The 57,008-nt window shown below is 72.4% G+C and carries 48 protein-coding genes, 1 tRNA gene and 1 riboswitch (1 of these 50 running past the window's edge); of the genes, 22 read left to right on the top strand and 27 right to left on the bottom strand.

All coding sequences use genetic code 11. The annotated features are described in order from the left end of the window. Window positions 1–757, bottom strand: the 5' portion of a protein-coding gene (locus tag AC4IJH_RS23985; RefSeq protein ID WP_490853887.1) for an NAD(P)/FAD-dependent oxidoreductase. Its footprint begins 557 nt before the window's first position; only the first 757 of its 1,314 coding nucleotides appear in the window; the start codon lies at window positions 755–757; the stop codon falls past the left edge of the window. A 285-nt stretch (window positions 758–1,042) separates the two neighbouring features. Here AC4IJH_RS23985 and AC4IJH_RS23980 point away from each other — a divergent pair, with 285 nt between their 5' ends. Both AC4IJH_RS23980 and AC4IJH_RS23975 read left to right on the top strand, forming a co-directional pair. Then, window positions 1,043–2,338, top strand: a complete 1,296-nt coding sequence (locus AC4IJH_RS23980) for a type III PLP-dependent enzyme domain-containing protein (protein WP_490853903.1) — start codon at window positions 1,043–1,045, stop codon at window positions 2,336–2,338. A gap of 55 nt (window positions 2,339–2,393) precedes the next feature. Beyond that, complete coding sequence (locus tag AC4IJH_RS23975; RefSeq protein ID WP_490853886.1) at window positions 2,394–3,764, top strand: APC family permease; 1,371 nt, start codon at window positions 2,394–2,396, stop codon at window positions 3,762–3,764. Between the two features lie 44 nt (window positions 3,765–3,808). On the opposite strand, the gene AC4IJH_RS23970 is transcribed toward AC4IJH_RS23975, so the two are convergent. The 3 genes from AC4IJH_RS23970 to AC4IJH_RS23960 form a co-directional block, all read right to left on the bottom strand. Then, window positions 3,809–4,699: a MurR/RpiR family transcriptional regulator gene (locus tag AC4IJH_RS23970; protein ID WP_490853885.1), complete on the bottom strand. Its 891-nt coding sequence runs from the start codon at window positions 4,697–4,699 to the stop codon at window positions 3,809–3,811. 85 nt (window positions 4,700–4,784) lie between these two features. Continuing rightward, window positions 4,785–6,332, bottom strand: a complete 1,548-nt coding sequence (locus AC4IJH_RS23965; RefSeq protein WP_490853884.1) for an aromatic amino acid ammonia-lyase — start codon at window positions 6,330–6,332, stop codon at window positions 4,785–4,787. Window positions 6,333–6,521: 189 nt separating this feature from the next. Further along, a complete protein-coding gene (locus tag AC4IJH_RS23960) occupies window positions 6,522–7,253 on the bottom strand; it encodes an IclR family transcriptional regulator (RefSeq protein WP_490853883.1) in 732 nt (243 codons plus the stop codon). A gap of 502 nt (window positions 7,254–7,755) precedes the next feature. Between AC4IJH_RS23960 and AC4IJH_RS23955 the strand changes: the two genes are divergently transcribed. The 4 genes from AC4IJH_RS23955 to AC4IJH_RS23940 all read left to right on the top strand — a co-directional run bounded on the left by AC4IJH_RS23955 (window position 7,756) and on the right by AC4IJH_RS23940 (window position 11,942). Further along, the gene (locus tag AC4IJH_RS23955) at window positions 7,756–8,613 is read left to right on the top strand and encodes a ParB/RepB/Spo0J family partition protein (protein WP_490853882.1); all 858 of its coding nucleotides are present in this window, start codon (window positions 7,756–7,758) and stop codon (window positions 8,611–8,613) included. A 365-nt stretch (window positions 8,614–8,978) separates the two neighbouring features. Next, window positions 8,979–10,160 (top strand): non-hydrolyzing UDP-N-acetylglucosamine 2-epimerase, encoded by a 1,182-nt coding sequence (wecB, locus tag AC4IJH_RS23950; protein ID WP_490853881.1) that lies wholly within the window; start codon window positions 8,979–8,981, stop codon window positions 10,158–10,160. A 39-nt stretch (window positions 10,161–10,199) separates the two neighbouring features. Then, window positions 10,200–10,985, top strand: coding sequence for a hypothetical protein (locus AC4IJH_RS23945; RefSeq protein WP_490853880.1), 786 nt, complete (start codon window positions 10,200–10,202; stop codon window positions 10,983–10,985). A gap of 12 nt (window positions 10,986–10,997) precedes the next feature. Beyond that, window positions 10,998–11,942: a UTP--glucose-1-phosphate uridylyltransferase gene (locus tag AC4IJH_RS23940; protein ID WP_490853879.1), complete on the top strand. Its 945-nt coding sequence runs from the start codon at window positions 10,998–11,000 to the stop codon at window positions 11,940–11,942. A 64-nt stretch (window positions 11,943–12,006) separates the two neighbouring features. On the opposite strand, the gene AC4IJH_RS23935 is transcribed toward AC4IJH_RS23940, so the two are convergent. Beyond that, on the bottom strand, window positions 12,007–12,831 hold the full coding sequence (locus AC4IJH_RS23935) for an alpha/beta fold hydrolase (RefSeq protein ID WP_490853878.1): 825 nt from the start codon (window positions 12,829–12,831) through the stop codon (window positions 12,007–12,009). Between the two features lie 39 nt (window positions 12,832–12,870). Then, window positions 12,871–14,073: an MFS transporter gene (locus AC4IJH_RS23930; protein WP_490853877.1), complete on the bottom strand. Its 1,203-nt coding sequence runs from the start codon at window positions 14,071–14,073 to the stop codon at window positions 12,871–12,873. A 449-nt stretch (window positions 14,074–14,522) separates the two neighbouring features. On the opposite strand from AC4IJH_RS23930, the gene AC4IJH_RS23925 reads away from it, so the two are divergent. Both AC4IJH_RS23925 and AC4IJH_RS23920 read left to right on the top strand, forming a co-directional pair. Continuing rightward, complete coding sequence (locus AC4IJH_RS23925; protein ID WP_490853876.1) at window positions 14,523–15,764, top strand: acyltransferase family protein; 1,242 nt, start codon at window positions 14,523–14,525, stop codon at window positions 15,762–15,764. 55 nt (window positions 15,765–15,819) lie between these two features. Further along, window positions 15,820–17,079, top strand: a complete 1,260-nt coding sequence (locus AC4IJH_RS23920) for an FG-GAP repeat domain-containing protein (RefSeq protein WP_490853875.1) — start codon at window positions 15,820–15,822, stop codon at window positions 17,077–17,079. Window positions 17,080–17,203: 124 nt separating this feature from the next. On the opposite strand, the gene AC4IJH_RS23915 is transcribed toward AC4IJH_RS23920, so the two are convergent. Next, entirely contained in the window at window positions 17,204–18,226 is a 1,023-nt protein-coding gene (locus AC4IJH_RS23915; RefSeq protein WP_490853874.1) for a LacI family DNA-binding transcriptional regulator, read from the bottom strand. 263 nt (window positions 18,227–18,489) lie between these two features. On the opposite strand from AC4IJH_RS23915, the gene AC4IJH_RS23910 reads away from it, so the two are divergent. The 4 genes from AC4IJH_RS23910 (at window position 18,490) to AC4IJH_RS23895 (ending at window position 22,059) form a co-directional block, all read left to right on the top strand. Then, window positions 18,490–19,413 (top strand): amidohydrolase family protein, encoded by a 924-nt coding sequence (locus tag AC4IJH_RS23910; RefSeq protein ID WP_490853873.1) that lies wholly within the window; start codon window positions 18,490–18,492, stop codon window positions 19,411–19,413. Further along, window positions 19,410–19,976 carry a cysteine dioxygenase gene (locus tag AC4IJH_RS23905; protein WP_490853872.1) on the top strand — a complete coding sequence of 189 codons (567 nt, stop codon included), beginning with the start codon at window positions 19,410–19,412 and terminating at the stop codon, window positions 19,974–19,976. Before AC4IJH_RS23910 ends, AC4IJH_RS23905 begins: the two co-directional genes overlap by 4 nt. Before the next feature lie 225 nt (window positions 19,977–20,201). Next, window positions 20,202–21,611, top strand: coding sequence for a purine-cytosine permease family protein (locus AC4IJH_RS23900; protein WP_490853871.1), 1,410 nt, complete (start codon window positions 20,202–20,204; stop codon window positions 21,609–21,611). 10 nt (window positions 21,612–21,621) lie between these two features. Continuing rightward, window positions 21,622–22,059, top strand: a complete 438-nt coding sequence (locus tag AC4IJH_RS23895; RefSeq protein WP_490853870.1) for a hypothetical protein — start codon at window positions 21,622–21,624, stop codon at window positions 22,057–22,059. Between the two features lie 86 nt (window positions 22,060–22,145). On the opposite strand, the gene AC4IJH_RS23890 is transcribed toward AC4IJH_RS23895, so the two are convergent. Continuing rightward, on the bottom strand, window positions 22,146–22,556 hold the full coding sequence (locus tag AC4IJH_RS23890) for a hypothetical protein (RefSeq protein WP_490853869.1): 411 nt from the start codon (window positions 22,554–22,556) through the stop codon (window positions 22,146–22,148). Window positions 22,557–23,095: 539 nt separating this feature from the next. After that, entirely contained in the window at window positions 23,096–24,499 is a 1,404-nt protein-coding gene (locus tag AC4IJH_RS23885) for a cystathionine beta-synthase (protein WP_490853868.1), read from the bottom strand. Window positions 24,500–24,709: 210 nt separating this feature from the next. Here AC4IJH_RS23885 and AC4IJH_RS23880 point away from each other — a divergent pair, with 210 nt between their 5' ends. The 3 genes from AC4IJH_RS23880 (at window position 24,710) to AC4IJH_RS23870 (ending at window position 28,388) form a co-directional block, all read left to right on the top strand. Beyond that, entirely contained in the window at window positions 24,710–25,729 is a 1,020-nt protein-coding gene (locus tag AC4IJH_RS23880) for an SGNH/GDSL hydrolase family protein (protein WP_490853867.1), read from the top strand. A 215-nt stretch (window positions 25,730–25,944) separates the two neighbouring features. After that, window positions 25,945–27,165 carry an acetyl-CoA C-acetyltransferase gene (locus AC4IJH_RS23875; RefSeq protein WP_490853866.1) on the top strand — a complete coding sequence of 407 codons (1,221 nt, stop codon included), beginning with the start codon at window positions 25,945–25,947 and terminating at the stop codon, window positions 27,163–27,165. 290 nt (window positions 27,166–27,455) lie between these two features. Then, on the top strand, window positions 27,456–28,388 hold the full coding sequence (locus AC4IJH_RS23870; protein WP_490853865.1) for a hypothetical protein: 933 nt from the start codon (window positions 27,456–27,458) through the stop codon (window positions 28,386–28,388). Between the two features lie 86 nt (window positions 28,389–28,474). Here the strand turns inward: AC4IJH_RS23870 and AC4IJH_RS23865 are convergent, their stop codons facing one another. Further along, window positions 28,475–28,792 carry a hypothetical protein gene (locus AC4IJH_RS23865; RefSeq protein WP_490853864.1) on the bottom strand — a complete coding sequence of 106 codons (318 nt, stop codon included), beginning with the start codon at window positions 28,790–28,792 and terminating at the stop codon, window positions 28,475–28,477. A 98-nt stretch (window positions 28,793–28,890) separates the two neighbouring features. On the opposite strand from AC4IJH_RS23865, the gene AC4IJH_RS23860 reads away from it, so the two are divergent. Then, entirely contained in the window at window positions 28,891–29,118 is a 228-nt protein-coding gene (locus AC4IJH_RS23860) for a DUF4287 domain-containing protein (RefSeq protein ID WP_490853863.1), read from the top strand. Between the two features lie 104 nt (window positions 29,119–29,222). On the opposite strand, the gene AC4IJH_RS23855 is transcribed toward AC4IJH_RS23860, so the two are convergent. Further along, on the bottom strand, window positions 29,223–30,128 hold the full coding sequence (locus AC4IJH_RS23855; protein WP_490853862.1) for a Bax inhibitor-1/YccA family membrane protein: 906 nt from the start codon (window positions 30,126–30,128) through the stop codon (window positions 29,223–29,225). 298 nt (window positions 30,129–30,426) lie between these two features. Beyond that, window positions 30,427–30,508 (bottom strand) — tRNA-Leu (locus AC4IJH_RS23850). Window positions 30,509–30,963: 455 nt separating this feature from the next. Here AC4IJH_RS23850 and AC4IJH_RS23845 point away from each other — a divergent pair. Next, window positions 30,964–31,776 carry an ATP-binding cassette domain-containing protein gene (locus AC4IJH_RS23845; RefSeq protein ID WP_490853861.1) on the top strand — a complete coding sequence of 271 codons (813 nt, stop codon included), beginning with the start codon at window positions 30,964–30,966 and terminating at the stop codon, window positions 31,774–31,776. Window positions 31,777–31,821: 45 nt separating this feature from the next. Further along, a complete protein-coding gene (locus AC4IJH_RS23840) occupies window positions 31,822–34,359 on the top strand; it encodes an ABC transporter permease (protein WP_490853860.1) in 2,538 nt (845 codons plus the stop codon). A gap of 72 nt (window positions 34,360–34,431) precedes the next feature. Here AC4IJH_RS23840 and AC4IJH_RS23835 read toward each other — a convergent pair whose 3' ends face one another. The 10 genes from AC4IJH_RS23835 to AC4IJH_RS23790 form a co-directional block, all read right to left on the bottom strand. Continuing rightward, a complete protein-coding gene (locus AC4IJH_RS23835) occupies window positions 34,432–35,781 on the bottom strand; it encodes a class I SAM-dependent methyltransferase (protein ID WP_490853859.1) in 1,350 nt (449 codons plus the stop codon). A gap of 282 nt (window positions 35,782–36,063) precedes the next feature. After that, window positions 36,064–37,449: an NAD(P)/FAD-dependent oxidoreductase gene (locus AC4IJH_RS23830; RefSeq protein ID WP_490853858.1), complete on the bottom strand. Its 1,386-nt coding sequence runs from the start codon at window positions 37,447–37,449 to the stop codon at window positions 36,064–36,066. Between the two features lie 377 nt (window positions 37,450–37,826). Continuing rightward, a complete protein-coding gene (locus tag AC4IJH_RS23825; protein ID WP_490853857.1) occupies window positions 37,827–38,819 on the bottom strand; it encodes a Ppx/GppA phosphatase family protein in 993 nt (330 codons plus the stop codon). Next, window positions 38,816–39,355 (bottom strand): DUF501 domain-containing protein, encoded by a 540-nt coding sequence (locus AC4IJH_RS23820; RefSeq protein ID WP_490853856.1) that lies wholly within the window; start codon window positions 39,353–39,355, stop codon window positions 38,816–38,818. The genes AC4IJH_RS23825 and AC4IJH_RS23820 overlap by 4 nt, the downstream gene beginning before the upstream one ends. Before the next feature lie 73 nt (window positions 39,356–39,428). Then, on the bottom strand, window positions 39,429–39,878 hold the full coding sequence (locus tag AC4IJH_RS23815; protein ID WP_490853855.1) for an FtsB family cell division protein: 450 nt from the start codon (window positions 39,876–39,878) through the stop codon (window positions 39,429–39,431). 153 nt (window positions 39,879–40,031) lie between these two features. Further along, window positions 40,032–41,312, bottom strand: coding sequence for a phosphopyruvate hydratase (gene eno, locus AC4IJH_RS23810; RefSeq protein WP_490853854.1), 1,281 nt, complete (start codon window positions 41,310–41,312; stop codon window positions 40,032–40,034). A 416-nt stretch (window positions 41,313–41,728) separates the two neighbouring features. Then, on the bottom strand, window positions 41,729–42,421 hold the full coding sequence (locus AC4IJH_RS23805; RefSeq protein ID WP_490853853.1) for a transglycosylase family protein: 693 nt from the start codon (window positions 42,419–42,421) through the stop codon (window positions 41,729–41,731). Window positions 42,422–42,424: 3 nt separating this feature from the next. Continuing rightward, a riboswitch (cyclic di-AMP (ydaO/yuaA leader) is annotated at window positions 42,425–42,575 on the bottom strand. A gap of 251 nt (window positions 42,576–42,826) precedes the next feature. Then, window positions 42,827–43,936 (bottom strand): LysM peptidoglycan-binding domain-containing protein, encoded by a 1,110-nt coding sequence (locus AC4IJH_RS23800; protein ID WP_490853852.1) that lies wholly within the window; start codon window positions 43,934–43,936, stop codon window positions 42,827–42,829. A 324-nt stretch (window positions 43,937–44,260) separates the two neighbouring features. Then, entirely contained in the window at window positions 44,261–45,520 is a 1,260-nt protein-coding gene (locus AC4IJH_RS23795) for a cytochrome P450 family protein (protein WP_490853851.1), read from the bottom strand. Window positions 45,521–45,529: 9 nt separating this feature from the next. Beyond that, window positions 45,530–46,453 (bottom strand): LysR family transcriptional regulator, encoded by a 924-nt coding sequence (locus AC4IJH_RS23790; protein ID WP_490853850.1) that lies wholly within the window; start codon window positions 46,451–46,453, stop codon window positions 45,530–45,532. 139 nt (window positions 46,454–46,592) lie between these two features. Between AC4IJH_RS23790 and AC4IJH_RS23785 the strand changes: the two genes are divergently transcribed. Then, the gene (locus AC4IJH_RS23785; RefSeq protein ID WP_490853849.1) at window positions 46,593–47,888 is read left to right on the top strand and encodes an MFS transporter; all 1,296 of its coding nucleotides are present in this window, start codon (window positions 46,593–46,595) and stop codon (window positions 47,886–47,888) included. Here the strand turns inward: AC4IJH_RS23785 and AC4IJH_RS23780 are convergent. Both AC4IJH_RS23780 and AC4IJH_RS23775 read right to left on the bottom strand, forming a co-directional pair. Beyond that, a complete protein-coding gene (locus AC4IJH_RS23780; protein ID WP_490853848.1) occupies window positions 47,798–48,820 on the bottom strand; it encodes a nucleoside triphosphate pyrophosphohydrolase in 1,023 nt (340 codons plus the stop codon). The two genes, AC4IJH_RS23785 and AC4IJH_RS23780, sit on opposite strands and share 91 nt — an antisense overlap. Window positions 48,821–48,908: 88 nt before the next feature. Continuing rightward, window positions 48,909–49,553: a SurA N-terminal domain-containing protein gene (locus tag AC4IJH_RS23775; protein ID WP_490853847.1), complete on the bottom strand. Its 645-nt coding sequence runs from the start codon at window positions 49,551–49,553 to the stop codon at window positions 48,909–48,911. Between the two features lie 170 nt (window positions 49,554–49,723). Between AC4IJH_RS23775 and AC4IJH_RS23770 the strand changes: the two genes are divergently transcribed. After that, complete coding sequence (locus tag AC4IJH_RS23770; RefSeq protein ID WP_490853846.1) at window positions 49,724–50,473, top strand: hypothetical protein; 750 nt, start codon at window positions 49,724–49,726, stop codon at window positions 50,471–50,473. A 121-nt stretch (window positions 50,474–50,594) separates the two neighbouring features. Then, window positions 50,595–51,134 carry a DUF4232 domain-containing protein gene (locus tag AC4IJH_RS23765; protein ID WP_490853845.1) on the top strand — a complete coding sequence of 180 codons (540 nt, stop codon included), beginning with the start codon at window positions 50,595–50,597 and terminating at the stop codon, window positions 51,132–51,134. 52 nt (window positions 51,135–51,186) lie between these two features. Here the strand turns inward: AC4IJH_RS23765 and AC4IJH_RS23760 are convergent, their stop codons facing one another. The 3 genes from AC4IJH_RS23760 to AC4IJH_RS23750 all read right to left on the bottom strand — a co-directional run bounded on the left by AC4IJH_RS23760 (window position 51,187) and on the right by AC4IJH_RS23750 (window position 55,853). Continuing rightward, on the bottom strand, window positions 51,187–52,896 hold the full coding sequence (locus tag AC4IJH_RS23760; RefSeq protein ID WP_490853844.1) for a protein kinase domain-containing protein: 1,710 nt from the start codon (window positions 52,894–52,896) through the stop codon (window positions 51,187–51,189). Then, window positions 52,893–53,561 (bottom strand): hypothetical protein, encoded by a 669-nt coding sequence (locus AC4IJH_RS23755; protein ID WP_490853843.1) that lies wholly within the window; start codon window positions 53,559–53,561, stop codon window positions 52,893–52,895. The genes AC4IJH_RS23760 and AC4IJH_RS23755 overlap by 4 nt, the downstream gene beginning before the upstream one ends. Before the next feature lie 165 nt (window positions 53,562–53,726). Then, on the bottom strand, window positions 53,727–55,853 hold the full coding sequence (locus AC4IJH_RS23750) for an N-6 DNA methylase (protein WP_490853902.1): 2,127 nt from the start codon (window positions 55,851–55,853) through the stop codon (window positions 53,727–53,729). A 284-nt stretch (window positions 55,854–56,137) separates the two neighbouring features. Here AC4IJH_RS23750 and AC4IJH_RS23745 point away from each other — a divergent pair, with 284 nt between their 5' ends. After that, window positions 56,138–56,923: a DUF4190 domain-containing protein gene (locus AC4IJH_RS23745; RefSeq protein WP_490853842.1), complete on the top strand. Its 786-nt coding sequence runs from the start codon at window positions 56,138–56,140 to the stop codon at window positions 56,921–56,923. Window positions 56,924–57,008 lie beyond the last annotated feature (85 nt).

Genomic DNA, 57,008 nt, shown 5'->3' with positions numbered 1-57,008 from the left:
AACCCGCCCACGGGCCACCGGCGTTGACCACGGCGCCGCACGGCACCGCTCCGTCCGAGGTCCGCACCGCCGTCACCCGCCCGCGCGCACCGCCCGCCCCACCGTCCGTCCCGACGCCGTCCGTTCCGACACCGCCCGTCCCGACGCCGCCCGTCTCGACACCACCCGACCCGACACCGCCCGTCTCGACGCCGAGCGCCTCCACGCCCGTACGGACCTCGCCGCCGCGCGCCCGTACGGCGGCCAGCAGCGCGGTGGCCGCCAGGACGGGCTGGAGCTGGGCGTCCTCGGGGTAGAGGACGGCGGCGGCGACGGCGCGGGTGAGGTGGGGTTCGTAGCCGGGCAGGTCGGCCGGGGGTATCTCGTGCGCGACCACGCCCGCGGCGCGCTGCGCGGCGGCGAACTCCCGCAACGCCCGCGCGCCCGCCTCGCCCGCTTCCGCGCCCGCCACCACCAGCCCGCCCTTGGGCTCGAACTCGCACTCCTGGGTCTGCCCCAGCTCGGCCAGCAGCCGCGGCCAGCGGGCCGCGGAGGCCTGGGCGAGGGCGAGTTCGGGGCCCGGCGCCTTGTCGGAGAGCAGCAGATTGCCCTCGCCGCCCGCGGTCGTGCCGGAGGCCAGCGGGGAGCGGTCCAGGACCGTGACGCGTACGCCGCGCCGGGTGAGCGCCTCGGCGCAGGCGGCGCCGACGATGCCGCTGCCGACGACGACCACGTCGGGGTGGTTCCCCAGGACATGAACACCGTGAAGACCCTGCACGCACCGCACCGCCGATCCGCGAAGAACCTCGAAGAACTTCCCCGTGACAGCTGACAGCGACGCGACGCTCTCATGAGGCAGGAGCGTGGTCAACACCTGCGTCGCAGCGCCCCGTCGATGGCGGCGCCCGCGCGCAGATGATGAAGTGGATCCATGACGCGCATGCCTCACACGCCCGACGCAGCCGGCACGCCCGACACCTCCGCCCCCTCCCCCTCCCCCTCCCCCTCCCCCACAGCCGACACCGAGCCCCTCCCCGGCCCCACCCTGCGCGACCGCGCCGTGATGGCGGCTATCGCACAGGGGGTGGTGAGCCCCGCCGCGCCGGTGGCGGGGCTGCTCGACATCGCGGGCGTCCGGCGCACGGCCGCCGAACTCCGCGCCGCCTTCGAGCAGTTCACCCCGCCCGGCACTCCGGTCCTGCACGCCTTCGCCGTCAAGGCCGCCTCCCTGGTCCCCGTACTGCGCCTGCTGGGCCAGGAGGGGCTGGGCTGCGAGGTGGCCAGCCCCGGCGAGCTGGCGCTGGCCCGCGCCGCCGGGATCCCGCCCTCCCGTACGGTCCTGGACTCGCCCGCCAAGACGCCCGCCGAACTGCGCGAGGCGCTGGCGCTGGGCATCGCCGTCAACGCCGACAGCCCGCAGGAACTCGCCCGTATCGACGCCCTCGTCGGCTCGGCGCCCACCTCCTCACCGGTCGGGCTGCGGATCAATCCGCAGATCGGCGGCGGCAGCATCGGCGCGATGAGCACCGCGACCGACACCTCCAAGTTCGGGGTGGCGCTGCGCGACGCGGGCGCCCGCGACTGGGTCGTACGGGCCTTCCTGGACCGCCCGTGGCTGACCCGGCTGCACGCCCATGTCGGCTCCCAGGGCATGCCGCTGACGCTGATGGCCGAGGGCGTGCGCACGCTGGTCGAACTGGCCGAGGAGATCAACGAGAAGGCCGGGCGGGCGCAGATCGACACCCTGGACATCGGCGGCGGGCTGCCGGTCAACTTCGCCTCGGACACCGTCGCGCCCACCTTCGCCGAGTACGCCCGCCTGCTGGCGACCTGCGCGCCCGCGCTCTTCTCCGGCCGCTACGGGCTGGTCACCGAGTTCGGCCGGGCGCTGCTGGCCAAGCACGGCACGGTCCTGGCGCGGGTGGAGTACACCAAGTCGGCGGGCGGGCGGCCGATCGCGGTGACCCACGCGGGCGCGCAGGTCGCCACCCGTACCGTCTTCGCGCCGTCCGCCTGGCCGATCCGCATCGCGGCGTACGACGCCCAGGGGCGGCCCAAGCAGGGGCCGCCGCTGGCCCAGGACATCGCGGGGCCCTGCTGCTTCGCGGGCGACCTGGTCGCCCAGGACCGCCCGCTGCCCCGCCTGGAAGCGGGCGACCACGCGGCGCTGCTGGACACCGGCGCGTACTACTTCTCCACCCACTTCGCCTACAACTCCCTTCCCCGGCCCGGGGTGTACGGCTATGCGGCGGACGCCGACGGCACGGTCCGCTTCACGGCCGTACGCACCCCGCAGAGCCTTCGGGAACTGGTCGCGGAGAGCGGCGCCGAGCACGCCGACGCGCTCACCGGCCGGTGAGGACCGCCCGGGCGGGGGCGCGGTAAGGATCACGTCCCGGGGGCACAGAGCGCACATGCGGATACCTGACCCGCGGCCCCCCGCCGGTGCGGCGGCCCCCGACGAGACCCCGCTGCGCCGCGCGATCGGCCCCAAGCTGCTGATCCTGCTGGTCATCGGAGACATCCTGGGCACCGGCGTCTACGCCATCACCGGCAAGGTGGCGGGCAAGGTCGGCGGCGCCCTGTGGCTGCCGTTCGCGATCGGCTTCGTCGTCGCCGTCCTGACCGCCGCCTCCTATGTCGAACTCGTCGGCAAGTACCCGAAGGCGGCGGGCGCCGCCCTCTACACCCAGCGCGCCTTCAAGGTCCCCTTTCTCACCTTCATCGTCGCCTTCATGGTGATGTGCTCGGGCCTGGGCTCGGCCAGCGCCGCCGCCCGCGCCTTCGGCGGCGACTACCTCAAGACCTTCGTCGACCTGCCGCCGACGGTGGTCGCGATGGTGTTCGTCCTGGCGCTGGCCGCGCTCAACCTGCGGGGCGTGGCCGAGTCGGTGAAGACCAATGTGGTGCTGACCCTGGTGGAGGTGACGGGCCTGCTGGTCGTGATCACGATGGGGGTGTACGCGGTCCTGACCGGCGGCGGCGAGCCGTCCCGGCTGACCGAACTGCACACCGGCGACGGCGGGTTCGCGCTGCTGACGGGGGTGATGGGCGCCACCGCGCTGGCCTTCTTCGCCTTCCTCGGCTTCGAGGACTCGGTGAACATGGCCGAGGAGACCAGGGACCCCGGCCGGTCCTTCCCGCGCGCCATCTTCATCGGGGTGGCGGTCACCGGCACCATCTACGTCCTGGTCGCGCTGGTCTCCTCGCTCCTGGTGGACGACGAGAAACTGCAGCGCTCCTCCGCCCCGCTGCTGGAGGTGGTGCACGCCGGCGGGCTGAGCTTCCCGCCCGAACTCTTCTCCGCCATGGCGCTGTTCGCGGTCACCAACTCCGCGCTGATCAACCTGATGATGGCCTCACGGCTGTGCTACGGGATGGCGAGCGAGCGCATCCTGCCGCGCGCCATGGGCCGCGTCCTGCCCGGGCGCCGCACGCCGGTCGTCGGCATCGTCTTCACCACGCTGCTCGCCCTGGGGCTGGTGGCCACCGGCGAGATCGAGGGCCTCGGCGACACCACGGCCTTCCTGCTGCTGTGCGTCTTCGCCACCGTCAACATCGCCGTCCTGGTCCTGCGCAAGGACCGCGTCGCCCACCGCCACTTCCGCACCCCCACCGTCTTCCCCGTCCTCGGCGCCACGTTCGCCCTCCTGCTGGCGAGCCCGCTGGCCGACCGCCCGGCCGGCGTCTACATCCGCGCCGGTGTCCTGCTGGCCATCGGCATCGTGCTGTGGGCGGTGAACAAGGCGGTCCTGCGGGCCCGGCCCCGGGCCGGGGGCCAGTGAGCGTCACTCCACGAACAGAGCGCGCCGCACGCCGCTCACGCCGCTCACTCCACGAACAGTCCCCGCTCCGCCGCCCGCGCGTCGAACTCCTCCAGGCGCGACTGGGCGTCGGGCAGCGCGTCGCACATGGCTTCCAGCAGGACGCGGCCCAGGAGCATGGGCGCGCAGGCCGTGTCGAAGGCGAGGCCGGTGCCGACGGCGGCGGGCAGCAGCAGGTCGGTGTGGCGGGCGACGGGCGCGAAGGCGCTGTCGGCGACCGTGACCACGGTCAGGCCCGCCTCGCGCGCGTACGCCAGGGCGTCCACGACCTCGCGGGGATGGCGGGGCAGCGCGAAGCACAGCAGGGTGGTGGCGCCCGCGCGGACCGCCGCGTCGATGCGGTCGGTGAGCATGGTGCCGCCCTCATCCAGCAGACGGACGTCGGGGTGCACCTTGCGGGCGAAGTAGGTGAAGCCCGCCGCCTGCGCCGTGGCCGCGCGCAGGCCGAGCACCGGCAGCGGGCGGGACGCGGCGAACAGCTGCCCGGCCCGTACGACCGGGGCCGGGTCGGCGAGGGCCACGGCCAGATGGCGCAGGTTGTCGATCTCCGCCTGGACCGCCTGCTGGTACTCGTTGTACGAGGCGCTGTCCGCCGCGGCGCCGGCCGGGGTGACCTCGCGCAGGTGCTTGCGCAGCGCCGGGTAGCCGTCGAAGCCGAGGGCGACCGCGAAGCGGGTCACCGACGGCTGGCTGACACCGGCGAGTTCGGCCAGCTCCACGCTGGAGAGGAAGGGCGCGTCGGCGGCCCTGCGCACCATGCAGTGCGCGATGCGCCGCTGGGTGGGGGTCAGGCGGTGCCCCTCGAAGAGCTTCTGCAGCCGTGCCGCCGTGCCGGTGGCGGCCGCAGCCCCGCGCTCGCCCGCGGCCTGTGCCCCGGCCCCGCTGTCCGCGCTCATCGCTTCTTCTTCCTCCTGCTTCCGTGTCCGCTCGACTGTACGGAATCCCGGGCGCTCCCCGGTTCCGCACCGCCTCCGGCCCCGCTCACAGCTCGGCCAGCCGGTCCAGCAGGCCCTCGGCGACGGCCACGTCCTGGGTGAGCGGGCGGTCCTGCATCCGCGGGTCCAGCGCCTGTGCGGCCACGGCGAAGGCCCGGGCCAGCGGCAGCGCGGGGCCGGGTTCCAGGCCGCGCATCCGCAACGCCCGTACGGCGGCGACGAGTTCGCAGGCCAGTACGTGCCGGTAGGCGGCGCAGGCGCGCAGCGTCTGGCGGGCGGCGAGCGAGGCGAAACTGGCCTGTTCCTCCACGCCCCGGGAGAGCACGGCGTGGCCGAGGGAGGCGGGGTGGGTCACGGCGCGCATCTCGCCGAGGGCCGCCCCCGCCGCGTACTCCAGGATCATCACGCCGGAGCTGGCGGGCGCCGCGTCGCCGAGGAAGGGCCGCAGGCGGGTGAGGTCGGGCTCGGAGAGGGCGGCGAGGCGGGCGGTGGACAGCCGCGCGGTCTGCAGGACGGCCAGCCGGAAGGTGTCCAGGGCGAGCGCGGTGTGCGCGGCGTAGAAGTTGCCGTGGTGGTAGGCGGCCCGGTCCTCGACGCTGATGAGGGGGTTCTCGGCGGCGGCGTTCAGCTCCACCTCCAGGACCCGCTCCAGCGCGTCGGCGGCGTCCAGGGCCGGGCCGTGGATCTGCGGGATGCAGCGGAAGCCGTACGGGTCCTGGATGCGGCCCAGCGGCGCCGCGGGGCGGGCGTCGATACCGGCCAGCTCCCGCATACGGGCCGCGGCGGCGAGCGAGCCGGGGTGCGGGCGGGCCAGCGCGACGGGCTCGGCGAAGGGCTCGTGGGAGCCGCCGACGGCGAGGAGGGAGAGGGCGGCTACGGGCAGGGCGGCGCAGAGCAGACGGCGGATGCCGTCCAGGGCGAGCGCGGCCTGGCCCAGGGTGAGGGCGTTGCTGCTGATCAGGGCGAGGGCGTCGTTGCCGTCGAGGGCGACGCGGGCGGGCGGCGGGCCCGCCTCGGCGGACCAGGGGTGTTCGCCGACCAGGGCGAGGCCGGTCTGGGCGAGGGCCGTGAGGTCGCCGGTGCCGACCGCGCCGTAGGCGTTGACGACCGGGTGGGCGCCGCTCTCCAGGGCGGCCAGCAGCGCGGTGATCACGGCGGGCCGCAGCCCCGCGCCGCCCGCGAGCAGCTGATTGGCGCGTACGGCGAGCATGGCGCGCACTTCGCGGGCGGGCAGCGCCTCGCCGATGCCGCCCGCGTGGCTGCGCAGCAGCCGCAGCCCGTGGCCCGCCGCGCGCCCGACGTCCTGGGTGCGGTTGGCGCCGACTCCGGTGCTGCGGCCGTAGACCCGCCCGCTCGCGGCGAGCCTGCGGGCGGTGCGCCAGGCCCGTACGGCGCGGGCGAGGGCTTCGGGGGCGGGGGCGCCGGGCCGGGCGCGGCCGTCCGCGAACCGTACGACGTCGGCGACCCGCAGACGGCGGCCGTCGAGCACGATCCGCTCGACGTCACAGGAAGCAGGTGCGCCGGCCGGACCGGCGGCAGGCGGTACGGCGGTGGACGACCCTGCCGTGGACGACGCGGCCGCGGGAGCCTGCATAGCGTCCAACTCCCTTCCCCGGCACCGGACCAGCGCTGGATATTCACGCGCTGCGACTCTGCATGACCATATACAGGACGGGGCGCGGACCGGGCGGGGAATCAGGGAAGGGCCGCAGGAAGGACCCGGTTTTCGCCCGTGAGGGGGACGGGCGGGGAGGGGAATCGGCAAGGGAAGGGCGGGCCGGGGTCAGCGCGGCTCGGGCAGGGCGCGGCGCAGCGTGTCCGCCAGTTCGCGCAGCCGGCTCTCGGGCAGTCGCACGGAGGGGCCCGCGATGCACAGGGCCGCGCGCACCTCGCCGCGGCGGGTCACCGGTACGGCCAGACAGCACAGGCCGGGCGCGAACTCCTCCAGGTCCAGCGCGAATCCGCGCTCGCGGGCCAGGTCGACCTCGGGCGACCAGGCGGCCCAGCCCTCGGGGTCCTCGACGGCGATCCGGCGGGCGGTGGCGGGGCGGAAGGCCAGCAGGACATGGCCGATGGCCGTGCCCAGCAGCGGGTCGCGGTCGCCGACCCGCACCCCGAGCTTGAGGGGCTGGGCGGACTCCACGGCGTCCAGGTAGACGCAGTCCCGTACCGCGGGGACCGCCAAGTAGCAGGTCTCACCGGTCTCCTGGGCCAGCTTCTCCAGTACGGGGTGCAGCAGGTCGCGCAGTTCCTCGTCGCCGCCGGCGGCCCCGCGGGAGAGCTCGGTGAACTGCTCGGTGAGCACGTACGGGCCGCCGGGCGAGAGCTGGGAGAGGTAGCCCAGGGACTCCAGGGTGGCCAGCAGGTTGTGGGTGGTGCTGCGGCTGAGCCCGACCGTGGTCGCGATATCGCGCAGGCGGGCGCCGTCGGGGCACACCGCCACCGCCTCCAGCAAGGAGAAGGCGCGGGCGACGGACTGGACGCGGCGGGGTCCGGACTCAGCGAGTTCCATCATGCGGGATCCTGTTAGGGGTCTAGGGGATGTATTCCTGCATCGCGGGAGAGGTGCTAGCATCACAGCGATTCCATGATGCGGGATTTAAGCAGCGAAGTACCCGCCGAATCTACTATGAACGGAACGATGTGCCCGATCCAGCCAAGGTCGCCCGGCGCCGTCCGACAGCGCCCGTTCAAGCCACTTGGTGTACCGCAGGCGACAGCGCCGTCGCCGCAGCCTCGATCCGTGGATGAGCCATACGTCCTTGGGGGGACGTGAGTGGCGACGGCATCGCCGTCGCCACTGAACAGCCGGAGGGGAATTCTCAGTGACGGCCTCGGTCAGCACTGTTATGGCGCGGTCCAGCAGGGCCGCGGACGAAGGCGGGGAAGCCTCGGCACGGGGGACCGTACGAGGGAATCTGGCACGGCTGGCATTCGTCGAGATGGTTCCGCTGAGCCGTCTGCTGCCCGCCGATTCACCGCGCAGCGAAGGGGAGGACGCCGCGCACACACGCGCCTTGGCGGAATCAAAGGCCAAGCTGCCGCCGATCGTTGTGCACCGGCCCACGATGCGTGTGGTCGACGGAATGCACCGGCTGCGCGCCGCCGCGCTCCAGGGCCGGACCGAGATCGAGGTCCAGTTCTTCGACGGCAGCGAACAGGACGCCTTCGTCCTGGCCGTCGAGGCCAATGTGGAACACGGTCTGCAGCTGACGCGAAAGGACCGTACGGCCGCCGCACAGCGCATCATGGCCTCCCATCCGCACTGGTCGGACCGGGCCATCGCATCGGCGGTGGGACTTTCCGTGAAAACGGTCGGCAGTATCCGCCGGCGTGCAACTGAAGACATTCCACAGTTGCACGCGAGAGTGGGCCTGGACGGGCGGATCCGTCCGGTCAGCACCGCCGACGGGCGCCGTATCGCCGCCGAGTTCATGACCGCCAACCCGCAGGCGTCCTTGCGGGAGGTGGCCGCCGCGGCGGGCATCTCGACGGGGACGGTACGCGACGTACGCGAACGGCTGCGCCGCGACGACGACCCCGTACCCGTCAAACAGCGCAGTACGGGCGGGAGTTCGCCGGACCACGGGGGCGCGGCGGCGGTGGCGGCGCGGGCCGAGGAGCCGGCCGGGGCCAGGAGCCAGGAGTCCATCCTGCTGGCCCTGCGCAAGGACCCCTCGCTGCGCTTCACCGAAGCCGGCCGCTCGCTGCTGCGGCTGCTGGACAACCGGGCGTATTCCCCGGAGTTTCATGAACAACTGATGTCGGCTCTGCCGCCGCACAGTTGGAACACCGTCGCGGACGCGGCGCGCCAGTGTGCGCAGACCTGGCTCGATCTCGCCGAGCGCCTTGAGCGCGGTGCGCCCGGACAGTAGCCGTCCCGGACATTTCGGCGTCCACATCCTGATCTTCTGTTAAGCGACGGTTAAATTCTGGCCCGCTTGGCCGATTTCCCTTTCCTCAGCCGTTTTCCGGCATGAATCATCGTCGTTGTCCGCACGTTCGGTATCCCGGCGAGAATGGTCTCCGAACCGCTGGACGACCATTGCCACCACATCGCTGGCAGAAAGTTTTCCGACCGGCTGTCATGTTTTTCGGCAACCGATAACCGACCCCCTTCGACCGGGCACTCGGCTTTTCACGCCGCGCTGCTCCGACTCCGCATGCCCGAGCGCCTCTCGCGCGCCGGCCTGACGCACTCCTCAACTCCCCTCATCGGCACAAGAAGGAAGACATCACCATGCGCAGTGTCGCTTTCGTTCTCGGTACGCGCCCCGAGGCCATCAAGGTCGCCCCGGTCGTCCAGGCCCTGCAGGAGGACCCGCGGTTCGACCCGATCGTGGTCTCCACCGGCCAGCACCGGCAGATGCTGGACGAAACCCTGGAAGTGTTCGGCATCAAGCCGGACATAGATCTGGGGATCATGGCGCCGAAACAGACGCTCGCCCAGGTCACCTACCGGGCGCTGAACGGGCTCGCCGACCGGCTCGCCCCGCTTCCCGCCGAGGCCGTACTGGTGCACGGGGACACCGCCAGCACCCTGGCCGGCGCGCTGTTCGGCTTCCACCACCAGGTGCCGGTGGTGCACATCGAGGCGGGGCTGCGCAGCGGCAACCTGGCCTCGCCCTTCCCCGAGGAGGGCAATCGCCAACTGGTCTCCCGTATCGCCCAGTTGCACCTGGCGCCCACCCCCGGCAACGCCGCCAACCTGATCCGCGAGGGCATCCCCAGCGACCGGGTGGTCGTCACCGGCAACACCGTCATCGACGCGCTGCGCTGGTCCAGCGAGCACGCCGTGGCGTACGGCCACCCCGCGCTCGCCGACCTGGACAGCGACCCGCGGCGGGTCATCCTCGCCTCCGCGCACCGCCGCGAGGCCTGGCCCCACCTGCCGCAGATCGCCCAGGCGCTGGCCGAGATCGCCTCCGGGCCCGACACCCGCATCGTGGTCCCGCTGCACCGCAACCCGGTCGTACGGGAGGCCCTGCTGCCCGTGATCGGCGACCACCCCAACATCACGGTCGTCGACCCGCTGCCCTACCTCGGCTTCTGCAAGCTGATGCGGCGCGCGGACATCATCCTGTCCGACAGCAGCGGCTCCCAGGAGGAGGGCCCCGCACTCGGCAAGCCCACCCTGGTCATCGGCGACATCACCGAGCGCCTGGAGGCGGTGCTGGCCGGTACGGCCCGCCTGGTGGGCCGTACCACCGAGCGCATCGTCGCCGAGACCACCCGGCTGCTGCGGGACGAGACGGCGTACAAGGAGATGGCGACGGCGGCCAACCCGTACGGCGACGGGCGGGCCACCGCGCGGACCGTGGGCGCGCTCGCGCACTTCTTCGGCGAGGGCCCGGCGGTGGCCCCGTTCGTCCCCGGCGGCGAGCCGCAGTGGCCCGAGCTGCGCCAGCCGGTCGCCGCGTAGAGCCGTGACAGAGCAGCAGCAGCGAGCAGAAGAGAGCCCATGAGCACCGCGACCCCCACCCCTGCCGCATCCGACGCCTTCGCGTCCGCCGACGGCCCGTACAACATCGTCAAGACGCTCAACTTCACCAGCCGCTTCGTGGCGGCGAGTTGGGTGCGCCGGGCCAAGGACTTCCCCGTACGGGAGCGGACCATCGTCGTCAACCTCGACGCCGCCCCGGCCCGCATGGAAGGCACCGGGAACCGCACGCTGCCCGCCTTCTCCTCGACGATCCTGGCCAACACCCGTATCACCAGCGCCGAATCGCTGGTCCTGCTGCGCGTGGAGGAGTCCGCCGACATCGCCGGCATCGTGCGCGAGCCCGGCTGGGCGCTGCTCGGCGACCTGATCGGCGACGCCCCGCACACCGGCCCCGGCCGGCCCTTCCCCCGGCAGACGCCGCTGTGGCGGGGGCCGCAGGACGCGGCGGGACGGCTCCGCTTCGACCCGGCGTACGCACTCGGCGAATCCGCCGTTCCCGGCCCGCGGCGGGAATTCCAGGTGAAGGTCAACCTCTGGTTCGCGCCCGAGCACACCGACTGCGCCATCCACAACCAGCACGACTTCATCGAGGTGCACACGCAGGTGCACGGCATCGGCCGTATGCAGAAATTCCACGAGCAGGACCACGGCACCCTGTACGAGGACGTCCTCATGAGTCCGGGCTACACCACCCCCATGCCCTTCTGCGCCACCAGCGGCGACACCTTTGTCTACCCCTGGCACCAATACCGCGCCGACACCCCCTGTGTGTGGCTCGCGGTCGAATACCACCTCGACAAGTAACGAGGAATTCCCATGACTTCCCCCCTTCCTGCCCCCCTTCCTTCCGCCGCGCCTTCCCCGGCGCGCTCCCTCGCCCGCATCACCAAGGCCGTCGTCCCCGCCGCCGGGCTCGGCACCCGTTTCCTGCCCGCCACCAAGGCGACGCCCAAGGAGATGCTGCCCATCGTCGACAAGCCCGCGATCCAGTACGTCGTCGAGGAGGCGGTCGCCGCCGGCCTGCCCGACGTCCTGATGGTCACCGGCCGCAACAAGCGCGCCCTGGAGGACCACTTCGACCGCAACTTCGAGCTGGAGGAGACCCTGCGCCTCAAGGGCGACGAGGGCCGGCTGGCCCGGGTCCGCGAGTCCAGCGACCTGGCGAGCATCCACTACGTACGCCAGGGCGACCCCAAGGGCCTGGGCCACGCCGTGCTGTGCGCCGCCTCGCACGTGGGCGACCAGCCCTTCGCCGTCCTGCTGGGCGACGACCTGATCGACCCGCGCGACCCGCTGCTGCCCCTGATGACCGAGGTGCGCCGACACCACGGCGGCAGCGTGGTGGCCCTGATGGAGGTCGACCCGTCCCGGATCCACCTCTACGGCTGCGCGGCGGTGCGCGGGACGGACGAGGAGGGCGTGCTGCGGGTGACCGGCCTGGTGGAGAAGCCGGACCGGGACAGCGCCCCCAGCGCGTACGCCGTCATCGGCCGCTACGTCCTGGACCCGGCCGTCTTCGGCGTCCTGGAGCGGACTCGACCCGGGCGCGGCGGCGAGATCCAGCTGACCGACGCGCTGCGGGCGATGGCCGCCGATGAGTCGCTGGGCGGCCCGGTGCACGGCGTGGTCTTCTCGGGGCGGCGCTACGACACCGGGGACCGCGCGGACTACCTGCGCGCGACCGTACAACTGGCGTGCGAGCGCGAGGACCTGGGGCCGGAGTTCCGGCAGTGGCTGCGTGGCTACCTCGCCGCGGCCTGAGACCCGACGCCCGGAAGCGCCGTCCCCCGCGGGGCGGCGCTTCCTGGTGTGCACGGCGGGCCGCTCAGGCGGCGGGGGCCGTCGCGTGCCGGTCCACGAACTCCGTCAGGGCCCGGGCGAACGCCTCGGGCTGCTCGAAGGGGAGCGCGTGCCCGCTGTCCAGCTCCAGGTACTGGGCCGAACCGATGGCCGCCACCAGCTCCTTCTGGTGGTGCGGCGGCACGATCAGGTCCTGGGAGCCGGCCACCACCAGGGTGGGAGCGGTGATCCGCGCCAGCTGCGCGGTGATGTCCACCCGGGTGTTGAGCGCGGACTGGCGGGCCATGCCCTCGGAGTCGAACAGCTCGTTGAAGCCCGCCACGCCCTGCGCGAAGTCGTCCGCCGTGCGGGTGGCCAGGGTCTTCGCGCCGATCGCGGTGAGCTGGAGCATGCGCGAGAGCAGGTCCTTGTCGGTGCGCAGCAGCCGCTGCCACAGGTCGAACTGGAAGGCCTGCCAGGGGTCGGTGACCGCCCAGCCCGCGTGCAGGAACAGCGAGCGCACCCGCTGCGGCCGCTCGCCGGCGATGGCGGCCGCCACCGTCGCGCCCAGGGAGTGGCCCGCGAGGTGGAAGGTGTCCAGTCCGGCCGCGTCCGCGGCGCCCAGGACCTGGGCCACCAGGTCCTGGACGCTCAGCGGCGCACCGGCGTCGGTGGTGCCACCGGAGCCCGAGAGGGTGGGCGCGACGATGGTGTAGCGGTCCTTGAGGGCGTCGATGACCGGCGCCCAGTTGCCCTCGGGGGTCGCCCCGGTGCCGTGCACCAGGACCAGGGCCGGGCCGGTGCCGGTGATCAGGCACCGTACGGCGCTGTCGCCGCCGGAGAGGGGGACGGTGACGGTGGTGTACGTCATGGCGGGTCCAACCTTTGCTGTCTGCTGTACGGCCGGCTGTCAGGCGCTGACGGCGGTACGGTCGGCGGCTTCGGAGGCGGCGACGGTGCGCGAGGCACCGGCCTTACGGGTGGTCAGCGCGGCGATCACGGCCAGGACCAGGCCGCTGCCGCTGAGCAGGGCGCCCACCCAGTTGGTGTTGTTGTAGGCGAGGCCGCCGCTGATGGCCAGGCCGCCGGCCCAGGCGCCGATGGCGTTGCCGAGGTTGAAGCCGGCGATGTTGGCGGCGGAGGCCAGGGTGCCCGCGCCGGGGGCCTCCTGCATGACCCGGGCCTGCAGCGGCGGGACCGTACCGAAGATGACGGCGCCCAGCAGGAACAGGGAGACGGCCGCGGGGATCTTGTAGTGCGCGGTGAAGGTGAACGTCGCCAGCACGATGGTCAGGACCGTGAACAGGACCAGGATGGTGGCCATCGGGGCGCGGTTGGCGGCCTTGCCGCCGGCGATGTTGCCGATGAAGAAGCCGAAGCCGAACAGCACCAGCAGCCAGGTGACGCTGCCCGCGGCGAAGCCGGTGATCTCGGTCATCATCGGGCTGACGTAGCTGTAGGAGGCGAACAGACCGCTGAAACCGAGCGTGGTCATGGCCAGCGCCAGCCACACCTGGGGCCGTTTGAAGGCGGCGAACTCCTGGCGCAGACTCGCGTTGGGGTCGGCGGGCTGGCTGGGCACCATGGCCGCGACGCCGAGCAGGCCGATCACGCCGAGCGCGGTGACCGCCCAGAAGGCCGAGCGCCAGCCGAACTCCTGGCCCATCCACGTACCGGCGGGCACACCGATGATCGTGGCGATGGTCAGGCCGCTGAACATCATCGCGATGGCGCCGGCCGACTTCTCGGGCTTGACCAGCGAGGCCGCGACCACCGAACCGACGCCGAAGAAGGCGCCGTGGCACAGGGCGGCGATGATGCGGCCGACCATCAGGATCGCGTAGTTGGGCGCGAGCGCGGAGACCGCGTTGCCGATGATGAACAGCACCATCAGGCCGAGCAGTACGTGCTTGCGCCGCATGCGGGTGGCCGCCGCGATCAGCGGGGGCGCACCGATCGCCACACCGAGGGCGTAGCCGGAGATGAGCAGGCCGGCCGTGGGGATGGAGACCGAGAAGTCGCTGGCGACCTCGGGCAGCAGCCCCATGATCACGAATTCGGTGGTGCCGATACCGAACGCACTGATCGCCAGGGCCAGTAGGGCGAGTGGCATGGGGAACCCTTCAATGTAGTTGCAGACGCCCATCGCGGGCGTTGTAAATAGTTGCAGACGCCCCTTACCCTCGCAAGGCGCATAGTTGCACACGGGCCGGATCCGGCCGTACGGGCGCGGAGGCGCGCGCGGGTTCCCGCGAGCCCGTACGGCTCGTGCGGGGGAATGCGGGGGAATGCCGGGTCATGCAGAGTCGTGCGGGGCCGTGCGGGAGCACTCTTTGCACGCCCGCCCCGCAGGGCCAACTCCGCTAAAGTGAAGCGCAGTCGGGGGATTTCTTCGGCCGGTGCTCGATATTCGCCCGGCCCTTCCGCGGGGCACCCTTACCCGCCCGCACGCGGATTCCCCACCTCACCTTTCCCCTTCGCATTCCGGTATGCCGACGCACGGGTCGGCACGCCCTTACGTCTCCATTGCCTTCGCCGCGCCAGCCGTTGAAAGGAAGGTCCGTGAAAGAGGTTCCGCATCCCGCCCCCGGGGCCGGGAAAAGTAACGCGAAACTCCCGTCCCTGACCGGGGTCAGGTTCATCGCAGCAGCCCTTGTCGTGCTGTTCCACGCCTCGCTCACCGAGATGCTCAACCCCTTCGCCGACACCGGCGTGGCCGACGCCTACAAGACGGTGTTCAGCAAGGCCGGCTGGATGGGCGTGTCCTTCTTCTTCGTGCTCAGCGGGTTCGTCATGACCTGGGCGGCACGGCCCACCGACACCCTCACCGGCTTCTGGAAGCGCCGGCTGCTGAAGATCTACCCGAACCACGTCGTGGTCTTCGCCCTGGCGATGCTGCTGCTCGCCGGAACCGCCGCCACCAAGGTCTCGGTCTGGCTGCCGAACCTGCTGCTGGTCCACTCCTGGTTCCCCAGCGAGGAGACCTTCATCAGCGTCAACCAGCCCGCCTGGTCGCTGTGCGCCGAGCTCCTCTTCTACCTGCTCTTCCCCTTCATCCTCCCGCTGGTGAAGCGGATCTCCGAGCGCCTGCTGTGGAGCGCCGCCGCCCTCATGGTGGCCGGCGTCCTCGCCCTCCAACTGTGCGTGGACTTCCTGCTGCCCAGCGCGCCGCTCACGCCCAACCACCCGCTGTCCGAGCCGCAGTGGTGGATCTCCTACAACTTCCCGCCCTCGCGCCTCTTCGAGTTCGTCCTGGGCATGGTGATGGCCCGCCTGGTGATGGCCGGGCGCTTCCCGCGCATCGGCCTGACGGCGGCGGCGCTCTTCATGGCCGCCGGCTACGGCGTCGCGCTGGTGGTGCCCTGGCAGTACGGCCTCACCGTCGCCATGATCATCCCGGTGGCCGTGCTGGTCAGCGCGGTGGCGGCGGCCGATGTCGCCGGGCGCCGCACCTTCTTGTGCAGCCGTCCCATGGTCTGGCTCGGCGAGGTCTCCTTCGGCGTCTACATGTTCCACTTCGTGGTGCTGATCGTGGCCCAACGCCTGCTGGACGGGCGCCTGTTGTCCGTACCGGCCGGCACCGCGGTCATCGCGCTGTGCCTGGCGCTCTCGCTGCTCGGCGGCTGGCTGCTGTACGTCGGCGTGGAGCGCCCGGTGATGCGCCGCTGGGGCCGCGGCAAGCCGCGCACCCGGACCGGACCGCCCGCCACGCCGGGCGGCCGGGGCCCGTCCGTCCCCGCCCCCTCCGGCCAGGACGGCGACCCGGACCGGCCCACCGACAAGCAGCTCGTACCGGCCGGCTGACCCGCCCCGCCCTCCCGTACCCCCGTACCCCCGTACCCCGCCAAAGGAGACCCCCATGGCCACCGAGCCCGCCCGCGAGCCGCTGCGCATCCCGTCCTTCGCCCCGGAGCTGGTCGCCGGCCAACTCCGCGACGGCTACTGGCTGGAGGCGCCGGACATCGACGGCGACGGCAGCCCCGACCTGTTCGGCTACGGCCTGCGGCTGGGCGAGATCTACTGGTACGACAACGACGGCGACTGGACCCGCCGCCTGGTCGCCGACAAGATCAAGATGCCGGTGGGCGCCGACTACGCCGACGTCAGCGGCACCGGCTCGCCCGACATCATCCTGTGCTACGAGCTCTACGGCCCCATCGGCACCATCCACGACCCCGACCCCCGGGGCGGCAAGATCGACTGGCTGGAGAACCCCGGCGCCGCCGACAAGGACGAGACCCGCTGGAAGCGCCACTACATCGGCCGCGCCACCGGCATGCACCGCCTGCGCGCCGGCCACTTCACTCAGACCGGGAAGCTGGAGGTCGTCGGCCTGCCCATCGTCGCCGTCGAGGACGTCCACGCCGTCCTGCCCGTGGTGATGTTCACCCAGCCCGACGACGTCCACACCGCCGAGGAGTGGCCGAAGACGGTCATCGACGACGCCCACTACCGCATGATCCACGGCGCGGAGAAGAAGAAGGGCCTGATCCCCGGCGACCCCGAGCGCGACTCCCTGCTGCTCGCCTCCGACGAGGGCGTCTCCTGGCTCTACTACGACACCGGGCGCGGCGAGTGGGTGCACCAGCTCATCGGCACCGGCGAGCTGACCCAGTTCGAGCAGACCGGCTTCCGCGGCAGCGGCGACCTGAACGCCGGCCGCATAGGCGACGACCCGATGGCCTACGTCGCCGCCGTCGAGCCCTTCCACGGCAACACCGTCGCCGTCTACGTGAAGGACCAGGACGGCCCCGCCGACCGGGTCTCCTGGCGCCGGGTCCTGCTGGACGTGTACGGCGACCCCAACGAGAACGGCGAGGGCCCCGGCCACCAGATCGTCTGCGCCGACTTCGACGGCGACGGCGAGGAGGAGTTCCTGGTCGCGCTGCGCGGCCCCTGGCCCTGGCAGGGCGTCATGTACTACAAGGCCATCGACCTGAAGAACGGCGTCTTCGCCAAGTGGCGCGTCTGCGACGAGTCCGTGGCCCGCATCGCCACCGCCGACTTCAACGGCGACGGCCGCCTGGACTTCGCCACCATCGCCTACTCGGTGCAGAACTACTACGTCGCCAAGGACGCCAAGGTCATGCTCTACCGCAACCGGATCGAGCAGGCCTGACCCAGGAGCCCCGCGCCCACCGGGCCGAGCGCCCTCCGTCCCGCGCCACGGACGGAGGGCGCTCCTGCGCCTGCGCCCGTGAAGTCCACCGGTCCGTACAGGAATTGCCCGTACGCAACGGCCCCTATCCCTCTCCCCGCACCCGCGTAGCCGACTCCCGCTCCGACACCCGCGGCGCGCACAGGATGCGTTTACGCCGCACCCGGCGGCCCTCGATCGCGGCCACCGCCAGCCGCGCCGCCTCCTGGGCGATCCCGGCCAGTCCCCAGTCCAGGGTGGTCAGCGGCGGGGTGAGGACCCGCGAGACGGGGTGGTCGTCGAAGCCGACCACCGAGATGTCCCGGCCGACGGCCAGCGACGCCTCGGCCGCCGCCGCGTACACCCCGTACGCGATGGAGTCGGAGAAGCAGAACACCGCCGTGGCCCGGCGCCCGTCCCCCGCGCCCAGCACCCGGCGCGCCGCCGCCGTCGCCTCGCCCAACTCCTGGGCGCAGGGCACCACTTCGGCGGCGAGCCCGAGGCGGTCCGCGGCCTCCCGTACGTACACATCGGCGGGCCGGTCCGGGGTGGAGGGGCCGGTCGGCGTCAGGACGGTGACCCGGCGGTGGCCGAGCCCCGACAGGTACTCCAGTACGGCGTCGATCCCGGCCCGGTTGTCGAAGAGCACCTCCCCCGCCGTACGGGCCCGGCGCAGCGAGTCCCCGATGGAGACCACCGGCACCGCCTGGGCGATCGCCGCCCAGGCCTTGGCCGAGGGGTCCACCGGCGAGACCAGCAGGCCGTCCACCCGCTGGTCGCGCAGCTGCTTGGCCAGGGCCAGTTCGCGCTCGGGGTCGCCGCCCGCGTCCACGATCAGGGCGTAGCGGTCGCCCGCCAGCAGCTCGCGCCCTATGGCGGCCATCAGCTGCTGCTGCCACAGGTCCTGGAGGTCGCCCGCCAGCACCCCGACCATGCTGGTGCGGCCGCTGGCCAGCGCGCGGGCGATCGGGTCGGCCTCGTAGCCCAGCTCGGCGGCGGCTCTGCGGACCCGTTGTTCGGTCTCTTTGGAGACGTGCTTGCCGCGCAGTGCGTAGGAGACGGCGGCGGTGGAGAGTCCGGTGGCCTCGGCCACCTCGCGGAGGGTGGTGCGCTTATTGGGCCTGGCCATGACCGGAAGCCTACCCAAGGGCTGTTCGGGCGCCCCGTCCGCGCTCCGCCGCGCCCTTGACAGCGCAGCGTGTTAATCGCTTCACTTAACCGCATCAGTGAAGCGCTTAACTCCCTTGCCCCAAGGGCCTGTTGACCCGTACGGACCCACTGGCCCGCACCGCCCGGGCAGCGGCCGCCCGGCCGCCGCCCGCGCCCCACCGCAGCCACCGCCCCGCCCGCTGCGGCCGTCCCTACCCCCCTGTCCGCTCCCTGGGGAGGCCCGTGCCCACCGACGTCCACCAGCACCTGTGGCCACCGCAGTTCATCGAGCTGCTGCGGGCCCGCCGCACCCCGCCGCGCCTGGACGGCTGGATGCTGCACCTGCCGGGCGAGCCGCCCTACGAGGTGCGCCCCGCCGACCACGACATCGCGGCCCGCGCGGCGCTCGCCCGCGCCGACGGCCTGGACCTCGCCCTGGTCTCCCTCTCCAGCCCGCTCGGCGTCGAATACCTCCCGCCCGCCGAGGCCGACGACCTCCTGTCCGCCTTCCACGACGGCGCGCTCGCCCTGCCCGCCCCCTTCGGCGCCTGGGCCTCGCCGTGCCTGTCCGCCCCCGAAGCCGACCCCGAGCCCGTGGAGCGCGCCCTGCGCCGCGGCTGCGCCGGCCTCCAACTCCCCGCCACCGCGCTGCTCGACGCGGCGGGCTGGGAGCGCTGCGCACCCCTCCTGGACGCCACCGCCCGCCTGGACAGACCCCTGTTCGTCCACCCCGGGGCCGCCCCGCCCGCCGGGCTGGGCGCGCCCTCCTGGTGGCCCGCGCTGGTCCCCTACCTCCAGCAGCTGCACGCCGCCTGGTTCGCCTTCCGCGCCTTCGGCCGCCCCCGCCACCCCCGGCTGCGGGTCTGCTTCGCCGCGCTGGCGGGCCTGGCCCCGCTGCACGGAGAACGCCTCGCCGCCCGCAGCCCCGGCCCCGGCAGGGACCGCGGCTGCGTCGACCCCGAGGTGTTCTACGAGACCTCCTCCTACCGCACCCGCGCCGTGGACTGCCTGGTGCGCGCCGTCGGCATCGACACCGTCGTCCGCGGCAGCGACCGCCCGTACGCCGAGCCGGCCGAGCCCGACCTGGGCGCCGAGGCCGCCGTCCACGCCCTGCTCACCGCCAACCCCGCCCGCCTCCTGGGCCCGACGAAGGGAGCCCACCCATGACGCACCGACCGCCCACCGCGCTCCGCCTGCCCGCCGCCACCGGCACGGCCGCCGCGCCCCTGGACGTCTTCGCCGCCCTCCCCGAGCGCGACCTGGACAAGCGCGAACTGCGCTCCCTGGTCGACCGCCTGGCCAAGCGCCCCGACCTGTGGCGCGAGCGGATCGCCTTCTCCGACACCGCCCGCCACTACGCCTCCCTCCACCGCGACCAGTACGTCGACATCTGGCTGCTGTGCTGGACGCGCAGCAACGACACCGGCTGGCACGACCACGACATCTCCTCCGGCGCGATGCACGTCGTCCAGGGCGTGGTGACCGAGTCCAACCCGCGCATCGGCGGCGAGCACCTGGCCACCGCCATCGGCGCCGGGACCTCGCTGTGCTTCGGCCCCGACCACATCCACCGCCTCACCGGCGCCACCGACGACGCCGTCTCCCTGCACGCCTACTCGCCGCCGCTGTGGAGACTGGGCCAGTACGACATCACGGGCGACGGCCTGATGCGCCGGGTCTCGGTCTCCTACGCCGACGAGCTGCGCCCCCTGGACAGCCCCGCGGCCTGACCCCACCCGTACGCCGCACCATCCATCCCCTCCCGCCCCCGCCCCCGCTCGCCCTCGCCCTCGCCCTCGCCCTCGCCCGCCACCGAGCCCCCTGGCTCACCTCGGCAACCAACAACGTTCAGCGCAGGGGGATTGACCTGCCATTCACCTGCCCTTGATCCTGCATGAATCCATACAGCAGCCGGGGTCGCACGACCGGTACCGGACCAGCGCGAGGGCGGGCACATGGCAGGTGTGGTGGAACAGCGCTCGATCGACGTCGTACCGGACGGCGAGCGGCACGGCAGTGCCTTCAGTCAGTTCACGCTCTGGCTGGGCGCCAATCTGCAGATCACCGCCGTGGTCACCGGCGCGCTCGCCGTCGTCTTCGGCGCCAATGCCTTCTGGTCGGTCATCGGGCTGCTGGTGGGCAACCTGCTGGGCGGGGCGGTGATGGCGCTGCACTCCGCCCAGGGGCCGCGCCTCGGCCTGCCCCAAATGATCTCCTCGCGCGCCCAGTTCGGGGTGCGCGGCGCGGTCGTCCCGCTCCTGCTGGTCATCGTCATGTACATCGGCTTCTTCGCCAGCGGCAGCGTCCTGGCGGGCCAGGCGGTGGGCGAGCTGACGCACCTCGGCGCCACCCCCGGCATCGTGATCTTCGCGGCGGTCACCGCCGTGGCCGCCGCCGTCGGCTACCGCCTCATCCACACCCTGGGCCGCCTCGCGAGCGTCGTCTGTGCGCTCGCCTTCGTCTACCTCGGCGTCCGTCTTGTGGAGCGCGCCGACCTGGCCGCCCTCCTGGACGACCGCTCCTTCTCCCTGCCCCTGTTCCTGCTCGCGCTGTCCCTGTCCGCCTCCTGGCAGCTGGCGTTCGGCCCGTACGTCGCCGACTACTCCCGCTACCTGCCGCGCCACACCTCGACGCGCGCCACCTTCTGGTGGACGCTGTCCGGCTCGGCCCTGGGCTCCCAGTGGTCGATGACCTTCGGCGCGCTGGCCGCGGCCGCCGCCCCCGGCGCCTTCGTGGGCCACGAGGTCTCCTACATCGTGGGCCTGGGCGGTACCGGCCTGATGGCCTCCGCCCTGTACTTCGTGATCGCGCTGGGCAAACTGACCATCAACGTCCTGAACACCTACGGCGGCTTCATGTCGATGGTGACCAGCGTCAGCGGCTTCCGCGGGCAGCGCACCCTCTCGCCGCGCGGCCGGTCCGCCTACATCACCGGGATCATGGTCCTGGGCACCGCCGTCGCCCTGCTCGGCAAGGACTCCTTCCTGACCTCCTTCAAGGACTTCCTGCTCTTCCTGCTGACCTTCTTCACCCCGTGGTCGGCGATCAACCTGGTCGACTACTACCTGATCTCCCGCGAGCGCTACGACCTCCCCGCGCTCAGCGACCCCCGCGGCCGCTACGGCGCCTGGAACGCCAGGGCGCTGACCGTCTACGGCATCGGGCTCCTGGCCCAGCTGCCGTTCCTGTCCACCCACTTCTTCACCGGCCCGCTGGTCGGCCCGCTCGGCGGCGCCGACATCTCCTGGCTGGTGGGCCTGGCCGTCCCCGCCGTCCTGTACTGGCTCACCGCCCGCGGGGATACGGCTCGCCTCAGCCCCGATCCGGGGGTTAGCCCTACTGCCCGGCCCGCTTCCCACGCGTAATCTCACCTGTATGGCCGCACACGACCCTGGTACCCACGACCCCGAACTGCGCAAAGAATTCGACGCGACCCTCCAGACACGCAAGGACCTGGGGTCGGAGTACGAGTCGGAGCTGATCGAGTCCTTCCTGGAGAAGCTCGACACGGCAGTGGACCAGCGGGTACGACGACAGCTGGCCGAGCAGCAGATGCAGGTGGCCCGCGGCACGCACCCGCCGCGCCGGCCGGGCCCGGCGGGCCCCGGCTCCGGCTCCGGCTTCGGCGAGCGCTATGGCCTCGCCATCATCTCGCTGGTACTGGCCGTCCCGCTCTCCGCGATAGCCGCCGTCAACGCCGGACTGACCGGTCTGCTGGTGTGCTGGGCGGGCATCGTCGCCGTCAACGCCGTCCATTCCACGGGATTCCTCACCCGCTCGCACCGCGAGCCCAAGCCCGGCAGCGAATTCTGAGTTCCCGCTCCAGAATCCGGCGTACCGGGCCAGGGTCCGCGTTCTGGGACCGCGGCCTTTCTCTGGCCGAGGTCTGAATTCCCGAGTCAGGAAAGGAATTTCACCGTCGGCTTCGCTTTACTGCCCGCCGTCTCGGCCTTCACCACGCTCTTCCCGGTCACCAGCGACTTCTCGTCCGAGCCGCCGCCGTCCACGACCACCCGCACATTCACCGGCGTCCCCTTGGCGGGCTGCACGGTAAAGGTCCTGGTCTGCCCCTGGCGCACCCCGGACCGGCAGGTGCCGCCCAGGTTGTCGGTCACACACAGCGTCGCGGTGTAGTTGCCCTTCTGCGTGACCTGCACGGTCACCTTCGCGGCCGCCCGTCCGGCGTCCGAGGGCGCCGCACCGGCCGAGGGCGCCAGCCCGAATCCCAGCCCCGCGGCCAGCGAGGCCGTTGCCAGGGCCGTGGCCGCCCGTCGCCCGTTTCGGCCCGCGAAAGAAATCCCCGTTGTCATAAGCCATCCCCCACTGATGAACGGTCCGCCCGGATGGCTCTGGTGGCCCGGACGGGCCTTGGATGTCTTGCCGTCATGGGGAATTACGGGCCGCGCTGCGGGGCCGTTCAGCGCGCGCCGAAGAATTTCTCCCAGCGGCCCGGGGAGTGTTTGTGCGGGGACCGCCGCACCCCGGCCGGAGCCGGGGGCGGGACGACGGCGGTCCCCGCAGGGACGCGGTCCGGGATCAAGGCCGGTCATCGCGTCCTGGCGATCGTGGAGGTCCGGGAGCCGCTCCGGAGGTCCGTATCGCCGCACTCATCAATGTGCCCGAGGAGTGTTAAGTCCGTGCTGCGCGCACGTGACGCATACGTACACCTTCCGCCGACTGCCCTTTCCTTGACGGTCACTTGACACCCGCGGCCCCTTGACGCCCGCACCCTCGTGACGCCCGTCGCCCTCGTGACACCCGCCGCCCTTGGACGCCCGCGCCCCGTGACGCCGACGGCCCGCGCGACGCCGACGCTCATGCGACGCCGACCGCCACGCGGCGCAGGCGGCTACTTGGCGCCGTTGCCCGTCTTGGCGCCGCGGGCCAGGAAGGCGAGCAGGTCCTGCCGGCTCACCACGCCCTTGGGCTTGCCCTCCACGAGCACGATCGCCGCGTCGGCCCCCTCCAGCACCGCCATCAGGTCGCCGACCGGCTCGCCCGAGCCGACCTGCGGCAGCGGCGGGCACATGTGCTTCTCCAGCGGGTCGCTCAGCGAGGCGCGCTGCGCGAACAGCGCGTCCAGCAGCTCCCGCTCGACCACGGACCCGACGACCTCGGCGGCCATCACGTCCGGGTGCCCGGCGCCCGGCTTGACGATCGGCATCTGCGAGACGCCGTACTCCCGCAGCACCTCGATGGCCTCGCCGACCGTCTCCTCGGGGTGCATGTGGACCAGCGAGGGCAGCGCGCCCTCCTTGTGCTGGAGCACATCGCTCACGCGCGCGGCGGTGCCGCCCTCCTCCAGGAAGCCGTAGTCCGCCATCCACTCGTCGTTGAAGATCTTGCTGAGGTAGCCGCGCCCGCTGTCCGGCAGCAGCACCACCACGACGTCGTCGGGGCCCAGGCCCTCGGCGACCCGCAGACCGGCCACGACCGCCATGCCGCAGGAGCCGCCGACCAGCAGGCCCTCCTCCTTGGCCAGCCGCCGCGTCATCTGGAAGGCGTCCTTGTCGGAGACCGCCACGATCTCGTCGGCCACCGTGCGGTCGTAAGCGGTGGGCCAGAAGTCCTCACCGACGCCCTCGATCAGGTACGGGCGGCCCGATCCGCCGGAGTACACCGAGCCCTCGGGGTCGGCCCCGACGACCTTGACCCGGCCCTCGCTGACGTCCTTCAGATACCGGCCGGTACCGCTGATCGTCCCGCCGGTACCCACGCCCGCCACAAAGTGCGTGATCTTCCCCGCGGTCTGCTCCCACAGCTCGGGACCGGTGGTCTCGTAGTGCGAGCGCGGGTTGTTGGGGTTGCTGTACTGGTCGGGCTTCCAGGCGCCGGGGGTCTCCCGCACCAGCCGGTCCGAGACGTTGTAGTAAGAGTCCGGGTGCTCGGGGTCCACGGCCGTGGGGCACACCACGACCTCAGCGCCGTACGCCCGCAGCACATTGATCTTGTCCGTGGACACCTTGTCCGGGCAGACGAAGATGCACTTGTAGCCCTTCTGCTGGGCCACGATCGCCAGGCCCACGCCGGTGTTCCCGGACGTCGGCTCCACGATCGTCCCGCCCGGCTGGAGCTCACCGGACTTCTCCGCGGCCTCGATCATCCGCACCGCGATGCGGTCCTTGACCGACCCGCCGGGGTTGAAGTACTCCACCTTCACCAAAACGGTGGCCTGGATGCCCCGGCTGACATTCCTGAGCCGCACGAGCGGGGTATTGCCGACAAGCTCAATCATGGATTCGTAAAACTGCACGGTGGTCTCCGCTGTCAGGGGCGCGCTGTCCTGCGCCCATCCCGTCAGCCTATTGCCCGTGCCCCGTCAGGGCCCCGCGCGTTGCTCAGCTCGCCCGACGGGGCAACAACCTGATGTACGAGTCCTTGGCGACTCGCATTCCGTCCCACTGCTCGTCTCTACTTTCTTCCAACATCCCGCACACGCACTGCACGGGGAGGTGCCCGGTCCATGCCGATGACGATGTCCAGGGCGAGGGTGGCGCGGAGGATCGCCACGGCCGCGGCGGTCGGCGGCGGTGGCGTGGGCCTGATCGGCGTGGCAGCCGTCGGGCTCATCCTCACCGAGGTCCAGCTCGCGCGCCGTACGGTCGGCGGCTCCAGCGACGTCCCGCCCAGCGCCGACGGCCGCTACGGCTCCGCCTTCGGCCACCGCACCGACCGCCCGCCGCTGCGCCTGGCCTTCCTCGGCGACTCCACCGCGGCCGGCCAGGGCGTGCACCGCGCGGGCCAGACGCCCGGCGCCCTGCTGGCCTCCGGCCTGGCCGCCGTGGCCGAGCTGCCCGTCGACTTCCGCAACGTGGCCCTGCCCGGGGCCCAGTCCGACGACCTGGAACGCCAGGTCACCCTGCTCCTGGACGAGGGCCCGGTCCCCGACGTCTGCGTCATCATGATCGGCGCCAACGACGTCACCCACCGCATGCCGCTGGCCCAGTCCGTGCGCCTGCTCTCCGAGGCCGTCCGCACCCTGCGCGAGGCCGGGTCCGCGGTCGTGGTGGGCACCTGCCCCGACCTGGGCAGCGTCGAGCCCGTCTACCAGCCGCTGCGCTGGGTCGCCCGCCGTCTGTCCCGCCAGCTCGCCGCCGCCCAGACCATCGGCGTCCTGGAGAGCGGCGGCCGCACCGTCTCCCTCGGCGACCTGCTGGGCCCCGAGTTCGAGGCGCACCCCCGCGAGCTGTTCGGCCCCGACAACTACCACCCCTCGGCCGAGGGGTACGCCACCGCCGCGATGGCCGTACTGCCCACCCTGTGCGCCTCGCTCGGCCTGTGGCCGGAGGAGGAGCGCCCCGAGCCGGCCCGCCGCGAGGACATCCTGCCGGTGGCCGAGGCCGCGGCCCAGGCCGCCTCCGAGGGCGGCACCGAGGTCGCCGTCACCACCACCCGCGCCCCCTGGGCCCTGCTCAAGCACCGCCGCCGCCACCCCATCCCCGCCCCGGAGGCGGGCTCCGCCCCCGTGCCACCCCGGGTCTGACGCCCTCGTCCGCGTCACCGCCCACCCCGCCCCGGCGCCCCCTTCCGCCCGCGGCGGGGCGCGGTGCGGCTTTTGGGAGCGGGTGCCCGCGTACGGGCGCGCGTACGGCCCTGCACCGGGCCCGGCGTGGGGCGCAATTCACACGGCGCACCGCGTGACCTGAACCGTACGTGCCGGTAACTTCGCAGGAAAACCCCCGCCTCCCTGGAGCCGTGATGCCCGAAGCCGTGATCGTCTCTGCCGCCCGCTCACCGATCGGCCGCGCCTTCAAGGGCTCGCTGAAGGATCTGCGCCCCGACGACCTGACCGCCGAGATCATCAAGGCCGCCCTCGCCAAGGTCCCCGAGCTGGACCCCGCCGACATCGACGACCTGATGCTGGGCTGCGGCCTCCCCGGCGGCGAGCAGGGCCACAACCTCGGCCGCATCGTGGCCGTGCAGATGGGCATGGACCACCTGCCGGGCTGCACGATCACCCGCTACTGCTCCTCCTCCCTCCAGACCAGCCGGATGGCACTGCACGCCATCAAGGCCGGCGAGGGCGACGTCTTCATCTCGGCCGGCGTCGAGACCGTCTCGCGCTCGGTCAAGGGCTCCAGCGACGGCCTGCCCGACACCCACAACCCCCTCTTCGCCGAGGCCGAGGCCCGTACCGCGGCCCGCGCCGAGCAGAGCGGCACCGACTGGCACGACCCGCGCGAGGACGGCCTCGTCCCGGACGCGTACATCGCGATGGGCCAGACCGCCGAGAACCTCGCGCGCCTGAAGGGCATCACCCGCCAGGAGATGGACGAGTTCGGCGTACGGTCCCAGAACCTCGCCGAGCAGGCCATCAAGGACGGTTTCTGGGAGCGCGAGATCACCCCGGTCACGCTCCCCGACGGCACCGTGGTCTCCAAGGACGACGGCCCGCGCGCGGGCATCACCCTGGAGGGCACCCAGGGCCTCAAGCCCGTCTTCCGCCCCGACGGCCTGGTCACCGCCGGAAACTGCTGCCCGCTCAACGACGGCGCCGCGGCCCTGGTGATCATGTCCGACACCAAGGCCAGGGAACTGGGCCTGACCCCGCTCGCCCGCATCGTCTCCACCGGCGTCTCGGCCCTCTCCCCCGAGATCATGGGGTACGGCCCCGTCGAGGCCAGCAAGCAGGCGCTGCGCCGCGCGGGCCTGGGCATCGGCGACATCGACCTGGTCGAGATCAACGAGGCGTTCGCCGCCCAGGTGATCCCCTCCTACCGCGACCTCGGCGTCGACCTGGACAAGCTCAACGTCAACGGCGGCGCCATCGCGGTCGGCCACCCCTTCGGCATGACCGGCGCCCGCATCACCGGCACCCTCATCAACTCCCTTCAGTGGCACGACAAGCAGTTCGGCCTGGAGACGATGTGCGTGGGCGGCGGCCAGGGCATGGCGATGGTGATCGAGCGGCTGAGCTGAGCTGCGGCGGAGAGCAGGACGAGCCCGCGCTCTTCGGCCACCCCTCGCGACCGGACAGCAACCTGCGGTGACGCCCGTCACCTGGTGACAAGATCGCGACCCAATCTCCCCCAGGATTGTGACCAACGCCCTGGGGGAGTTGCGTTCGTGCAGGTCACGGCGGCGTCACCCGAACGTACCAGGGCCAAAGCCCCCATCATTTCGGGACATAGTGCACTGGGATCGGTCGCCGACCACCGGCAGGCTGATGTAGGAAGTCGGGGGACATTCTGCTATCGGGAGTTACGCCAGTGACCGCCATCACCCTTGCGCTGCTGCTGGCCGCGGCCGTCGCCGTAGGCCTGGGAGCCGCCGCCCTGCACAGCGCGCGCGGCCTGCGCCGCCAGCTCACCGAGCTGCGCGCCGAGCTCCTGGCCGCCCGCGCCGACGGCGCCGCCCCGGGCATCCCGGCCGCCCGCACGGCGCCCGCCACCGAGACGCCGCTGGACGACATACGTGCCGCCGTCGCCGACGCGCTGGCCGAGGAGCGCGAGCGGGAGCTGGCCGAGGCCCGCGCGTTCTGGGCGGCCCAGGAGGCCCGGGACGCCGCCGACGCCCCCTCCCTGCTGGGCGGGGCGCTGGGCCTGGGCGAGGACGGGCCGCTGGAGCCGCACGACCGCACGGCGGACCGCTTCGAGGCGCTGGACCGGCTCGACGGACAGCTGTTCCTGCCGCGTCAGGCGGACCTGGCCGGGCTGGAGCCGCGGCTGGGCCCCGTGACGCCCGAGAACCTGGACGCCCCCGCGCTGGAGGGCCTGGAGCCGGTGGAGGCGCTGGAGAGCGCCGAGCCGGTGGAGTCCGCCGAGTCCGCGGAGCTGGCCGCCGCCCGCCGGCGCCACCCCTCGCACCCCGACTTCTCCCCCGCACCCGCCGTCGCCGACCACGAGCGCACCGTGGCGCGCCTGGAGGAGCTGGCCCGGCAGGGCACCGCGCTCTCCGACGTACGCCCCGGCCCGCTGGGCACCCTGGACGTGTACGTCTTCACCGACGGCACCACGGTCTGCCTGACGCCCGGGCACCGCGAGACCGCCGAGCGCGTCGCCGCCGCGCTGCGCGCCGGCAACGCCCCCGTCCTGCTGGGCGGTTCGGGCATCTCCGGCGCCTACGCGCTGACCTTCGCCTGGGGCGAGGGCAACAAGGAGAGCGTCTACATCCTCGCCGACCGCGTCATCGCCTCCCTGTAGGGCCCGCACGGGCCCGTCAAGGGGCGCGGGGAACTTGCGCGACCGGCCCTCCCGGCCCGCGGCTTCACGGCGCCTCCAGCGAGCGCTCAGCAGCGCTCCGCGGCCTCCCGCACCAGCGCCACGGCCGCCGCCAGTTCCTCCGCGCCGGACGGCGCGGCCCGCAGCGCCTCGGCCAAATCGTGCCCCGCGACAGCCAGTTGGTCCCCGACCGCGAAAACACCGGCGTCGGGGATGTCGTACGGGTCCCGCCCAGGGGTCTCGATCCGCTGGGCGCGGGCGGCCAACTCCCTTGCCAGTGCGAGCCCTTCGGCCGCCGCTCCCCTGCCCAGGGCGCTCTGGGGCAGGGTTCTGAGGCGGTCGGCGAGGGCGTCCACGGCACGGACCAAAGGCATCACATCAAGCACGGGTCGAGACTATGCGCCACTCCCGGGTGGTTGCCAACACACCAACGCTCAGGCACGGTGGGCTGAAGGACCAGCATCGAACGCGTCCGGAGGCGCCGATGTCCCAAGTCTTCTCCGAAGAGACCCACCGGAACCTGCTCTCCCGTATCCCCCACTGCACAGGCCGTGAAGTCTCCGACTGGCTTCGCACGGTAGATGAAGGCCCCGCTCTCTTCCGTTTCGAGGAGAAGGTCAGCTGGCTCCGTGGCGAGCACAACCTCGCCTACGGTCACGCCAAGGCGATCGTGCACGAATACGACCTCAGGCGCGCCGCGCGCAAGCTGTAGCCCGCCCCCGTGGCAGCAGCGACGCACCGGAACGCCGAAGGGCCCGCGGGGAGATCCCCCGCGGGCCCTTTTCACGTCCCGGCCCGGCGGCCGGAGCGCACCGGCTAGTCGTTCCCGGACAGCAGCTGCACCAGGCGCAGCATCTCCAGGTAGATCCACACCAGGGTCATGGTGAGGCCGAAGGCCGCCAGCCACGACTCCTCGCGCGGGGCGCCGTAGGCGATGCCGTCCTCGACCTGCTTGAAGTCCAGGGCCAGGAACAGCGCACCGAGCACGACACCGGCGATGCCGAAGACGATGCCCAGGCCGCCGCTGCGGAAGCCGAGGCCGTCACCGCCGCCGAAGACGGCGAACAGCAGGTTGACCATCGTCAGCAGCATGAAGCCCATGGCCGCGATGATCACGAAGCGGGTGAAGCGGGCGTTGACCCGCACGATGCGGGTCTTGTACGCGATCAGCATGACGACGAAGACCGCCATCGTGCCGAGCACGGCCTGCATCGGCGCACCGGGCTTGACCCAGGTGTTCACGGCGTTGCTGAGCGCCCCCAGGAAGAGGCCCTCGAAGGCGGCGTACGCCAGGATCAGCGGCGGCGAGGCCTTGCGCTTGAAGCTCTGGACCAGGCCGAGCACCATCGCGATCAGCGCGGCGCCGATCGCCAGACCCAGGCTCAGGTTCATGACCCAGGCCACGGTGGCACCGGCGACGACGGTGCCCAGCGTGATGCCGGTGCGGACGAGAACGTCGTCCATCGTCATCCGGCGGGTGGCCGGCGCGTACTGCGGCGGCGCCTGCGTCAGGTCCTGCTGGCCCTGTGCGTACGGGCCCGCCGGGTCCTGCGCGTAGGGGTTGCCACCCTGTGCGTACGGGTTGGCACCCTGCGCGTACGGGTTCCCGCCGGCGTACGGGTTCGCGGTGGGGCCCCCGGCCTGCGGCGGCGCGTTGAAGCCGGCGTAGCCGTTGTCGCGGCTGAACCCCCGTCGCGAGAAGACCGGGTTACTGCTCCTCATCTCACTCCTCCATGGCCGCCCTGCGCGGCCTTCCCACAAGGGTAATGGCATGGCAAAGACGCGTGGCTAGTTCTCAAGCAGGATCTTCACCGAATCATGTCGCGGCGAATCCCGCACCGGATATACGCACGAGCGCCACAAAAGGTGCCCGCACACACCCGCGCGCGGGCGAGGCCCGCTGCCGCCGGCGTCTGTGGGACCCTTCCGGAGAGACCCGGAGGTCGCCCCGGTGGAATCATCCGCTCCGGTCGGGTAGTAAATTGAAGGGTCAACGGCCTCGGACGCCTGCCAAAAGGAGTGCCCGGAGCCGGACTTGAACCGGCACGGCCCGTAGGCCAGCGAGGTTTAAGCTCGCCGTGTCTGCATTCCACCATCCGGGCGTGGGATCCCCCATGCCACCTCAAAAGAGGGCAGCACGAGCCTAGCCCGCACCGCTCCCCGGACAGCGGACAGTCAACCCCAGGTTGTCTTATTTTATTGGCAGCTGAGGGTGCATCAGCAGCTGGTACGGGCCTTAGGCACATGCCCAGGGGCGGCCCCCACGACTGACGGGCACAGCGCACATCCCGTCCGGATTGACGGAAACTCGACGCCCGGTTCGGGGCGCTTCGTCACCCCCTGTGACCCCGCCGCCCGGCACCCCGCGCGACCAGGGCGCTTCGGGGGCGCCCTCATACCCAGGGATGACCGCCCGCCCTGGCGCTACGCCCCAGGGCTGCCCCCAGGACCGGCACAGCGGCTGACGTACGGCGGGCCTGTCGCACCGACGATGGAAGCGTTCCCTTTCACACGTGTATCCGGCCCTTGCGCCGTGCGCCGACAGGAGTCCCCTCCCGTGACCACCACCCACTCCGGCGTCCACACCGCCACCCGCGCCACCGCGGTGGCCGCACGCGCCACGGATCTCACCAAGGTCTACGGACAGGGCGAGACCCAGGTGGTCGCGCTGGACTCCGTGAACGTCGAATTCCGCCAGGCACAGTTCACCGCGATCATGGGCCCCTCGGGCTCGGGCAAGTCGACGCTGATGCACTGCATGGCGGGGCTGGACTCCGTCTCGCGCGGCTCGGCCCGTATCGGCGAGATTGAGCTGACCGGCCTGAAGGACAAGAAGCTCACCCAGCTGCGGCGCGACAAGATCGGCTTCATCTTCCAGGCGTTCAACCTGCTCCCGACGCTGACCGCGCTGGAGAACATCACGCTTCCCATGGACATCGCCGGCCGCAAGCCCGACCGGCAGTGGCTGGAGCGGGTCGTGGAGACGGTGGGCCTGGCGGGGCGGCTCAAGCACCGGCCCGGCCAGCTCTCCGGCGGCCAGCAGCAGCGCGTGGCCGTGGCCCGCGCGCTGGCCTCCCGGCCCGAGATCATCTTCGCCGACGAGCCCACCGGCAACCTCGACTCCCGCTCCGGCGCCGAGGTCCTGGGCTTCCTGCGCAACTCCGTGCGCGAGCTGGGCCAGACCGTGGTGATGGTCACCCACGACCCGGTCGCCGCCTCCTACGCGGACCGCGTCGTCTTCCTCGCCGACGGCCGGATCGTGGACGACATGGCCGACCCGACCGCCGACATGGTGCTCGACCGGATGCTGCGTTTCTCCGGGGGCTCCCCCCGGACTCCCGGCTTCGACGCCAAGAGCCGGACCAGCTGACCGGCAGCCGACAGACCTCCGGACCACTCCCTCAGGACTGACACCATGTTCCGAACCGCCTTGCGCAATGTGCTCGCGCACAAGGCCCGGCTGCTGATGACCGTTCTCGCCGTGATGCTCGGCGTGGCCTTCGTCTCCGGCACCCTGGTCTTCACCTCCACCGTCTCCGACGCGTACCAGAACAGCTCCCGAAAGGGCTTCGACAACGTCGACGTGGCCATCCAGCCGCACAAGAAGGACAGCGGCCAGGGCAACCCGGGCGCCGCGCCGAAGCTCACCCAGAGCCTGCTGGAGAGGGCCGGCAAGGTGCCCGGCGCCGCCTCCGCCACCGGCTCGGTGACCGGCTTCGCCGCGATAGCCGACAAGAACGGCAAGCTCCTGGGCGAGGGCTTCTCCTCCAGCGGCGGCAACTACTTCCCCGGCGCCGACGGCAAGGACGCCCGCTACCCGCTGAAGGACGGCCGCGCGCCCCAGGCCCCCGGCGAGATCGCGCTGGACTCCGACTCCGCCCGCCGCGCCGGGTTCCAGGTCGGCGACACCGTACGGCTGTCCCACAACGGCCCGGTGCTCCAGCAGAAGCTCGTCGGCATCTTCACCACCGACGACGGCAATGTCGCGGCCGGCGGCAGCCTCGCCCTCTTCGACACCGCCACCGCCCAGAAGCTCTACGCCGAGCCCGGCCAGTACAGCCAGATCGACGTCAAGGCCGCCCCCGGCACCTCCCAGAACGCCCTCAAGGCCGAGCTGGAGAAGATCCTGCCGAAGGACCTCGCCGAGGCCACCACCGGCAAGCAGCTCGCCGACGACCAGGCGAAGATCATCACCCAGAGCATGGAGGGCCTGCGCACCGGCCTGCTCGCCTTCGCCGGAATCGCGCTGTTCGTCGGCATCTTCATCATCGCCAACACCTTCACCATGCTGGTCGCCCAGCGCACCAAGGAGCTGGCGCTGATGCGCGCGGTGGGCGCCAGCCGCCGCCAGGTGACCCGCTCGGTGCTGCTGGAGGCGTGCGTCGTCGGCACGGTCGCCGCCGTGGTCGGCCTGGTGGTCGGCATCGGCATCGGCGCCGGGCTGCGCTCCCTGCTGGGCGCCGCCGGCGCCACCTTCCCCGACGGCCCGCTGGTGATCTCCCCGACCACCGTCATCGCCTCGCTGGTCGTCGGCATCGCCGTGACGATGCTGGCCGCCTGGCTGCCCGGCCGCCGGGCCGCCAGGATCCCGCCGGTCGCCGCGATGAGCAGCGTGCACGCCGTCGCCACCACCAAGTCCCTGGTCGTACGCAACACCATCGGCGCGGTCCTGGCCGGCGCGGGCGCGGCGGCCGTGCTGGCCGCGACGGGCATGGGCGGTGACGGCAAGGCCCTGATGGGGCTGGGCGCCGGGCTGACCCTGATCGGCGTCTTCGTGCTCACCCCGCTGCTGTCCCGCCCGCTGATCGCGGCCGCGGCGCCGGTGCTGCGCGCCTTCGGGATCTCCGGCAAGCTCGCCCGGCAGAACGCCCTGCGCAACCCGCGCCGCACCGCCACCACCGCCTCGGCGCTGATGATCGGCCTGACGCTGATCACCGGCATGACGGTCATCGCGGGCAGCGTCCAAAAGGGCATCGACAAGATGGCGACGGACGCCCTGAAGGCCGACTACGTCGTCTCCATGGCCGGCATGACCCCGCTCTCCCCCGACGTGGCCGACAAGCTCGGCTCGCTGCCGCAGGTCACCGCCTCCAGCCCGCTGCGCAACGCCCCCGCCCGCATCGGCGGCGACACCACCTACCTGACCGGCGTCAACGGCAAGGACATCGACAAGCTCGCCGCGCTGGACTTCACCTCCGGCTCCTTCGCCGGGCTGAGCGGCGACAAGGTGGTGGTGGACGACAGCGCCGCCAAGGAAAAGGGCTGGCAGGTCGGCTCGTCCTTCCCGGTGACCTACGAGGACGGTACGAAGGGCGAGCTGACCGTCTCGGGTGTCTTCAAGGGCAACGAGATGATCAAGGGCGTCATGGTGGACAACGCCACCCTCGCCCCGCACCAGCGCACCGCCGCCGACATGCAGGTGATGGTCAAGACCGAGGACGGCGCCTCCGAGGCCGCCAAGGACTCGCTCAGCAAGGCCCTGGGCAGCAACCCCGCCATCCAGGTGCAGGACAAGAAGGACGTCTCCGAGGGCATCGCCCAGCTGTTCACGATGATGCTGAACATGCTCTACGGGCTGCTGGCGATGGCCGTGATCGTCGCCGTGCTCGGCGTCATCAACACCCTGGCGATGTCGGTCTTCGAGCGCTCGCAGGAGATCGGCATGCTGCGGGCCATCGGCCTGGACCGGCGCGGCATCAAGCGCATGGTGCGCCTGGAGTCGCTGGTCATCTCGCTCTTCGGCGGGGTGCTGGGCACAGGTCTGGGCGTGTTCTTCGGCTGGGCGGCGGGTGAGCTGATCGGCAGCGCCCTGGCCACGTACGAACTGGTCCTGCCCTGGGGCCAGATGGGCGTCTGCCTGGCGATGGCCGCGGTGGTCGGCGTACTGGCCGCCCTGTGGCCGGCCCGGCGCGCGGCCCGCCTGAACATGCTGGCGGCCATCAAGTCCGAGTAGCGGCGCGGCACACAAGGGGCCGGGGCCACGGGAGATCCGTGGCCCCGGCCCCTTGCCGTACGCGCCGCCGTATCAGCCGCGCCAGTCCCGCGCCCGCAGCGGCAGACCGGATGCTCCGGAGTGCGGCGTACGCACGGCGAGCACCTGGTTCACGCCGATGCGGTTGCGCTCGAAGGACAGCGCCGAAGCGGCCATGTACAGCCGCCACACCCTCGCCCGGCCCGGCGAGGTCAGGCGCACGGCCTCGTCCCAGTTGGCCTCCAGGTTGGCCACCCACTGCCGCAGGGTCAGCGCGTAGTGCTCGCGGATCGCCTCCACATCGCGCACCTCGAAGCCCGCGTCCTCCAGCTGCCCGGCCGTCTGGCCGACCGGCGCCAGCTCCCCGTCGGGGAAGACGTAGCGGTCGATGAACTCATCGACCTGGTAGCCGTCCTCGTCCTTGAGGGGGCGCCGCGCGATCTGGTGGTTGAGCAGCCGTCCGCCCGGCTTGAGCAGCGCGTACAGGTCGGCGGCGTACTCCGCGTACTGCGCCCGCCCCACGTGCTCGGCCATCCCGATGGAGGAGATAGCGTCGAAGGGCTCGTCGTGTATCTCCCGGTAGTCCTGCACCCGGATCTCGATACGGTCGGCCAGCCCCGCCTCCGCGACCCGCTTGCGGGCCAGCGCCGCCTGCTCCTCGGACAGCGTGATGCCCACCGCCCGTACGCCGTACTCGCGGGCCGCGTGCAGCACCATCGAGCCCCAGCCGCAGCCCACGTCCAGCAGCCGCTGGCCCTCCTTGAGGCCCAGCTTGCGGCAGATCAGGTCCAGCTTGTCGCGCTGGGCCGCCTCCAGCGTCGCCGCCCCGTCCTCCTCGGTCCCCCAGTACGCGCACGAGTAGACCATCGAGGGGCCCAGCACCAGCGCGTAGAAGTCGTTGCCGACGTCGTAGTGGTGGCTGATGGCCTCCTTGTCGCGGCGCAGGCTGTGCAGCGGCCCGCCGGATCTGCGGACCTCCTCGGCGGGCGGCTTGGGCGGCACCGGCAGCCCGGCCAGGGACAGCAACTCCTTGGCGGCGGCGCGCAGTTCCGGCTTGCCCAGGGCCCGCAGGTTCTGCAGCGCCTGGACGGCCCGGCCGCCGCGCTGCGGCCCGGCGGCGCCCCCGGCGCCCTCGCCGCGCTCCCAGATCAGCTCGGCGAGCAGGTCCAGGGCCTGGTACAGGTCGCCCTCGACGTCGATGTCGCCCGCCACCCAGGCGCGGGCCAGGCCCAGTTCGCCCGGTTTGAACAGGAGGCGGCGCAGGGCGCGGCGGTTGCGTATGACAAGGGCGGGCGCGCCTGGAGGGCCGGACTCACTGTTGTCCCATGCGCGGATGCGGACCGGGAGCTTCGCCCCCAGCACCTCCTCCGCGAGCCTGGTGAGCCGTCCAGCAGCGTCGGCCATGTCGCACACCTCCGTATCGACGAAACGGGCAAAGAAGGTTTCACCCACCACGTAAACACCAATTGGGCGCGCGGATAGTCCCGTTCGACGTAAGAGAACCGCAGCACGTCATGTCTCGGCCAGTATGCGTACGCCGATGGGGCGCAGACCATGCGTGGGACGGGCGCGCTACGGACACGGTGCCCGGGTACGCCGAAGGGGCGGCTGCCCCACGGATGGCAGCCGCCCCTCGGGCGTCATGCAGCGTCGCTGCGGGCTCCTACGAGCCCGGCCGGCCTGCGGTCAGGAGGCCTTGGCCTTCGGCTTGTCCTCGGCCTTGGCGGCCGGGGCCGGAGCCGGCTTGGCGGCCTCGTAGAACTCCTCGCGGGGGTTCTCCATGGCGCCGAGCGAGGTGATCTCGCGCTTGAGGAACATGCCCAGCGTCCAGTCGGCGAAGACGCGGATCTTGCGGTTGAAGGTCGGCATCGCCATGCCGTGGTACGCGCGGTGCATGTACCAGGCCAGCCGGCCCTTCAGCTTGATCTTCATCTTGCCCATGACGATCATCGCGACGCCCTTGTGCAGGCCGAGACCGGCCACCGCACCCTTGTTGGCGTGGCTGTACTCCTTCTGCGGGAAGCCCCGCATGCCGGAGATCACGTTGTCGCCGAGGACCTTGGACTGGCGCAGCGCGTGCTGGGCGTTGGGCGGGCACCAGGCGTTCTCGTTGCCCGCCTTGCGGCCGACCAGGTCCGGGACCTGGGCGTTGTCGCCGGCGGCCCAGATGTAGTCGGTGCCCTGCACCTGGAGGGTGGCCTGGGTGTCGACGTGGCCGCGCGGGCCCAGCGGCAGGCCGAAGCGGGCCAGGGCCGGGTTGGGCTTGACGCCCGCGGTCCACACGATGGTGTTGGAGTCGACCTCTAGGCCGTTCTTGAGGACGACGTGGCCGTCCACGCAGGAGTCCATCGACGTGTCGAGGTGGATCTCGATGCCGCGGCTCTTGAGGTGTTCCTTGCCGTACTCACCGAGCTTCTCGCCGACCTCGGGGAGGATGCGGGGAGCGGCGTCGACGAGGATGAAGCGCATGTCCTCGCGCTTGACGTTGGTGTAGTACTTGGCCGCGTCGCGGGCCATGTCCTCCACCTCGCCGATGGTCTCCGCACCCGCGAAGCCACCGCCGACGAAGACGAAGGTCAGCGCCTTGCGGCGGACCTCCTCGTCCGTCGTGGAGTCGGCCTTGTCCAGCTGCTCCAGGACGTGGTTGCGCAGGCCGATGGCCTCCTCGATGCCCTTCATGCCGATGCCGTTCTCGGCGAGGCCGGGGATCGGGAAGGTGCGGGAGACCGCGCCCATCGCGATGACCAGGTAGTCGAAGGGCAGCTCGTACGCCTCGCCGACCAGCGGGGCGATCGTGGCGACCTTGCGGTCCTGATCGATGGTGGTGACGCGGCCGGTGAGGACCTCCGCCTTCGGGAGCACGCGTCGCAGCGGCACCACGACGTGGCGGGGAGAGATGCTGCCGGCTGCAGCTTCAGGGAGGAAGGGCTGGTACGTCATGTACGAGCGCGGGTCGACGACGGTTACCGTCGCCTCGCCGTACCGCATCTTCTTCAGAATGCGGCGTGCCGCGTACAGGCCTACGTACCCACCGCCTACAACGAGGATCCTGGGACGCTCCGTGGTGCTCATGCAATCGAGTATCCACCCCCACTTGAGGGGTGGCTCGTGAGCCCCTTCACAAGCCGGTGGGGGGCATCTGCTACACTCCGCCGCCTCCGTGACCGACGCCATAGCGCCGCAGGGGAACCACTGAGCCGCGCGAGGCGTTGGACACCCCCACTGATCAGGCCTTGAGGCCTTGTGGCGGGCTAGACCAGTACCGGCGTAAGCAGATCTTTAACACGCCCGAAACAGTGCATTTCCGGGGTCGGGAGGTCGTACGGCCCGCGATGTAGGACCCGAAGGCCGGAATGTTCGGCCGACGAGCGCCTTTTTCATGTGAAGGATTTCACGAACTTTTCTCGCGGACCGTCCCCCAAGGGCCCTGTCGGCCCTTCTCACAGCCGTCAGGCGATGCTCCAGGCGATGCCGTCGAGAATGTCATGTTCGCTGACGACGACCTCCTCGGCGCCGGTCCGCTCCATGATCGAGAGCAGTACGAGCGCGCCCGCCGCGATGACGTCCACCCGGCCCGGGTGCATCACGGGGATCGCGGCGCGCTCGGCGTGACGGGAGGCCAGCAGGCTCTCGGTGATCTCGCGGACCTTGGCCAGCGGGATGCGGGAGTGGTGGATGGCGGCGGAGTCGTACTCCGCCAGCCCCAGCGCGATGGCCGCGACGGTGGTGACCGAGCCGGCCAGGCCGACCAGGGTGCGGGCCTCGGACAGCGGGACCGCCTGCTCGGCGAGGTCCAGCGCGGCGGCGATATCGGCCTTGACGGCGGTGATCGCCCCGGGCGTCGGCGGGTCGACGATCTCCCCGTCGCGCACGAGGTGCCGCTCGGTCATCCGTACGCAGCCCACGTCCACCGAGAGTGCCGCGCGCACCGAGTCCGCGCCCAGCACGAACTCGGTGGAGCCGCCGCCGATGTCCACGACGAGGTAGGGCTTGGCCAGGCCCGCCCGTCGCCCGTCACCGCCCTCCGCGGGAAGGCGCTGCGAGCCCGCAGCCTCTTTGCCGGTGAGCTCCTTGGTGGCGCCGGTGAAGGAGAACTCCGCCTCCTGGTCGCCGGTGATCACCTCGGGCTCCACGCCCAGGATGTCGACGACGCCGCGCACGAAGTCCGCGCGGTTCTCGGCGTCGCGCGAGGCGGAGGTCGCCACGAAGCGGACGGACCGGGCGCCCAGCTCCTCGATGACGGCGGCGTACTCGCGGCAGGCCTCGAAGGTGCGCTGCAGCGCCTCGGGGGCCAGCCTGCCCGTACGGTCCACGCCCTGGCCCAGCCGCACGATCCGCATCCGGCGGTCCAGGTCCTTCAGCTCACCGGTCTCGGGGTCGAGGTCGGCGACGAGCAGGCGGATGGAGTTGGTACCGCAGTCGATGGCCGCGACGCGCTTCACTTGTCCTCCCCTTCACAAGCCCCGCCCGCCGCGACGCACGGCCCCTTCTTCCACCACTCGGGCAGCATCGCGATGGCCTCGTCGCCCAGCGGGTTGACGCCGGGACCCGCCGCCAGGGAATGGCCGACCAGCACATGCAGGCACTTGACACGGTCGGGCATGCCGCCCGCGCTGGGGAAGCCCTCGAGGACCTCGATGGCGTCCCGGCGCCGGATGTAGTCCTCGTGGGCCGCGCGGTAGGCGGCGGCCAGCTCCGGGTCGCTCGCCAGGCGCTCGGTCATCTCCTTCATCACGCCGTTGGCCTCCAGCGTGCCGATCGCGGAGGCCGCGCGCGGGCAGGTGAGGTAGTAGAGCGTGGGGAAGGGCGTGCCGTCCTCCAGGCGCGGGGCCGTCTCGACGACGTCCGGCTGCCCGCAGGGGCAGCGGTGCGCGATGGCGCGCAGGCCGCGCGGCGGGCGGCCCAGCTGCTCCTTGAAGGCGGCGATGTCCGCGTCGGTGGGCTCGGTGGGCTCGGTCTGCGGCGGAGGGGTGTCCATGTGCGCTTTCGGTGTGGTGCCGGCTGCGACGCCGGCAGGGGTACGGGATCTACGAGGGTACGGCGCCGGGCGGCTACTTGTCGGCGGCGTCCAGCCCCTCGAACAGGACGTCGTGCCAGGGGCGCTCCTCGGCGCCCTCGCCCTTGCGGTGCCTACCGTCGCCGGAGCCGTCCGGGACGATGTAGCCGGTCTCGCCCGGCATCACGAAGTGCAGGTGCGTGCGCGCCTTCTGGACGATGTAGGCCGGGTCTTTGAGGCGCGCCTTCTCCTCGCGCAGGTCCTCGACCTTGTGGCGAGCCTGCTCCGCCTTCTCGCGCTGCTCGGCGATCTCCGAGCGCTGCGAGACGTACTGCCTTATCGGATAGGCGAGCGCGACCACCAGGGAGCACAGGACCAGCGCGAGGAGGGCGGCCCGGCCGGTGAGACGGCCGCGGCGCGGGGCGCGGGCGCGGTAGACCTTGGCCGCGGCCTGCTCGCCGAGCGCCTTGAGCCTGGTCGCGGTGGAGAACCGGTCCGCGGGCACGTGGCCTCCCCTGAAGTCCCTGTATCCCTGACGCACGTACGTCCCCGGCAACGGTACGGGACCGTCGGCGGGGACGTACGGAGGCTAAGACCTTTTACGGGTCGGCCTTGGTCAGCCCTTGAAACGCGCAGGGCGCCTCACTTGCTGTGCGTGTCAGCCCTTGAAGCGCGGGAAGGCGGAGCGGCCGGCGTAGACCGCCGCGTCGTCCAGGATCTCCTCGATGCGCAGCAGCTGGTTGTACTTGGCCACGCGCTCGGAGCGGGCCGGGGCGCCGGTCTTGATCTGGCCGCAGTTGGTGGCGACGGCCAGGTCGGCGATGGTGACGTCCTCGGTCTCGCCGGAGCGGTGGGACATCATGCACTTGAAGCCGTTGCGCTGGGCCAGCTCGACGGCGTCCAGGGTCTCGGTCAGCGAGCCGATCTGGTTGACCTTGACCAGCAGGGCGTTGGCGGAGTTCTCCTCGATGCCGCGGGCCAGGCGCTCGGGGTTGGTGACGAACAGGTCGTCGCCGACGAGCTGGACCTTGGTGCCCAGGCGCTCGGTGATGACGTTCCAGCCGGCCCAGTCGTCCTCGAACAGCGGGTCCTCGATGGAGACGAGCGGGTAGGCCGCCACGAGCTCCTCGTAGTACTCCGTCATCTCGGCGGCGGAGCGCTCCTTGCCCTCGAAGAGGTACTTGCCGTCCTTGTAGAACTCGGAGGCGGCGACGTCCAGCGCGAGCGCGATGTCCTGGCCGGGGGCGTAACCGGCTTCCTTGATGGCCTCCAGGATCAGGTCCAGGGCCTCGCGGTTGGAGCCGAGGTTGGGGGCGAAGCCGCCCTCGTCGCCCAGGCCGGTGGCCAGGCCCTTGGCCTTCAGGACCTTCTTGAGGGTGTGGTAGACCTCGGTGCCCCAGCGCAGCGCCTCGGAGAAGGACTCCGCGCCGATCGGGGCGATCATGAACTCCTGGATGTCCACGTTGGAGTCGGCGTGCGACCCACCGTTGAGGATGTTCATCATCGGGACGGGCAGGACGTGCGCGTTGGGGCCGCCCAGGTAGCGGAACAGCGGCAGGTCGCTGGCCTCGGAGGCGGCGTGCGCCACGGCCAGGGAGACGCCCAGGATGGCGTTGGCGCCCAGCGAGCCCTTGTTGTCGGTGGCGTCCAGGTCGAACATGGCCTGGTCGATCAGGCGCTGCTCGGTGGCGTCGTAGCCGACCAGCTCCGGGCCGATCTGCTCGATGACGGCCAGGACGGCCTTCTCGACGCCCTTGCCGCCGTAGCGGTTGGGGTCGCCGTCGCGGAGTTCGATGGCCTCGAAGGCACCGGTGGAGGCGCCGGACGGAACGGCGGCACGGCCCGTGCTGCCGTCGTCGAGGCCGACCTCGACCTCGACCGTGGGATTGCCTCGCGAGTCGAGAATCTCGCGAGCTACGACGACGTCGATGGACGGCACGTTGTCTCCTTCATGGGTGTCTGAAGTTCTGCAGCACGAGCCTAACGGCCTGCGGCGGCTTCGCTCGCCCACCGCCCGGCCCGTGGGACGAAAACAGGGCCAAAGGCCCTGTTCACGGGATGGATGGGTGCATTGTTCGCTGAACGGAGAAATATCCGGTAGCCGCTGGGTGACGACCAGGTGCGGGGGCGGCAGGGCCCGGCCCCGGCAACGGAGAAACCCCGCCTCGACGCGTTCGGGGGAGGTACGCGTCGGGCGGGGTTGTCTCGCGGGAAGAGCGGTTTCCCGGATCCTCGGGTGCCCCGGTTCCGGGTCCGTACACACCGCCGTGCGCGCGGATCTCCGGAAATTTCGGGGCCCGTGGAGTCTCCGTCGGGGGACGGGGACGGGGGTGGCGCCAGGGCGCCTCAGAGGTCTCAGACGTTGAGGCTCTGGCCCGGGAAGATCAGGTTCGGGTTGCCGCCGATGACGGACTTGTTGTTCTCGTAGATCTTCTTCCAGTTGGTGCCGTGGGCAGCCGCGATCTTGGAGAGGGTGTCACCGGACTTGACGGTGTAGTTGCCCTTGCCGGTCGACTTCTTCGGCGCGGCCTGGGTCGTCGGGGCCGGGGCCGGGGTCTTGGCCTTGGGGGCCTGCTTCTCGACGTGGCGCTGCGGCTGCGGGGCGGCCTTCTGCTTCTTCGGCGCGGTGTAGCTCTTGGCGGAGCTGCCGGAGGCGTCGACGTTGGCCTTGGGGCCACCCTTCGACAGACCGGTGCCGGGGGCGCAGGCCCAGGCACCCGGGCCCTGGATCTGGAGCAGGCGCTCGGCGACGGCTATCTGCTGGCTCTTGGAGGCCAGGTTGGCGGTCGGGGCGTACTTGCCACCGCCCGCGGCGAGCCAGCTGGACTTGGAGAACTGCAGGCCGCCGTAGTAGCCGTTACCGGTGTTGATCGACCAGTTGTTGCCGGACTCGCACTGGGCGACCTTCTCCCAGGTGGAGACCGAAGCGGCGTTGGCGGAAGTGGCGCCCATCAGCGGCACGGCCACAGCGGCACCGGCGACGCCGGCCAGCGTGGCGACGCGGACGGCCTTGGACGGACGACGGTGCTTGCCCTTGGCAGAAAGCATGGTTCGTTTCCTCACCGACGCCTACGAGGTGAGCTGTCGGGTTCGGGCCGTGTGAGTTGCCCGGCCGTGTGTGCTTCACACACGGCTTCACCCCAAGCCGGTCGGACCGGCACTTACCTGGGTCCCCCGCTCCTGCCTTCGGCGCTTGCGCGTCGACTGCCTCGGATCACCGGCAGGATTAGGCGTGTGATCCAAGGGCCCGCTTTGGCGAGCGGTGATGACCGTAAACAGGAACACCCGGCCTGTTCAAACCCCTACTTCTGAGGCCAGTTGACAGCTTTTGATCACAGGATGCTCACATTTCCGCAGGTCGGGCGCGGTTTGGAAACAACGGACGCGCGGGACACGCCAGCACCGAACGAGACCCATGTCTCACTTTCGCCAAAACGGGCAAAGGGCCTCTAACTACCTTGATCCGGGGTCCAGATCGAGGCTCTGACCTGGGTGAATGAGGTCGGGATCGGAGCCGATGACCGATTCGTTCGCCGCGTAGAGCGCGGGCCAGCCTCCGGGCACCTCATGGGCCGCTGCGATGGCCGACAGGCTGTCACCGGACCGTACGGTGTAGCCGCCTTCGGAGCCCGCCCCGCCGCGCCCGGCGTCACCGCCGCGCGAGGGGTGCCGCTCGCCGCCGCCGGAGCGGCCGCCCCCGTCGCCGCCGCGCCCCTCTCCCGTGCGGCCCTGCTCGCCCGTACGGCCGTCCCCGCCCGCGTGCCGGCCCGTGCCGCGGTCCGTGTCGCGGCCCGCGCCGGTGTCCTCGCGCGGGTCCGCGTCGCCGCGGTGCTTGCCCTTGGCGGGCGGCGGGGTGGCGGGGTCGGTCTGCGTGGGGGACGGGTCGGGGGACGGGGTGGCGGGAGCGCTCGGGTCCGTACCGGGGTCGGTGGAACCCGAACCGGAACCGGACTCGGAGCCGGAACCGGAACCGGAGTCCCGACCGGCGCCGTCCTGGCCGCCGCGGCCCTCGGAGCCTGTGGACCCGCCGGTCCTGCCGGTGCTGCCCGACTCACCCGGCTCCCCCGGCCCACCGGGGGAAGAAGGGGAAGGGGAGGGAGAAGGAGAGGAAGGGGAAGAGGGGGAAGAAGGGGACGGCGTCGAGGGCGCGGGCGTGTGCGTGCCGCCCGGGTCGACCTCCGGCCCCTTTCCGCCCTTGACCAGCCCGGCGCCCGCGGCGCAGCTCGACCAGGCGCCCGGCCCCTCGTGGGCCAGGATCGTCTCGGCCACGGCTATCTGCTGGGAGCGGCTGGCCAGGTCGGGGCGCGCGGCGTACGCGGTGCCGCCGTACTGCTCCCACTTCTTCAGGGTCAGCCCGAGCCCGCCGTAGAAGCCGTTGCCGGCGGCGCTCCACACGCCGCCGCTCTCACACTGGGCCACGCGGTCCCAGGTCGCGGTGTCGGCGGCCTGGGCGCCGCTCGCCGCGAACAGCGGCAGGGCGATGCCCGCGCCGGTCACTCCCGCCGTGACGAAGATGGCCGGAGCTTGACGGGGGCGGCGGTGTCGTCCGTTCCCGGAGCGCATGCGGTTGCCTTTCGAGCGGCGGTTGAGTTGTCGGAGGCCGCGCCCGAACCTGTGCCGGGTTCGGGCGCAGGCGCCAGAGCCTGCGTCTGCACCCCGGTCGGATCAGCGTGCGCCCTCTGGTGCGTGCGATCGCAAGGCGCCGGGATGTCCTCGTAGCGGAGCTACTAGGGCATTTCGGCAACGCGGCGAGCGTGCGTGCCGGGTGGCGCGCGCCCGGCCGGGGTTCGGGCGCAGGCCCTCAGTTGGCTGACGGTAGCGGCGGGCCGTGACGGTCTCAAGCCGGTGTAGTGGAGATCACGCAAAGGTCACGCCGCTGACGACCCGTCACTTCTGAGGGGGAGTGAACTCCACCGGGAGGGCCCGCAGCCCCCGCATGATGAGGCCGCCCCGCCAGCGCAAATCATCCGGTTGTGCGGCAAGTCGGATATCGGGTAGCCGGGTCAGCAGCGTCGCCAGCGCCGTCTGTCCTTCCAGGCGGGCCAGCGGCGCGCCCAGGCAGTAGTGGATGCCGTGCCCGTACCCGAGGTGCTGGTTGTCGCGGCGGGACAGGTCCAGGGTGTCGGGCGCGGTGAAGCGCTCGGGGTCGCGGTCGGCGGCGGCCAGCACGACCAGCACCGGGTCGCCCTCGGCGATGCGCTGCCCGCCCAGCGTCAGGTCCTGGGTGGCGAACCGCCAGGTGGCCAGCTCCACCGGGCCGTCGTAGCGCAGCAGTTCCTCGATGCCGGTGGCCAGCAGCGCCTGATCGCCCGCCGCCAGGGCCCGCTGCAGCCGCTCGCGCTGGCCGGGGTTGCGCAGCAGCGCGTACGTGCCGTTCCCGATCAGGTTGACGGTGGTCTCGAAGCCGGCGAACAGGAGGATGAAGGCCATCGCGGCGGCCTCGTTCTCGGTGAGGTGCTCGCCGTGGTCGGAGGCCTTGATCAGGCCGGAGATCAGGTCGTCGCCGGGTTCGGCGCGCTTGCGGTGGATCAGCTCGGCCAGATACGTCCGCATCTTCTTCACCGAGCGGGCCACCCCGCCGCGCGGCCCGCCGCCGTGCCGGATCATCATCCCCGCCCAGTCCCGGAAGTCGTCCTGGTCCTCGGCGGGGACGCCGAGCATGTCGCAGATCGCGTAGATGGGGAGCGGGAAGGCGAACTCGTGGATGAGGTCGGCCTCCCCCTTCTCGCAGAAGCCGTCGATCAGCTCGTCGGTGAGCTGCTGCACCCGGGGCGCGAACTGGGCCACCCGGCGCGGGGTGAACGCCTTGGAGACCAGGCGGCGCAGCCGGGTGTGGTCCGGCGGGTCGATGTTGAGCAGGTGCGTCATCAGGTTGGCGCTGCGCTCGCCGGGGATGCCGACCTTGCCCTTGCCGTGCGCGGCCTCGCTGTGGTGCACCGGGTTCTTGGACAGCCGGGCGTCGGCGAGCGCCTGGCGGGCGTCCGCGTACCGCGTCACCAGCCAGGCCTCCACCCCGCTGGGCAGCTTCGTACGGTGGACGGGCGCGTGCTCGCGCAGCCAGGCGTAGGCCGGGTACGGGTCGGCGGCGAACTCCCAGGTGAACAGCTCGGGACAGGCGGCGGGGGCGGAAGGGCTCTGCTGGTGCACCCCTCGACGTTAACCGTCCGCGCGCGGCCCGCCGCCCGGGTCCGCCCGCTCCCCCTTGCCGCCCGGGTCCACCCCCAGCCCTTCGAGGAAGGCCGCGGCGGGCGGGGAGGGGCCCAGGCGGTGCCAGATCAGGCGCTCGGTGCGTACGGGGGCGTCGCGTACGCGCAGGATGTGCAGCCCGGTCAGCTCCGAGGCGAAGGCCTGCGGCACCATGCCGATGCCCAGGCCCGCGCGCACCAGCTTGGCCAGGAACTCCACGGTGGTCACCTCGAAGGCCACCTCGGCGTGCAGCCCGGCGGCGCGGAAGGCCTCCTCGCGCTGGCGGTGCGCGGCCGAGCCCGCCGTGAAGTCCACGAAGGTCTCCTGGGCCAGGCGGCGCAGGCCGGTGGTCTCCTGCCCGGCGAGCGGGTGGCCCGGCGGGACCACGGCCACCAGCTCCCCGCGGGCCAGTTCGTGCTCGCGCACCCCGCTGACGCGCATGCCCGGCACCAGGCCGACGAAGGCCACGTCCAGGGTGCCCTGCCGGACCCCCTCGATCAGGCCCTCGCTCATGTCGGTACGCAGGCTGATGCGCACCTGGGGGTAGCGGGCGTGGAAGTCGCCCAGCTCCTTGGCCAGGTCCACGGCGGCGACGGTGGTGATGGCGCCGACCGCCAGCCGGCCGCGCACCTCGCCGGCGGCCGCCTCCACCTCGGCGCGGGCCCGCTCGGCCGCCTGCAGCGCCTGCCGCGCGACGGGGACGAACGCCTCGCCCGCCGCGGTCAGCCGCACACTGCGGCTCGTACGGTCGAAGAGGCGCGCGCCCAGCTCCTTCTCCAGGCGGGCGATCTGATGGCTGAGCGCGGACTGCACCACATGGCAGCGCTCGGCGGCGCGGGTGAAGCCGCCGGTCTCGGCGACCGCGACGACGTAGCGCATCTGCTGGAGCTCCATCGCCCGATCCTATGCGGCATTGATCTCGATTCACGATGAATGAGATGACAACTATGCGTTGGACTCATCGACGCGGTGGACCGAGGCTGGAGACGATCCACCGTCACGGGACGGCGGGCACCCCGAGGGAGGGCATCGCATGGATGGCGGGCACGAACCGGAGCGGACACCGGGGCTCGGCCGCGGCACGCTGCTGCTGATGTCGGTGGCCACCGGTCTGTCCGTGGCCGGCAACTACTTCGCCCAGCCGCTGCTGGACACGATCGGCCGCGACCTGGGGATGAGCGCGTCCGTGGCGGCGCTGGTGGTGACCGTCGCCCAGGTCGGGTACGGGCTCGGGCTGCTGCTGCTCGTACCGCTGGGCGACCTGGTGGAGCGGCGGCGCCTGGCGGTCGGGCTGTGCGCGGCGACCGCCGTCTTCCTGACCGTCACGGCCAGCGCGCCCAACGCGGCGCTGCTGCTGACCGGCACCGCCCTGACCGGGCTCGCCTCGGTGGCCGCCCAGGTCGTGGTGCCCTACGCGGCCACCCTCGCGCCGCCGGCCGAGCGGGGCCGGACGGTGGGCACGGTCATGACGGGGCTGCTGCTGGGCATCCTGCTGGCCCGTACGGCGGCCGGGCTGCTGGCCGACCTCGGCGGCTGGCGCACCGTGTACTGGGTCAACGCCTGCCTGATGCTGCTGATGGCGCTGCTGCTGCGGTGGCGGCTGCCGGCGCTGCGCACCACCGTGGGGCTGCGCTACCCGGCGCTGATCCGCTCCACCCTGGCGCTGTTCGCGACCGAGCCGGTGCTGCGGTGGCGGGCCGTGCTGGGCGCGCTGTCCTTCGGGGCGTTCAGCGTGCTGTGGACGGCGATGGCCTTCTTGATGTCGGGCCCCTCCTACGGCTGGTCGGAGTCGGCGATCGGGCTGCTGGGCCTGGTGGGCGCCGCCGGGTCGCTGTCGGCCTCCGCCGCCGGGCGGCTGGCGGACCGCGGGCTGGTGCACCGGGTCACCGGCGCGGGAGCGTTCCTGCTGCTGGGGTCCTGGGTGCTGCTGGCGCTGGGCGGGGCGGGCGGCTGGTGGTCGCTGGCCGCGCTCCTGGCGGGCGTGATCGTGCTGGACCTGGCGGTGCAGGCGGTGCACATCAGCAACCAGAACCTGGTCTACGCGGTACGCCCCGAGGCCCGTAACCGCCTCAACTCCGCCTACATGACCAGCTACTTCGTCGGCGGCGCCGTCGGCTCCGCGCTGACCTCCGCGGTGTGGGGCGCGGCCGGCTGGGCCGGGGTGTGCGTGGTGGGCGCGGTGCTGTCGGCCGGGGTGGCGGCGGCGTGGGTGGCCGAGCGGCTGCGGCGGCGGGCCGCTCAGTCCTCGGCGGCGGCCCCGTCCGCGTCCGTATCCGCATCCGTGGAGTCCTCCGGCGAGGCCTCGCAGGCGCGGATCGCGTCGCGGTAGGTGCGCGCGGCGGCCCGCAGCGCGGTCTCCGGGTCGGTGCCCTGGGCCTCGGCGCGGGCGGCCAGCGCGAGGAGTTCATAGCCGATGCCCTCCCCCTGCGGGAGGGCGTCGATCTTGGCCGTACGGGCCCGGGAGGCGAGCTTGGCGGCGAGCGCGAGGGCGGGCTGGCCGAGCGGGACGCCCTCGGTGACGGAGGAGCGCTGCTTCTCGATGGCCTTGGTGCGCAGCCAGTGCGCCTTGACCTCCTCGGGGGTCTCGGCGGCCTCCTCGCCGAAGACGTGCGGGTGGCGGTGGATCAGCTTCTCCACGATCGTGCCCGCGACGTCGTCGACGGAGAACGGCTCCTCGGGGTCGTCCTGGGCGATCCGGGCGTGGAAGACGACCTGGAGCAGGACGTCGCCCAGCTCCTCGCGCAGCGCCTCGCGGTCGCCCTCCTCGATGGCCTCGACCATCTCGTACACCTCCTCCAGGCCGTACTTGGCCAGGTCCTGGTGCGTACGGACGCCGCTCCACGGGCACTGGGCCCTGATGCGGTCCATGACCTGCACCAGGTCCAGCAGGCGGGCGCCGGGCAGGTCGTAGGAGCCGGGCAGCAGTTCCAGGTCGGGCATGGTCTCGCGGCCCGAGCCGGCCAGCCGGGCCAGGCCGTCGGTGAGCGCGCTCTCGCCGTCGGCGGAGGTGATCACCACGGCCGTACGCGCGCCCTGGAGGCAGAAGTCGACCAGCTCGCGGGCGGTGGGTCCGGCCTGCTCGACCTCGATGCCCGCCTCGCGCAGATAGGGGAGCTGCGGGTGCCCGGCGTCGGCGCACAGGACGCGGTCGGCGGCGCGCAGCGTCTGCCACGCGGGCCAGGACAGCAGGCCGGGGGCGACCCGGTGGCTGGTGGTGAGCAGGACCAGGCGTCCGGCGGCGGCAGCGGCGGTTGCGTTCACGCCTCGAACGTAACGCACCGCACCGACAGCGCCGGTCCCGGGCGGCCCGCTCCCCGCTGCCCGGCCGCCCGGCTCCCCCGCCGCCCGGTCAGGTCTGCTGCCGCTCGGCGCCCGGGGCCGGGGTGACCCACGGCTCCTTGGTCTCGCCGAGGATGACGTCCTTGTCGTTCCACTTGCCGTAGCGCGGGTTGACGTCGATGGCCATGCCGCGGGAGGTCTTGGACAGCGCCTGGACGAGCTGCTGCTGGCCCTGCGGCCGGCCGCGGTCGGCGCCCAGCTGCTTGGCGAGGCCGTCCAGCAGCAGCTGGTTGCGTACGACGGTGTCGATGTCGCCGGGCGCGATGGCCTGCTGGAGCCACATCTGCCGCAGCCGGTCCGGGCCGCCCGCGCGCGCTTCCGCGCCCTTGCGCCACTCCTGGACGTCGCGCCGGGTGACCTTGACCCCGGCGTCCCGCGCGCCGCGCTCCAGCACCCGCGCGAAGATCATCCCGTTGAGGGTGGAGCGCCCCAACTGGCCGGTGTTCTGGATCAGTTGGGCGGCCTGCGGTGAGGCGTTCTGCGCATCGCGTACGCCCTTGACCCGCCCCTGGAGCTGGGCGACGGTGATCCGCTGCCCGTCGACGACGGCTGCGGCACCGGGGTGCGCGTCCTTGCCGCAGGCGGCGAGCAGGGGCGTCGCGGCCAGCAGCGCGGTGGCGGCGGTTACGGAGAGCGCAGTCCTACGGCGGAACACTTAGCCTCCCGGCAGAGATCGTGCGGTGGATCGTCCCGAGCATCGACCTGGCGTTGATCGATGGTAAGGAGTCCGCGTGGCCCGGGCCACTGATTCGCACAACGAGTTGTGCGGCGGCGGGTTCTGGGCTTCTGCTCCGGACGGCGCACGTGCGGCCTGATACTGGAGGGATGGACGGCGGGCGGGAGTTCCGGCTCAGTTCGTGGGCGGTGACGAAGTGGGTGGTGGCGCTGGCCGCACTGGCCGCTCTGCTGTCCTCCGGGATGTTCATCCTGCGCACGGGGAGCACTCCTCCGGGAGGGGGCAAGCACGGCGGAAGGGGCGACCAGGCCACCTGGCGCCTGGAACTGCTCGACAGCCGCAGGAGCCTGTTCGACGGCGAACTCACCTACACCTGGCCGCGGTCGGCCGAGGTCGGCGGCACCTACCGCTTCCACGCCCGGCTCACCGGCGTACGCACGCCACAGCGCAGCGCGCCGTCCCCGGGCCGGACGGCCACCGCGGAACCGGTGCTGGTCGGCGGCCAGGTCGGCGCGAAGCTGAGCTGCGCCGGCGAGGGCATCACCTGCGCCCTGGAGTCCTCACGCCGCCAGAACCTCCTGACCCGCGGCGACGCGGTGAACTGGACCTGGACGCTGACCACCCGGAAGCCGGGCACCGTGCATCTGGGCCTGGTCGTGACCACCTACCACCTGGACACGGACACCGTGCTGAGCGAGCGCGGGCCCATCGAGCAGGAGCTGGCGGTCCGTGCGACGCCGTCCTACACGATCGGGCGCGCGTGGAACTGGATCCTGGCCGTGGTCGGTGCCTTCGGCGCCGCGGCCATCGGAGGGTCCGCGCTCTTCGTGTGGAAGCGGCTGCGGCGGCGTACGGGAGAAACGCAGGACACCGACGCGCCTGCTGCGCAAGGAAGTTGAAGCTTCTTTCACAATTGTTCGGTTGTTGCACAACGATGACACGGTTCGGCACATATGTGGCCGGTAGATGGCTAGGAGAGGAGACGGGACAACTCCAGGAAAGGAGCCAATCATGCGCCGCATGACGACTGTTGTGACCGCGGTGGCCGCTGCCGCCGCGCTCGGCTCGGGCTTAGCCGCGAGCAGCGCCTACGCCGCCGGTTCCCAGGACCGGGCCGCCGCGACCCCCACCTGCCGGACCGCCGGCCTGAAGGTGACGCTGGACGACGGCGGGATACCGGCCGGGGACCGGGCCGGGATGAACCACATGGGCACGTATCTGCGCTTCAAGAACACCACGGGCCACACCTGCGCCCTGCGCGGCTACCCGGGCCTGGGCCTGCAGAGCGCCTCGCGCACCGCGCTGCCCACCCACGCCCAGTGGGGCTCGACCTACTACGCCGACAACCCCGGCAAGAAGACCGTCTTCCTTGAGGCCGGGGACTCCGCCTGGGCCGACCTGGCCTGGACGCACACCGGCTCGGACGCGTCCGACGCCAGGTTCCTGATCGTCACCCCGCCCGCCTCCACCACCCATGTCACCCTGCCCTTCAAGGACCTGGTCGACGGCGGGCGGCTCCAGGTGACGGCGCTCTCGGACAGCCCGCCGCCGCTGCGCTGACCGGCCGGGCCCCGGACTCCGGGGCACCGGGCCGGAGTCAGGACGCAGGCCCTCAGCCCCTGACCTGGCCCAGCCACTCCAGGGTGCGGCGCACCTCCGCCGGGAAGGGGTGGTGCGGCCCGTGCAGGCGCTCCGCGTCGTACAGGAGCCTGGCCAGCGTCTCGTGGGCGGCGCCGCGCTCTCCCAGGGCGAGCAGCAGATGCCCTATGGAGCGCCGGATCTCCAGCGGGCGTACGGGGTCCTCGCGGTAGCCCTCGAAGTAGGGCAGCAGGGTGCGGTACTCCGTGAGCGCGGCCGCGGCGTCGCCCAGCTGCTCCAGGCACTGGGCGGCCTCGTAGTGGAACTGCAGGGCCTGGCGGGCGGCGCCGGGGCCGCTCTCGCGGCCGAACTCCTCGGCCAGGCGGCGCAGTTCCGGCAGGGCGCGACGGTACTGGCCGTCGTCCATGAGCGTGGCGGCGTACTGCTTGCGCAGGGTGCGCACCACCGGGGAGTGCTCGCCGTGCCGCGCGGCGGCGGCCGGGAGGATGCCGCCGAGGATGTCCACGGCCTGGGTGATGCGGCCCTGGTCCAGCAGGCGCTTGACCTCGTCGACGGCGGCCGCGACGTCCGGGCCGACGGGTGCCGGGGCTCCGGCGCCGACGGGTGCCGGGCCGAAGCCGCCGCCTGTCTGCGGGTGGGCGAGGCGCGGGCCGGACGTACGCGGGTCCGCGGCGTGCGGCGAGGAGGTGCGCGGGTCGCCCTCGGCGGGCGGCCGGGAGGTCCGGGGGTCGTACGCGGGCGGGGGCGGGACCGGCGGCGGGGCAACGGAGTTGACGGCCGCGGCCCGGCCCGGCCACGGCGCGTGCGGCAGCAGGAAGGGCCGGGTCGGATCCATCGGGGTGCCGGGCCCCATGACACCTGCCGCGCCCGGCGTGCCCGCCGCGCCCGGGCGCGGCAGCAGCGGCGCCAGGGCCTGGTAGACCTCCTGGGCGTCGGCGGGGCGGTGCTGCGGGTCCTTGCTCAGCAGCCGCAGCACCAGCGCCTCCAGCGCCTCGGGAACGTCCGGGCGCGCCCGCCGGACCGGGACGGGCTGCTCGTACAGATGGCGGTGCAGCACCCCCAGGGCCGTGGAGCCGGCGAACGGGACCTCGCCGCTGAGGAGTTCGTGCAGCAGCACGCCGAGGGCGTACAGGTCGGTGTACGGGCCGACCGTGCCGCCCATGGCCTGCTCGGGGGCCATGTAGGCGGGGCTGCCGATGGGTGAGCCGGTGTGCGTGAGGCGGGTGGTGTCGGTGTCCAGGGCGGAGGCGATGCCCAGGTCCAGGACGGTGACCGTGCCGTCCGGCTTGACCATCACGTTCCGCGGCTTGAGGTCGCGGTGGATGATCGGGACGGCGTGCACGGAGGCGAGCACCGCGCACAGCTGGGCGGCGACGCAGACCGCCCACGGCCAGGGGTAGGGGTCGTGTTCGGCGAGGTGGTCGGCAAGGTCGGCGCCCTCGACGTACTGCATGACCAGGAAGAGGTCCTCGCCGTCGCTGCCCGCGTCGTGGACGGTGACCAGGCCGGGGTGGTCGACCTGGGCGGTGACCCGGCACTCGCGCACGAAGCGGCGGCGCATCTCCTCGGCGTCCGGGGAGCCCGACACCCGGTCGGGGCGCAGGAGTTTGACGCCGACGCGGCGGTCCAGGCGGCGGTCGTAGGCGATCCAGACCTGGCCCATGCCGCCCTGGCCGAGCAGCGCGGACAGTTCATAGCGCTCGGCGACGACGCGGCCGTTCACCTGCCGTCCTCCTTGCGGAGGTAGTCGCTGAGCTCGTCCAGCTCGGCGCGCACGCGGTCGATGCGCTGCGGGTGGCCGGGCTGCGGGTGGGGCTGGGGCGGGGGGTAGCCGTATCCGGCGGGCGGCTCGGTCTGCGCGGGATAGCTGCCGGGCGGCTCGGGCTGCGCGGCATAGGCACCGGGCGGCTCGGGCTGCGCGGGGTAGGTGCCGGGCCGCGGGTCGCCGAAGTGCGCCGGGCGGGTCTGCGCCATCGGAGGGGCGTAGGGCGCGGTCATCTGCGGGGAGTACGAGGGCGCGGCGGCGGGCGCCGGGTAGGGCGTCCAAGCCCGAGCCGTGTGCCGCGCCGCCGCCTTGAGGTCGACGACGAGGTAGTACGCGACGGCGGCGGGTATCTGGAGCAGCAGCACCACCACGCTGGTGTTGGTGCGCCAGTCGTTCTCGGGAAGGCTGCCGCCCACGGCGATGAGGACGAGCACGAGGAGAAGGTCCGCGCCGAAGACCCACCAGCCCAGCGGGCGGCGCTGCACGGTGGCGGCGCGCAGCAGCGCCACCCAGGCCAGGAAGCCGAGGCTGAGCACGGCCACGGCCACGAAGACCACCCGCAGCACGACGGCCGTCGCCTGGGAGGGGGGACGGTGCGGCGGGGCCTGGGCGGGGCCGTGCATTGCTGCTCCTGGAGTGAGGCGCGCCGGTGTACGCGACGGGTACGTGCTTTCGAGCGTATATACCGACACTGACAGCACGGCCGTGGTTGTACAGAATTCCTGCCCTGATCGAAAACCTTTCCGGGGCCGCCGCCCGGGGTCAGGCCCTCCCCCGCCCGCCCGGTGTCACTGCGGCGTCACCGTCCCGTCCGTCAGCCCGTCGTACAGACCCTGTACGAGCTGCTCGCCGAGCCGGGCGGCGAGGCGCAGTTGCTCCTCGAAGGCGGCCAGGTCGCGAAAGCGCCGCCCGTAGCGGCGCTGTTCGGCCAGCGGCAGCCGGGGCAGCTGGAGGCGGCGCACGTCGAGCCGGGTGGCGGTGGAGGCGTAGCTGCTGGCCTGGCGGTTGTTGGCGGTGCCGCGCAGGAATCCGGCGAGGAACCAGGCGTCCAGGGCGGCGGGGTCGGGGCGCAGCAGGAAGAGGTTGCGGCCCAGCGCGGCGCCGCCGGTGGTCTCGTCGACGACGCGGGCGATGGCGCCGCCGCCCAGGACCGGCACGACCACGTCACCGGCCGCGACGAGCACGGGCTCCTCGGCGGGGCCGGCGGCCGGGGACTCGGGCAGCGAGCCGGAGGGCGCGGTGCCCGCGATGACGTCGTGCTCGGTGAGGACTGCGGGGGCGCCGCGCCCGGCGGCGGTCCCGGGGCCGCCGGCGCGCAGCAACAGGGCGCCGCCGCGGGCGAGTTCGCCGACCGTGGTCAGCGGCCAGCGGGCCGGGGTGTGCGGCGCGGCGGGCGCGGGCCCGGCGAGCGGGGCGAGTTCGGTCGTACGGGCCAGGGTGTCGGTCAGCCGCTCGCGCACCCGGGCGAGTTCGGCGGGGCCGCCGGCCGCGGCGGGCGGCGGCAGGTGCCGGGCGGGGGCGAGGTCGACGTCGTCGTCCAGGAGGTCGATGGCGGCCAGGGAGCGCCGTACGCCGGGCAGTTCCTCGACGCCGCCGGTGCGGTCGAAGTCCTGCCAGGCCTCGAAGGCGGTGTCGCGTACGGCCTGCCAGTCCGGCTTGTCGCGGCCCGCCGCCCCGGCGGCGCCCGGTTGCTGGGAGCCGGCGGTGTCGACGACCAGCAGGTGCGGGGCGGGCGGGGCGGCGGCGCCCGGCTTGCGCAGGATCCACAGGTGCAGGGGGATGCCGTAGGGCGGGGCGGCTCCGGCGGGCAGTGCGATGACGGCGCGCAGCGCGCCGCGGCGCAGCAGGTCGGCGCGGATGCGGCGGCCCGAGCGGCGGGAGGCGGCGGCGGGCGGCATCAGCAGGACGGCGGTGCCGCCCTCGCGCAGCCGGGCCAGCGCGTGCTGGACCCAGGCCAGCTCGGATTCGGTGCGGGCGGGGAAGCCGTACTCCCAGCGGGGGTCGTAGGCCAGCTCGTCGTGGCCCCAGTTGCGCTCGTTGAAGGGCGGGTGGGCCAGTACGGCGTCCGCCGCCAGCTCGGGGAAGGCGTCGGCGCGCAGGGTGTCGGCGGTGCGCACCCGTACCTGGGCGTCGGGGGCGGCCAGGGCCAGGCGCAGGGCGGTGAGCGCGGCCAGGTCGGGGTCGGCCTCCTGGCCGTAGAGCGCGCGGGCGCCGGTGGCGGGCGCTTCGGCGGCGGGCGGCTCCTCGTGCGGCTGCCGCTCGTCCGGCTGCTCCCCGTGGGCGGCGCGCAGCAGGCTGCCGGTGCCGCACGCGGGGTCCAGGACGGTGTGCGCGGGCCCGGCCAGCGCGGCCATCAGCTCGGCGGGGCCGGGCGGGGTGAGGGTGTACTGGCGGGGGTTGGCGTCCAGGTGGCGGCCCAGGAGGAACTCGTACGCCTCGCGGGCGCCGTCCGCCCGGTCGGCGAGCTCGGCGGCGGCCCGTACGAGCGCGGCGGAGGGGGCCAGGTCCTGGCGGGTCAGGCCGTGCACGGGGTGGTGCGGGCCGAGCCGCGCGGTCAGGACGGAGTCCAGGGCCGGGGGCAGCAGCCCGGTGAGTTCGACGTCGTGGGCGGCGCGGCTCAACTGGCGCCAGGCGGCGGGCCGGTCGCGGACGAGCAGGAGCAGGGCACCGGCGTGGCGCAGGGCCGTGGCGGCGCCCGCGGGGTGGCCCACCAGGTGCTGCCAGACGCGTTCGCGCAGCGGGACCTCGGCGAGTTTGCCCTGGGCGCGCAGCCACTGCTCGACCTCGCCGAGCGCGAAGGCGGGGCTGGTCTCGGTGCCGCCGACGGGCTTGGGGAAGTCGGCGTGGCGGCGCCGCCAGTTGCTGACCGCGGCCCGGCCCACCCCGGCCAGGCGGGCGATCCCGGCGGCCGTCACCTCGGTCGCGGCGTCCGGCGCCGGGCCGCCCGGTGCGGCCTGGTCCGGCGTGCTGTCCGGGCTTGCGTTGTCCGGTGTTGCGTTCTCCGGCACCTGACTGGCTCCCGTCCGTTTCCCCGCGCTGGTGTGGCGCCGAGCATACCCACATGCACTGGATCGGGGCCTTCACAACGTGAATCACTCATTCCCTGTGAACCATGTTGACTCGGTTCACAGGCTCTGTTCTTATTGACCCGTCGCTACAACAGGATTTCGATCCCGTGCCCGGAAGGGGCCCTCCTCCCATGTCTCAGCAGATGCAGTACCCGCACGGCCCGCAGGCTCCGGCGGGCGGGCACGGCCACCAGGCGGCCCGTAACGGTCTGGGCATAGCCGCCCTGGTCCTCGGCCTCATCGGCGCGCTCAGCGGACTGATCCCGCTGCTGTTCTGGCTGGCGGGCATCCTCGGCATCCTGGCGCTGGTCTTCGGCTTCTCCGGCCGCGGCCGGGCCAAGCGCGGCCAGGCCACCAACAAGGGCATGGCCACCGTGGGCGCGGTCCTCGGCCTGGTCTCGCTGATCCTGTCCGTGGTCGGCGCGGTCATCACCTTCACCGCGGTGAAGAAGGTCGGCGAGGAGATCGACAAGCAGCTCAAGACCTCCTCCGCCCAGCCCAAGGACCCCTCCGCCAAGAAGGACGGCGGCAAGGCCTACAAGGCCGGCGGCGCCGCCGCCTACGACACCGGCCTGAACGTCACCGTCTCCAAGCCCGCGCCCTACACCTCCGACCTCGACCTCGGCGAGAAGAAGACCACCAAGTCCTTCAAGGTCACCGTCAAGCTCGACAACAAGGGCAGCGAGAAGATCGAGGGCGCCCTGGTCACCGTCAGCGCGCGCACCGGCTCGGACGGCAAGACCGCCGAGACGATCTACGACGGCAAGCTGGGCGCCGGCTTCAGCGGCACCGTCCAGCCCGGCAAGACCGCCTCCGCCGACTTCGGCTTCGAGGTCCCGGCCGGCGCCAAGAACCTTGAGGTCGAGGTGAAGCCGGGCTTCGACCACGACGCCAACCAGTGGGACCTCACCCTCTGAACCCTCTGAGCCCGCCGACCGCAGCCCGGGCAGCCCCGGCAGCCCGCCGAGCACACCGTTGGCCCGAATCCGCATGGGGCGGATC

Source organism: Streptomyces sp. UF-297, from assembly GCF_058245575.1.
The sequence above is the reverse complement of the archived record's forward strand: the minus strand, read 5'-3'. Positions and strand labels throughout refer to the sequence as shown.

Coding starts and splice junctions, on each gene's coding strand:
- AC4IJH_RS23790 (WP_490853850.1), bottom strand. CDS start 46,453: ATGGAGCTCCAGCAGATGCGCTACGTCGTCGCGGTCGCCGAGACCGGC.
- AC4IJH_RS23855 (WP_490853862.1), bottom strand. CDS start 30,128: ATGAGGAGCAGTAACCCGGTCTTCTCGCGACGGGGGTTCAGCCGCGAC.
- AC4IJH_RS23785 (WP_490853849.1), top strand. CDS start 46,593: ATGGATGGCGGGCACGAACCGGAGCGGACACCGGGGCTCGGCCGCGGC.
- AC4IJH_RS23880 (WP_490853867.1), top strand. CDS start 24,710: ATGCCGATGACGATGTCCAGGGCGAGGGTGGCGCGGAGGATCGCCACG.
- AC4IJH_RS23980 (WP_490853903.1), top strand. CDS start 1,043: ATGGCGGCTATCGCACAGGGGGTGGTGAGCCCCGCCGCGCCGGTGGCG.
- AC4IJH_RS23895 (WP_490853870.1), top strand. CDS start 21,622: ATGGCCGCACACGACCCTGGTACCCACGACCCCGAACTGCGCAAAGAA.
- AC4IJH_RS23840 (WP_490853860.1), top strand. CDS start 31,822: ATGTTCCGAACCGCCTTGCGCAATGTGCTCGCGCACAAGGCCCGGCTG.
- AC4IJH_RS23745 (WP_490853842.1), top strand. CDS start 56,138: ATGTCTCAGCAGATGCAGTACCCGCACGGCCCGCAGGCTCCGGCGGGC.
- AC4IJH_RS23830 (WP_490853858.1), bottom strand. CDS start 37,449: ATGAGCACCACGGAGCGTCCCAGGATCCTCGTTGTAGGCGGTGGGTAC.
- AC4IJH_RS23890 (WP_490853869.1), bottom strand. CDS start 22,556: ATGACAACGGGGATTTCTTTCGCGGGCCGAAACGGGCGACGGGCGGCC.
- AC4IJH_RS23970 (WP_490853885.1), bottom strand. CDS start 4,699: ATGAGCGCGGACAGCGGGGCCGGGGCACAGGCCGCGGGCGAGCGCGGG.
- AC4IJH_RS23860 (WP_490853863.1), top strand. CDS start 28,891: ATGTCCCAAGTCTTCTCCGAAGAGACCCACCGGAACCTGCTCTCCCGT.
- AC4IJH_RS23835 (WP_490853859.1), bottom strand. CDS start 35,781: ATGGCCGACGCTGCTGGACGGCTCACCAGGCTCGCGGAGGAGGTGCTG.
- AC4IJH_RS23930 (WP_490853877.1), bottom strand. CDS start 14,073: ATGCCACTCGCCCTACTGGCCCTGGCGATCAGTGCGTTCGGTATCGGC.
- AC4IJH_RS23770 (WP_490853846.1), top strand. CDS start 49,724: ATGGACGGCGGGCGGGAGTTCCGGCTCAGTTCGTGGGCGGTGACGAAG.
- AC4IJH_RS23940 (WP_490853879.1), top strand. CDS start 10,998: ATGACTTCCCCCCTTCCTGCCCCCCTTCCTTCCGCCGCGCCTTCCCCG.
- AC4IJH_RS23920 (WP_490853875.1), top strand. CDS start 15,820: ATGGCCACCGAGCCCGCCCGCGAGCCGCTGCGCATCCCGTCCTTCGCC.
- AC4IJH_RS23755 (WP_490853843.1), bottom strand. CDS start 53,561: ATGCACGGCCCCGCCCAGGCCCCGCCGCACCGTCCCCCCTCCCAGGCG.
- AC4IJH_RS23975 (WP_490853886.1), top strand. CDS start 2,394: ATGCGGATACCTGACCCGCGGCCCCCCGCCGGTGCGGCGGCCCCCGAC.
- AC4IJH_RS23875 (WP_490853866.1), top strand. CDS start 25,945: ATGCCCGAAGCCGTGATCGTCTCTGCCGCCCGCTCACCGATCGGCCGC.
- AC4IJH_RS23915 (WP_490853874.1), bottom strand. CDS start 18,226: ATGGCCAGGCCCAATAAGCGCACCACCCTCCGCGAGGTGGCCGAGGCC.
- AC4IJH_RS23900 (WP_490853871.1), top strand. CDS start 20,202: ATGGCAGGTGTGGTGGAACAGCGCTCGATCGACGTCGTACCGGACGGC.
- AC4IJH_RS23960 (WP_490853883.1), bottom strand. CDS start 7,253: ATGATGGAACTCGCTGAGTCCGGACCCCGCCGCGTCCAGTCCGTCGCC.
- AC4IJH_RS23805 (WP_490853853.1), bottom strand. CDS start 42,421: ATGCTTTCTGCCAAGGGCAAGCACCGTCGTCCGTCCAAGGCCGTCCGC.
- wecB (WP_490853881.1), top strand. CDS start 8,979: ATGCGCAGTGTCGCTTTCGTTCTCGGTACGCGCCCCGAGGCCATCAAG.
- AC4IJH_RS23905 (WP_490853872.1), top strand. CDS start 19,410: ATGACGCACCGACCGCCCACCGCGCTCCGCCTGCCCGCCGCCACCGGC.
- AC4IJH_RS23965 (WP_490853884.1), bottom strand. CDS start 6,332: ATGCAGGCTCCCGCGGCCGCGTCGTCCACGGCAGGGTCGTCCACCGCC.
- AC4IJH_RS23945 (WP_490853880.1), top strand. CDS start 10,200: ATGAGCACCGCGACCCCCACCCCTGCCGCATCCGACGCCTTCGCGTCC.
- AC4IJH_RS23765 (WP_490853845.1), top strand. CDS start 50,595: ATGACGACTGTTGTGACCGCGGTGGCCGCTGCCGCCGCGCTCGGCTCG.
- AC4IJH_RS23800 (WP_490853852.1), bottom strand. CDS start 43,936: ATGCGCTCCGGGAACGGACGACACCGCCGCCCCCGTCAAGCTCCGGCC.
- AC4IJH_RS23820 (WP_490853856.1), bottom strand. CDS start 39,355: ATGGACACCCCTCCGCCGCAGACCGAGCCCACCGAGCCCACCGACGCG.
- AC4IJH_RS23935 (WP_490853878.1), bottom strand. CDS start 12,831: ATGACGTACACCACCGTCACCGTCCCCCTCTCCGGCGGCGACAGCGCC.